The sequence below is a fragment of the Haloprofundus marisrubri genome (genome assembly GCF_001469955.1).
Classification (GTDB): domain Archaea; phylum Halobacteriota; class Halobacteria; order Halobacteriales; family Haloferacaceae; genus Haloprofundus; species Haloprofundus marisrubri.
In genome coordinates, this window is sequence record NZ_LOPU01000018.1 from 828,650 (window position 1) to 885,573 (window position 56,924).

51 protein-coding genes and 1 pseudogene (2 of these 52 running past the window's edge) are annotated in these 56,924 nt (G+C 64.6%); 21 read left to right on the forward strand and 31 right to left on the reverse strand.

The window, feature by feature from the left end; all coding sequences use genetic code 11:
- The 4 genes from AUR64_RS10010 to mce form a co-directional block, all read right to left on the reverse strand.
- Positions 1-4: the beginning of an acyl-CoA dehydrogenase family protein gene (locus tag AUR64_RS10010; RefSeq protein WP_058581758.1), read on the reverse strand. Its footprint begins 1,145 nt before the window's first position; only the first 4 of its 1,149 coding nucleotides appear in the window; its start codon is at positions 2-4; its stop codon lies beyond the left edge, outside the window.
- 190 nt (positions 5-194) lie between these two features.
- On the reverse strand, positions 195-2,306 hold the full coding sequence (gene menE, locus AUR64_RS10015; RefSeq protein WP_071391245.1) for an o-succinylbenzoate--CoA ligase: 2,112 nt from the start codon (positions 2,304-2,306) through the stop codon (positions 195-197).
- Between the two features lie 159 nt (positions 2,307-2,465).
- Positions 2,466-4,685 carry a Gldg family protein gene (locus AUR64_RS10020; protein WP_071391246.1) on the reverse strand — a complete coding sequence of 740 codons (2,220 nt, stop codon included), beginning with the start codon at positions 4,683-4,685 and terminating at the stop codon, positions 2,466-2,468.
- 135 nt (positions 4,686-4,820) lie between these two features.
- Complete coding sequence (mce, locus tag AUR64_RS10025) at positions 4,821-5,204, reverse strand: methylmalonyl-CoA epimerase (RefSeq protein ID WP_058581759.1); 384 nt, start codon at positions 5,202-5,204, stop codon at positions 4,821-4,823.
- Between the two features lie 53 nt (positions 5,205-5,257).
- Between mce and AUR64_RS10030 the strand changes: the two genes are divergently transcribed.
- On the forward strand, positions 5,258-5,572 hold the full coding sequence (locus AUR64_RS10030; protein ID WP_058581760.1) for a YbjQ family protein: 315 nt from the start codon (positions 5,258-5,260) through the stop codon (positions 5,570-5,572).
- A 43-nt stretch (positions 5,573-5,615) separates the two neighbouring features.
- Here the strand turns inward: AUR64_RS10030 and AUR64_RS10035 are convergent, their stop codons facing one another.
- Positions 5,616-6,446: an SDR family oxidoreductase gene (locus tag AUR64_RS10035; protein ID WP_058581761.1), complete on the reverse strand. Its 831-nt coding sequence runs from the start codon at positions 6,444-6,446 to the stop codon at positions 5,616-5,618.
- Positions 6,447-6,637: 191 nt separating this feature from the next.
- Here AUR64_RS10035 and AUR64_RS10040 point away from each other — a divergent pair, with 191 nt between their 5' ends.
- Positions 6,638-7,144: an MOSC domain-containing protein gene (locus AUR64_RS10040; protein WP_058581762.1), complete on the forward strand. Its 507-nt coding sequence runs from the start codon at positions 6,638-6,640 to the stop codon at positions 7,142-7,144.
- A 10-nt stretch (positions 7,145-7,154) separates the two neighbouring features.
- On the opposite strand, the gene AUR64_RS10045 is transcribed toward AUR64_RS10040, so the two are convergent.
- Entirely contained in the window at positions 7,155-9,332 is a 2,178-nt protein-coding gene (locus AUR64_RS10045; RefSeq protein WP_058581763.1) for a molybdopterin oxidoreductase family protein, read from the reverse strand.
- 115 nt (positions 9,333-9,447) lie between these two features.
- Between AUR64_RS10045 and AUR64_RS10050 the strand changes: the two genes are divergently transcribed.
- Positions 9,448-10,512: a M48 family metalloprotease gene (locus tag AUR64_RS10050; protein WP_058581764.1), complete on the forward strand. Its 1,065-nt coding sequence runs from the start codon at positions 9,448-9,450 to the stop codon at positions 10,510-10,512.
- 38 nt (positions 10,513-10,550) lie between these two features.
- Here AUR64_RS10050 and AUR64_RS10055 read toward each other — a convergent pair whose 3' ends face one another.
- A complete protein-coding gene (locus AUR64_RS10055; RefSeq protein WP_058581765.1) occupies positions 10,551-11,516 on the reverse strand; it encodes an acetamidase/formamidase family protein in 966 nt (321 codons plus the stop codon).
- Between the two features lie 126 nt (positions 11,517-11,642).
- Here AUR64_RS10055 and galK point away from each other — a divergent pair, with 126 nt between their 5' ends.
- The gene (galK, locus tag AUR64_RS10060; RefSeq protein WP_058581766.1) at positions 11,643-12,818 is read left to right on the forward strand and encodes a galactokinase; all 1,176 of its coding nucleotides are present in this window, start codon (positions 11,643-11,645) and stop codon (positions 12,816-12,818) included.
- A 343-nt stretch (positions 12,819-13,161) separates the two neighbouring features.
- Here galK and AUR64_RS10065 read toward each other — a convergent pair whose 3' ends face one another.
- Positions 13,162-14,400 (reverse strand): mandelate racemase/muconate lactonizing enzyme family protein, encoded by a 1,239-nt coding sequence (locus tag AUR64_RS10065; RefSeq protein WP_058581767.1) that lies wholly within the window; start codon positions 14,398-14,400, stop codon positions 13,162-13,164.
- 539 nt (positions 14,401-14,939) lie between these two features.
- On the opposite strand from AUR64_RS10065, the gene AUR64_RS10070 reads away from it, so the two are divergent.
- The 3 genes from AUR64_RS10070 (at position 14,940) to AUR64_RS10080 (ending at position 19,185) form a co-directional block, all read left to right on the forward strand.
- Positions 14,940-16,553, forward strand: a complete 1,614-nt coding sequence (locus tag AUR64_RS10070) for a hypothetical protein (protein ID WP_058581768.1) — start codon at positions 14,940-14,942, stop codon at positions 16,551-16,553.
- Positions 16,554-16,627: 74 nt separating this feature from the next.
- Positions 16,628-18,238 carry a WD40/YVTN/BNR-like repeat-containing protein gene (locus AUR64_RS10075; protein ID WP_058581769.1) on the forward strand — a complete coding sequence of 537 codons (1,611 nt, stop codon included), beginning with the start codon at positions 16,628-16,630 and terminating at the stop codon, positions 18,236-18,238.
- A 95-nt stretch (positions 18,239-18,333) separates the two neighbouring features.
- The gene (locus tag AUR64_RS10080; protein ID WP_058581770.1) at positions 18,334-19,185 is read left to right on the forward strand and encodes a hypothetical protein; all 852 of its coding nucleotides are present in this window, start codon (positions 18,334-18,336) and stop codon (positions 19,183-19,185) included.
- A gap of 130 nt (positions 19,186-19,315) precedes the next feature.
- On the opposite strand, the gene AUR64_RS10085 is transcribed toward AUR64_RS10080, so the two are convergent.
- Positions 19,316-19,894, reverse strand: a complete 579-nt coding sequence (locus tag AUR64_RS10085) for a DUF7344 domain-containing protein (protein ID WP_058581771.1) — start codon at positions 19,892-19,894, stop codon at positions 19,316-19,318.
- 263 nt (positions 19,895-20,157) lie between these two features.
- Between AUR64_RS10085 and AUR64_RS10090 the strand changes: the two genes are divergently transcribed.
- Entirely contained in the window at positions 20,158-21,345 is a 1,188-nt protein-coding gene (locus AUR64_RS10090) for a hypothetical protein (RefSeq protein ID WP_058581772.1), read from the forward strand.
- A gap of 50 nt (positions 21,346-21,395) precedes the next feature.
- Positions 21,396-21,869: a hypothetical protein gene (locus tag AUR64_RS10095; RefSeq protein ID WP_058581773.1), complete on the forward strand. Its 474-nt coding sequence runs from the start codon at positions 21,396-21,398 to the stop codon at positions 21,867-21,869.
- A gap of 158 nt (positions 21,870-22,027) precedes the next feature.
- On the opposite strand, the gene AUR64_RS10100 is transcribed toward AUR64_RS10095, so the two are convergent.
- Both AUR64_RS10100 and AUR64_RS10105 read right to left on the reverse strand, forming a co-directional pair.
- On the reverse strand, positions 22,028-22,411 hold the full coding sequence (locus tag AUR64_RS10100) for a hypothetical protein (protein ID WP_058581774.1): 384 nt from the start codon (positions 22,409-22,411) through the stop codon (positions 22,028-22,030).
- A 69-nt stretch (positions 22,412-22,480) separates the two neighbouring features.
- Positions 22,481-23,743, reverse strand: coding sequence for an HAD family hydrolase (locus tag AUR64_RS10105; RefSeq protein WP_058581775.1), 1,263 nt, complete (start codon positions 23,741-23,743; stop codon positions 22,481-22,483).
- Between the two features lie 218 nt (positions 23,744-23,961).
- Here AUR64_RS10105 and AUR64_RS10110 point away from each other — a divergent pair, with 218 nt between their 5' ends.
- Entirely contained in the window at positions 23,962-27,312 is a 3,351-nt protein-coding gene (locus tag AUR64_RS10110; RefSeq protein WP_058581776.1) for a hypothetical protein, read from the forward strand.
- A 79-nt stretch (positions 27,313-27,391) separates the two neighbouring features.
- Positions 27,392-27,844: a DUF5799 family protein gene (locus AUR64_RS10115; RefSeq protein WP_058581777.1), complete on the forward strand. Its 453-nt coding sequence runs from the start codon at positions 27,392-27,394 to the stop codon at positions 27,842-27,844.
- A gap of 61 nt (positions 27,845-27,905) precedes the next feature.
- Here the strand turns inward: AUR64_RS10115 and AUR64_RS20930 are convergent, their stop codons facing one another.
- The 11 genes from AUR64_RS20930 to AUR64_RS10165 all read right to left on the reverse strand — a co-directional run bounded on the left by AUR64_RS20930 (position 27,906) and on the right by AUR64_RS10165 (position 39,050).
- Positions 27,906-28,055, reverse strand: coding sequence for a DUF7557 family protein (locus tag AUR64_RS20930; RefSeq protein ID WP_169794665.1), 150 nt, complete (start codon positions 28,053-28,055; stop codon positions 27,906-27,908).
- Between the two features lie 104 nt (positions 28,056-28,159).
- Positions 28,160-29,866, reverse strand: a complete 1,707-nt coding sequence (ptsP, locus tag AUR64_RS10120) for a phosphoenolpyruvate--protein phosphotransferase (RefSeq protein WP_058581778.1) — start codon at positions 29,864-29,866, stop codon at positions 28,160-28,162.
- A 7-nt stretch (positions 29,867-29,873) separates the two neighbouring features.
- On the reverse strand, positions 29,874-30,194 hold the full coding sequence (ptsH1, locus tag AUR64_RS10125; RefSeq protein ID WP_058581779.1) for a phosphocarrier protein HPr: 321 nt from the start codon (positions 30,192-30,194) through the stop codon (positions 29,874-29,876).
- A gap of 202 nt (positions 30,195-30,396) precedes the next feature.
- Positions 30,397-31,380: a 3-isopropylmalate dehydrogenase gene (gene leuB / locus AUR64_RS10130; RefSeq protein WP_058581780.1), complete on the reverse strand. Its 984-nt coding sequence runs from the start codon at positions 31,378-31,380 to the stop codon at positions 30,397-30,399.
- A complete protein-coding gene (gene leuD, locus AUR64_RS10135) occupies positions 31,373-32,005 on the reverse strand; it encodes a 3-isopropylmalate dehydratase small subunit (RefSeq protein ID WP_058581781.1) in 633 nt (210 codons plus the stop codon). The genes leuB and leuD overlap by 8 nt, the downstream gene beginning before the upstream one ends.
- Positions 32,002-33,423 (reverse strand): 3-isopropylmalate dehydratase large subunit, encoded by a 1,422-nt coding sequence (gene leuC / locus AUR64_RS10140; protein WP_058581782.1) that lies wholly within the window; start codon positions 33,421-33,423, stop codon positions 32,002-32,004. The genes leuD and leuC overlap by 4 nt, the downstream gene beginning before the upstream one ends.
- The gene (locus AUR64_RS10145) at positions 33,416-33,775 is read right to left on the reverse strand and encodes a hypothetical protein (RefSeq protein ID WP_071391247.1); all 360 of its coding nucleotides are present in this window, start codon (positions 33,773-33,775) and stop codon (positions 33,416-33,418) included. The genes leuC and AUR64_RS10145 overlap by 8 nt, the downstream gene beginning before the upstream one ends.
- Positions 33,768-34,826 carry a ketol-acid reductoisomerase gene (gene ilvC, locus AUR64_RS10150; protein WP_058581783.1) on the reverse strand — a complete coding sequence of 353 codons (1,059 nt, stop codon included), beginning with the start codon at positions 34,824-34,826 and terminating at the stop codon, positions 33,768-33,770. Before ilvC ends, AUR64_RS10145 begins: the two co-directional genes overlap by 8 nt.
- 6 nt (positions 34,827-34,832) lie before the next feature.
- Positions 34,833-35,540 carry an acetolactate synthase small subunit gene (ilvN, locus tag AUR64_RS10155; RefSeq protein WP_058581784.1) on the reverse strand — a complete coding sequence of 236 codons (708 nt, stop codon included), beginning with the start codon at positions 35,538-35,540 and terminating at the stop codon, positions 34,833-34,835.
- On the reverse strand, positions 35,537-37,306 hold the full coding sequence (gene ilvB / locus AUR64_RS10160) for a biosynthetic-type acetolactate synthase large subunit (protein WP_058581785.1): 1,770 nt from the start codon (positions 37,304-37,306) through the stop codon (positions 35,537-35,539). Before ilvB ends, ilvN begins: the two co-directional genes overlap by 4 nt.
- 490 nt (positions 37,307-37,796) lie before the next feature.
- Positions 37,797-39,050, reverse strand: a complete 1,254-nt coding sequence (locus AUR64_RS10165) for a LeuA family protein (protein WP_058581786.1) — start codon at positions 39,048-39,050, stop codon at positions 37,797-37,799.
- 420 nt (positions 39,051-39,470) lie between these two features.
- Between AUR64_RS10165 and AUR64_RS10170 the strand changes: the two genes are divergently transcribed.
- Positions 39,471-39,761, forward strand: coding sequence for a DUF5779 family protein (locus AUR64_RS10170; RefSeq protein WP_058581787.1), 291 nt, complete (start codon positions 39,471-39,473; stop codon positions 39,759-39,761).
- A gap of 32 nt (positions 39,762-39,793) precedes the next feature.
- On the opposite strand, the gene AUR64_RS10175 is transcribed toward AUR64_RS10170, so the two are convergent.
- From AUR64_RS10175 to AUR64_RS10190, 4 genes are all read right to left on the reverse strand, one after another.
- Positions 39,794-40,276: a cupin domain-containing protein gene (locus tag AUR64_RS10175; RefSeq protein WP_058581788.1), complete on the reverse strand. Its 483-nt coding sequence runs from the start codon at positions 40,274-40,276 to the stop codon at positions 39,794-39,796.
- A 54-nt stretch (positions 40,277-40,330) separates the two neighbouring features.
- Positions 40,331-41,116 (reverse strand): VOC family protein, encoded by a 786-nt coding sequence (locus AUR64_RS10180; RefSeq protein ID WP_058581789.1) that lies wholly within the window; start codon positions 41,114-41,116, stop codon positions 40,331-40,333.
- A 132-nt stretch (positions 41,117-41,248) separates the two neighbouring features.
- A complete protein-coding gene (locus tag AUR64_RS10185; protein WP_058581790.1) occupies positions 41,249-41,863 on the reverse strand; it encodes a TetR/AcrR family transcriptional regulator in 615 nt (204 codons plus the stop codon).
- 120 nt (positions 41,864-41,983) lie between these two features.
- Positions 41,984-42,439: a zinc ribbon domain-containing protein gene (locus AUR64_RS10190; RefSeq protein WP_058581791.1), complete on the reverse strand. Its 456-nt coding sequence runs from the start codon at positions 42,437-42,439 to the stop codon at positions 41,984-41,986.
- A 154-nt stretch (positions 42,440-42,593) separates the two neighbouring features.
- Between AUR64_RS10190 and AUR64_RS10195 the strand changes: the two genes are divergently transcribed.
- Together AUR64_RS10195 and AUR64_RS10200 are read left to right on the forward strand one after the other, a co-directional pair.
- Positions 42,594-43,277: a hypothetical protein gene (locus tag AUR64_RS10195; RefSeq protein WP_205628390.1), complete on the forward strand. Its 684-nt coding sequence runs from the start codon at positions 42,594-42,596 to the stop codon at positions 43,275-43,277.
- A gap of 69 nt (positions 43,278-43,346) precedes the next feature.
- Positions 43,347-43,763 (forward strand): annotated as a pseudogene (locus tag AUR64_RS10200) (hypothetical protein); the annotation flags it as partial.
- 48 nt (positions 43,764-43,811) lie between these two features.
- Here the strand turns inward: AUR64_RS10200 and AUR64_RS10205 are convergent.
- Complete coding sequence (locus tag AUR64_RS10205) at positions 43,812-44,021, reverse strand: ribbon-helix-helix domain-containing protein (RefSeq protein ID WP_058581891.1); 210 nt, start codon at positions 44,019-44,021, stop codon at positions 43,812-43,814.
- A 97-nt stretch (positions 44,022-44,118) separates the two neighbouring features.
- Between AUR64_RS10205 and AUR64_RS10210 the strand changes: the two genes are divergently transcribed.
- Positions 44,119-44,445, forward strand: coding sequence for a hypothetical protein (locus tag AUR64_RS10210; RefSeq protein WP_058581794.1), 327 nt, complete (start codon positions 44,119-44,121; stop codon positions 44,443-44,445).
- Between the two features lie 81 nt (positions 44,446-44,526).
- On the opposite strand, the gene aglJ is transcribed toward AUR64_RS10210, so the two are convergent.
- Positions 44,527-45,483, reverse strand: a complete 957-nt coding sequence (gene aglJ, locus AUR64_RS10215) for an S-layer glycoprotein N-glycosyltransferase AglJ (protein WP_058581795.1) — start codon at positions 45,481-45,483, stop codon at positions 44,527-44,529.
- 109 nt (positions 45,484-45,592) lie between these two features.
- On the opposite strand from aglJ, the gene AUR64_RS10220 reads away from it, so the two are divergent.
- The 4 genes from AUR64_RS10220 to AUR64_RS10235 are packed head-to-tail and all read left to right on the forward strand — an operon-like array spanning position 45,593 to position 50,123.
- Positions 45,593-46,735, forward strand: coding sequence for a glycosyltransferase (locus AUR64_RS10220; protein WP_058581796.1), 1,143 nt, complete (start codon positions 45,593-45,595; stop codon positions 46,733-46,735).
- Between the two features lie 9 nt (positions 46,736-46,744).
- Complete coding sequence (locus AUR64_RS10225; protein WP_058581797.1) at positions 46,745-47,821, forward strand: glycosyltransferase family 4 protein; 1,077 nt, start codon at positions 46,745-46,747, stop codon at positions 47,819-47,821.
- Positions 47,818-49,209, forward strand: a complete 1,392-nt coding sequence (locus AUR64_RS10230; RefSeq protein WP_058581798.1) for a sulfatase-like hydrolase/transferase — start codon at positions 47,818-47,820, stop codon at positions 49,207-49,209. The genes AUR64_RS10225 and AUR64_RS10230 overlap by 4 nt, the downstream gene beginning before the upstream one ends.
- Positions 49,206-50,123, forward strand: coding sequence for a hypothetical protein (locus AUR64_RS10235; RefSeq protein WP_058581799.1), 918 nt, complete (start codon positions 49,206-49,208; stop codon positions 50,121-50,123). The genes AUR64_RS10230 and AUR64_RS10235 overlap by 4 nt, the downstream gene beginning before the upstream one ends.
- A 27-nt stretch (positions 50,124-50,150) precedes the next feature.
- On the opposite strand, the gene AUR64_RS10240 is transcribed toward AUR64_RS10235, so the two are convergent.
- The 3 genes from AUR64_RS10240 to AUR64_RS10250 all read right to left on the reverse strand — a co-directional run bounded on the left by AUR64_RS10240 (position 50,151) and on the right by AUR64_RS10250 (position 54,188).
- On the reverse strand, positions 50,151-51,509 hold the full coding sequence (locus tag AUR64_RS10240; RefSeq protein WP_058581800.1) for a sulfatase-like hydrolase/transferase: 1,359 nt from the start codon (positions 51,507-51,509) through the stop codon (positions 50,151-50,153).
- Positions 51,510-51,584: 75 nt separating this feature from the next.
- Positions 51,585-53,129, reverse strand: coding sequence for an alkaline phosphatase family protein (locus AUR64_RS10245; RefSeq protein WP_058581801.1), 1,545 nt, complete (start codon positions 53,127-53,129; stop codon positions 51,585-51,587).
- Positions 53,130-53,153: 24 nt separating this feature from the next.
- Complete coding sequence (locus AUR64_RS10250; RefSeq protein ID WP_058581892.1) at positions 53,154-54,188, reverse strand: glycosyltransferase family 4 protein; 1,035 nt, start codon at positions 54,186-54,188, stop codon at positions 53,154-53,156.
- 139 nt (positions 54,189-54,327) lie between these two features.
- On the opposite strand from AUR64_RS10250, the gene AUR64_RS10255 reads away from it, so the two are divergent.
- Together AUR64_RS10255 and AUR64_RS10260 are read left to right on the forward strand one after the other, a co-directional pair.
- On the forward strand, positions 54,328-55,851 hold the full coding sequence (locus AUR64_RS10255; protein WP_058581802.1) for a sulfatase: 1,524 nt from the start codon (positions 54,328-54,330) through the stop codon (positions 55,849-55,851).
- 68 nt (positions 55,852-55,919) lie between these two features.
- Positions 55,920-56,924: the 5' portion of an alkaline phosphatase family protein gene (locus AUR64_RS10260; protein ID WP_058581803.1), read on the forward strand. The gene runs 615 nt beyond the window's last position; the window shows 1,005 of its 1,620 coding nt (coding positions 1-1,005); its start codon is at positions 55,920-55,922; its stop codon lies off the right edge, out of view.

Consider the following 56,924-nt stretch of genomic DNA (forward strand, 5'->3'; position numbering starts at 1 on the left):
CCATGTGGACACGTCAGTGGTACGTGGTAAAATAGCTCGTGGAACGGTAACTAACGTGCGTGAGGTTTACTCGGCCAGCCTCGACGGAACGGTTTATTCGCCATACCCCGCGGGTTCGAGCCGTTTTGCGCCGATAACCGGGTGACGGTGTGGAATAAACGGACAGTGGGTGGTTTCGCTGCGACAGTCCGTCGTCACCGACTGGCGTCCGACGATTCTCGGGGGTCGTCGGTGTCGGTAGACGATTCAGACTCGTCGACGGACGTATCGTCGACAACAGCGGCGTCGGGGGACGCCTCGTCGTCGGAGGGTGTGTCGTCACTATCGTCCGTGCGGTCGGGAGCGGTTCCGTTCTCGTCGGTGTCGTCGGAAGCGTCAGTCGCTCTGTCGGATTCGGAGGAGCCACTGTCACCGACTTGGTTACTGGTGTCGCTGCCGAGTCCGTTGTCGTCGTCGCCGAGTCCGTTGTCGTCGTCGCCGAGTCCGTTGTCGTCGTCGCCGAGTCCGTTGTCGCCGTCGCCGAATCCGTTGTCGTCGTCGGGTCTCTTCTCGTCGCTAGCCTCCGCGGTGGGAACCGATTCGGCGTCGTCGACGACGCTGTCCTCCGGTCGGTCCGTCTCGTCGGCTGTCTCCGATTCGGCCGATGCTGCCGACTCGTCCACCGTCGCGCGTTCTGCTGCGTCGAGTTCGCGCGCCGGTTTCGCCGACTCGGCGTCTTCGATACGGACGCCGTCGCTCAGGTGCTCACGGAGTGCTGCCCGGTCGACGGTGCCCGAGACGGTTCGGGGGAGTTCGTCGGCGAACTGGATGCTTCGGGGGAGTTTGAACCCCGCGAGACGCTCTCGGCAGAACGATTCGACCTGTTCGGCGCTGAGATTAGGGTTCTTCGGCACCAGAAGCGCCGCGACTCGCTCACCCCACTCGTCGTCGGGGATGCCGACGACGGCAGCGTCGGCGACGTCGGGGTGCGAGCGAAGCGTCTCGACGATTTCGCCGGGGTCGACGTTCTCGCCGCCGGTGATGATGCGGTCGTCGAGTCGGTTGAGCACGTAGACGCGACCCTCCTCGTCGCGGTAGCCGATGTCGCCGGTGTGCAGGCCGTTCGGCCCGAACGCGGTTTCGGTCGCTTGTTCGTCGCCGTAGTACCCCGGCGAGACGGTCGGTCCGGAGACGACCAACTCGCCGACTTCGGTCGGCGGGAGTTCGTCTCCCTTCTCGTCGACGACGGTCAGGTGCGTCCAGTAGAGCGGTCGCCCCACGGTACCGGGATTGTCGAACGCCTCCTCGGGACGGGCGGTCGAAATCTGCGAGGCCGTCTCCGTCATCCCGTACGTCGGATGCACCGGCACGGAGTAGTCGCGGCAGCGCTGGACGAGTGACCGAGGAGCGGGCGCACCGCCCAACAGAACGACTCGCAGCGAGTCCGCGAGCGTCCCCCGCGTATCGAGCATCTGTGTGAGCATCGTCGGGACCAGCGAGACGCAGGTGATGTCGTACTGCCCGATGTCGTCGGCTGTCGACCCCGGTTCGTACTCCTCGCGGAGGACGACGGTGATACCGTACAGCGGGCCGCGCAGGATGGGCCCGATACCACCCATGTGGTACAGCGACAGCGGAACGAGCCATCGGTCGTCCGGCGAGATACCGAGGTGGAACGCCGAGGCGACGGCGCTCGACAACACGTTGCCCATCTGCAGAATCACGGCTTTTGGGTCGCCGGTCGTCCCCGAAGTGAACAGAAGCACGAGCGGGTCCGAGCGCTCCCACTCGGCGGGGACGAACGCCTCGGCGCTCACGTCTTTGAACGACGCGACCGACGCTGACTGTGGTTCGTCGACCGAGACGAGGGGAACCATCTCGCTCGTGGGGTCTGCGACATCGCCGTCCTCTGCGGCGTCGTCACTTTCGGCGGCGTCGTCGCCGTTTTGGTTCACTCCGTCGCCCGCTGCGGCCCGTTCGACCGCTTCGACGGCCATCTCCTCTGTCGTCTCGCCGCAGACGAGCGTCGTCAGGTCGGCACGGTCTATCTGCGGTCCGAGTTCGGCAGCGGTGAGACGGTCGTTCAACGGAACGAGCGTCGCACCGAGTCGCATCGAGGCGTGGACGAACAGGACGTACGCCACCCGACTGTCCATGAGGACGCCGAGGTGGTCGCCCGCTTCGACGCCGAGCGCCGTGAGGCGACCCGCCGTCTCTTCGACGGCGGCGTCGAGTTCGGCGACGGACCACTCCGCGCCCGAGTCCGCGACGACGAGCGCCGTCGCCGTCGGCGTCGTCTGTGCCCGGTGCGACAACCAATCGCGCATACGTCGGCCATTGCGGGCGGGGCACAACTGTCTTTGCATCGGTGACCTCCGGCCGACACCGGCGACTGTCGGGGTGAAACCGGGAGAAAACGGGAGAACAGAAGAAGGGCAGAGCGAGAGCGCAAACAACGGAGCAGACGAGAGAGCCGACCGAAAACGCTACTGCTTACCGCCTTTTCGCTTACCCTTCGCTTTGCCGTTCGACCGCCCGCTCGCCTCGCTGCTGGACTGTCCGTCGCCGCGCCGACGGCCGTGACAACCGGGTCGGCCGGGACCACCGCGCGCGCCCTTGTAGCTCGCGTCGGCGTCGTAGCCGTCGAACAGGCGGAACCACTCGTCGAAGTTCGCGGTGACCGGAACCGAGGCGTCGCCGTCGAGGTTGCTCGCGTCGTCGACGACGGCACCGTCGCTCACGCGGAGGTCGGTGCAGAGCGCGTCGGCGACGGCGTTGAGGTTCTCGCGGGCCGCCGCGGGTACGTCGCCGCCGAGGAGGACGACTGCGCCGCCGTCGTCGACGAACGACTGGAGCGCCGCGAGTTCCTCGTCGGTGTACGCGGTGACGGGTGACGTGACGAGCAGCGCGCGGGCGCGGTCGAGAAGCCCGCTCGTCAGGTCGTTGACGCCCTCGAAGCCGATGTCGATGCCTTCGAGGTAGCGTTGGTAGTAGGCGGCGTCCTCGGCCGACAGCGCGTAGTCGACGCCGAACTGGCCGTGGCCGCCGTCGATGAGTACGTCGCCTTCGCGGTCGGACAGACGGTCGACGAGCGAGGTGAGAAACGCGAAGTTGCCGTAGTCGCTGGTGTCGATAGGGAAGCCTTCGGCGGCCTCGTAGGACTCGTCGACGAGCGGCGACCCGACGACGGCGACGCGGGCGAGGTGGTCGACGCCGACGAGCGGAATCTCGTCGTACTCGACGCTCGCACGTTCCTGCGTGGCCGTCGGTGCGGCATAGACGGGGACGCGCTTGTCGTCGACTGCGCCCTCGCTGGTTCGGACGCTGGCGGCACGCGGTGCGAAGATGGCTTCGACCGGTCCGTTCCGTATCTCCGTGGAGTTCTCGGGGTCGCTGTCGGTCCAGACGTTCAGGCCCGAATCACGGGCGGCGAGTTCCGCGCGGAGGAACGAGTCGTGGAACTCGAACCCGGAGTCGTAGACGCGGGCGAACCCTTCCTCGACGGCGCGGCGGTTGTACAGCGTGTCGCGTGCGCCCGAGTCGTCGCCGTCGTAGTAGACGTATCCCAGCAGACGGCCGAACGCGTCGCGGACGGACTCGTTGCCGTCGAACCGGAGGTCGACGGTGTCGCCCGCGCTGAGTTCGCCCTGTGCGAACGTCGTCGCGCGCTCGCCCCACTCGCCGAGGTAGTCGTACGAGTCGATGCCTTCCCATTCCTCGGCGCGTTCGGCCGAGCGGTTGCGGGGCTTTTCGGCGGTGTCGATACCGAGTACGCGGACGGCCTCCTCTTGGCCGCCCTCGAAGCGCACGTCGACGGTGTCGCCGTCGGTCACGTCGACCACCTCCACGGTGTACGTCTCGTCGGCGTCGAGTTCGAAGCCGAGGCCGTCGCGGTCGGTGAAGTAGTCGAAACGGGTGTTGAAGTTCGTCGTCTGCGGGACGAAACCGACGCCGGCGTTGTTCGTCTCGTCTATCACCTGGTCGTCGTTGAAGCGGAACGCGAGGCCGAGTTCGGCGGCGATGTCGTTCAGGTTCGCCGTTGCGTCGTAGTCGCCGAAGTCCGATTGGTCGAACAACAGAAGCGACCCGCCGTCGGCGACGAACGACCGGAGCGCGTCGAGTTCGTCGGCGGTGAACCCGGTGGCAGGGGAGGTGATGACCGCGGCGTCGGCGTCAGCGTAGTCGGTGGTCAGGTCGTCGGACCACTCGAAGTCGTAGCCGTTCTCCTCGGCGTAGGCGATGAACGCCTCGAACGTCCACGGGCCGTAGAACTGGTCGTGGCCGTAGTCGAAAAGCACCGTCGCGGGCGCATCGTCGCTTCCACCGACTTCGGCGTCGAGGACGTTGAGGACGAACTCCTCGTTGCCGGAGAGAAAGTCCGTGTCGTTCTGGGCGATGGGAGCGCCGAAGCCGACGACGCCGTCGTCCGCAGCGACGAGCGGAATGGGCGTGGTATCGTCGTAGATGACGGCGTCGTCGTCGCCGTCTTCGTCGACGTTCTCGGCGGTGTCTTCGGCCCAGACGGCGACGACCGACTCGTCGGTGAGTTCGTCTCGGTCGGCGGCGAGCAGACTCGCCGTCGAGTCGAACGTAAGCGGGGCGATGCGGTCGGGGGCGGCGAGCGCTCGTCGCGTCCCGAGCGTCGGCGCGGCACCCGCGACGAACGCGGCAGCGCCCAACGATGTGAGGAAGGAACGTCTTCGCATGCGTCCGGCGATGCCGAGTCAGTATAGATAAAATATCTGATTTCGTGTCGTAATGTTATACAGTTTCGTGTAGTCATGAATAGAGAACATGGTTCGTCAATAGTTGTCACAAAAAGGGACCGCTGGTGGCGACGCTCAGTGCTGGACGAACTCGACGAGAACGCCGCCCGTCGATTTAGGGTGGAGGAAGGCGACTTCGTGACCCCACGCGCCGGGCCGTGGTTCCTCGTCGATGAGTTCGACGCCCGCGTCTCTGGCGGTTTCGAGCGCCGCTTCGATGTTGTCGGTGGCGAGTGCGAGATGGTGGAGGCCGGGGCCGGTGCTGTCGAGATAGCGTGCGATAGCGCCATCGGCGTGCGGTTCGAGGAGTTCGAAGTAGCCGTCGTCGAGTTCGAGGAAGACGACGGTCATCCCGTCGAACTCCTCGCGGTGGACTTCGGGGGCGTCGAACAGTGTGGCGAACAGTTCCGCGAGCGAGTCGGCGTCGTTGGTGGCGACACCAGCGTGGTCGAACTGCATACCCGGGCTTCGCCGGGCGAAAAGATAAATCCTCGAACGACAGTTCGTCACACATGGAGCTCTCCAACACTGATGAAATCGCTGGTCGTGAGATAACCGAGACGCTCGGCGTCGTCCGCGGCAACACCGTCCGCGCCCGTAATATCGGGCGCGACATCACGCAAGGCCTCCGCAACGTGGTCGGCGGCGAACTGAAAGGCTACACCGACCTCATGTCCGACGCCCGCGAGGAGGCGCTCTCGCGCATGGAGGAAGAAGCCGAAGAGTTGGACGCCGACGCCGTCGTCAACGTCCGGTTCGTCACCTCGAACATCGCCCAGAGCGGCGCGGAGTTGTTGGCGTACGGAACGGCGGTAAAACTCGACTGAGCGCGACGCCGACGCGACGCCAACGCGACGACTCGCAGTCTCCTTATTTGCCGAACACGCGCGAGACGTTTCGAGCGACGCGCCACCCGGCGTCACGCGCCCACGGCGGTAGATGGCCACCGAGAACGAGCGCACGGCCCTGCATCCCGACGGGGTAGCGCTCGCGTGGTTTCGGCGCGCTGGCGGCGCGGACGATGGTCGTCGCCACTTCGTCGGCGTCGCCGCCGAGGTCGGTGAGGTCCGGCAACCAGTAGTCGAGCATCCGGTAGAGGTCGGCGTAGCGGCCGCCCTCGGCGAGTCGGTCGTCGAGGTCCGAGAAGATATCGTCGACGAAACCGGTGCCGACGACGCCGGGTTCGACGAGAATCGCGTCGACGTCGAACGGTTCGAGTTCGGCACGGAGCGCCTCTATCCAGCCTTCGACGGCGAACTTCGAGGCGGTGTAGGCGGCCATCCCCGGAAGCGGGTAGCGGCCGACGACGCTCGATAGCGCGACGACGCGACCGATTTCGGACTCGCGGAGGTGCGGAATCGCCGCGCGCGTCACGCGGTGCATCCCGACGACGTTCACCTCCAAGAGGTCGGAGACGTCCTCGGCGTCGGTCTCCTCGACGGCACCGAGGTGGCCGACCCCGGCGTTGTTGACGACGCAGTCGAGGCGACCCGCCTCCTCGGCGACGTCGTCGACGACCGACCCCGCGTTCTCGTCGGTCACGTCGAGGACGGCCGTCTCACAGCCGTCGTCTTCGAGCGGTTCGAGCGCTTCCTCGTCGAGACCCGTCGCGTAGACGGTCCAGTCGGCGTTTGCGAAGGCGCGCGCCGCCCGTCGTCCGATACCCTCGTCGCATCCGGTGATGAGTACGACCCGTGTCACGTCCCCCGATACTCGGGTTCGGGATATAAAACGGGGCGTGTGGTGGCATCGCGTGCGACTCGCGTCGCTGCGAACCGCGTGTCTATTCGGAGACCTCACCGATGCGGACTCCGTGGCAATGCGGATTCCTCGCCGACGCGGACGCCGTGTCACCGACGAACCGCTTTGTCGCTGGAGGCGCTAGAGACGCTATGGCACACGTCGAAACCGTCTTTCTCGCCCGGGAGAACAGCGCGCCGATGGAGGAAGTCGACAGCGTCGACGCCGTCGACGGGGGTCTCAGCGGCGACCGATACCAGACCGGCCGCGGCTACTACTCGCCGTACGACGTCTGCGAGGTGACGCTCATCGAAGGCGAAGCTATCGACGAGATACGCGAGGAGTTCGGCATCGACCTCACCGACGGCCGTCATCGTCGAAATATCGTCACCCGCGGCGTGGAGGTTCACGACCTCTTGCACACGACGTTCCGCGTCGGCGACGCGCTTCTCAGAGGGACTCGTCCACGCCCGCCCTGCGCACACGTCGAACAGGTCGCCGGCGAGGAGGGCGTCGCACGGGCGCTGAAGAATAGACGAGGTGGGGTCTGTGCCGACGTCGTCGAACCGGGAACGATTCGCGCCGGCGACGAACTGAAAGTCGTCGAAGAAAACCCCAGAACGATGGGTCGGAAGATAGCCGAACGGTTGGGTCTCTGAGGCGGGTTTCTCACTCGTCGTCGATACGCGAAACCCGAACGGCGGCGTGTTTGTACTCGGGAATCTTCGCCACCGGGTCGAGAGCGTCGCCCGTAAGTCGGTTCGCCAGCGGGTCGGCGTCGTGAAACGCCAGAAACACCGTTCCCTGCCGGATTGCGGGGGTGACGGCGGCGACGACGGCGACGCGCCCGCGCTCGTTTTCGACCCGTACCTCGTCGCCGTCGACGATATCGCGCGCCTCGGCGTCGGTAGGGTGTATCTGGAGCGCTGGCGTGCCTCGAAGGCGAGTCAACACCCCCGAGCGACGAGTTATCGCGCCGCTGTTGAACTGCTGGAGCACCCGTCCGGTGGTCAACACGAGTTCGTCGTCGTCGACGGCGTCCGCCGGAGGGACGTGTTCGACGACGCGCAGCGAGGCGGTCTTCGACCCGTTTTCGAATCGGTCGGTGTGGAGGACGGCGATTCCTTCGCCTTCGATGCTCCGCCCGCCACTCTCACTCCCATCCTCGCTCGCGGCGTCGAAGGGCCACCGTTGGCTCCAGGTACCGATACCGGCGTAGGACATGCCCGCGTACTGGGGGACGGTCCGGGTTATTTCCTCGAAGACGGCTTCCGGGTCGCCGTAGTCGAACTGCTCGGAACGGTCGTCGCCCGACGCGAGTTCGTCGTCTGGCCCGAACTCGTCGTCTGGCCCGAACTCGTCGTCTCCGCAGCCGCGAACACGCCCGACGAGACGTTGGCCGAGAGCACAGAGCACGTCGAAATCGCGACGGGCCTCTCCCGGCAGGTCGGCGTTGGGTCGCATCCGCATCACCTGCCGGTCGGTGTTGGTAACCGTGCCTGACTTCTCGGCCCACGCGCTCCCCGGAAGGACGACGTCGGCGTGTTCGGCCGTCTCGGTCACGAAGAGGTCGAGGACGACGAGACAGTCGAGGGCGTCCAGTTTCTCGGCGATGCGAGTCGCGTTCGGTTCCGTAATCGCGGGGTTCTCGCCGAAGACGAACGCCCCGCGGACCGAATCACCGAAGGCGTGTGTGAGTTCGACTTCGGTCAGACCGGGTGTCTCCGGTGGGGCGACACCCCACTCGTCGGCGAGGGCCTGTCGAGCCTCACCGTCGGTGACGTCGCGGTAGCCCGGTAGCGTGTCGGGGAGTGCGCCGACGTCGCCGGCACCTTGGACGTTGTTCTGGCCTCGGAGCGGGTTGACGCCCGTCCCGCGCCGACCGACGTTCCCGGTCAGGAGTGCAAGGTTGAGCAGTGCGTGGACGTTGTCGGTGCCGTAGTGGTGTTGGCTCGTTCCCATCCCGGTGACGATGGCGGCGCGGTCGGCCTCGCCGTAGGCCCGTGCCGCCGCACGGACGTCGGCGGTGTCGACGCCCGAGAGGTCGGCGTTCGCATCCACGTCGACCGCGTCGAGAAACTCGCGGAGCGTTTCGAACCCAGTCGTCCGTTCGGCGACGAACGCGTCGTCGACGAGGCCTTCATTCAAAACGACGGCCGCGAGTGCGTTCAACAGTGGGATGTCGTGACCCGGTTTGACGGGGAGGTGGTGGTCGGCGGCCGCCGTGGTCGCCGTCTCCCGCGGGTCGACGTGAATCAGCGTCGCGCCCGCCGAGAGCGCGGGCCGGAGATACGATTGGAAGATGATGGGGTGGTTCTCGGCGGGGTTCGCGCCGACGACGAGAAACACGTCGGCTTCGGTGAGGTCGTCCAGCGAGTTCGTCATCGCGCCCGCCCCGAACCGCTCGCGCATCGCCGCGACGGTCGACGAGTGACAGAGACGTGCGCAGTTGTCGACGTTGTTCGTCCCGAGCAGGCGTGCGAGTTTCTGGAGGAGGTAGTTCTCCTCGTTCGTGCAGTTCGAGGAGGCGAAGAAGGCGAGCGAGTCGGGGCCGAACTCGTCGACAATTCGGCCGAACTCCCGTTCGACCCGCGAGAGCGCCACCTCCCACGTTGTCGGTACGAGTACTCCGTTCTCGCGGACCAGCGGTCGGGTGAGTCTGTCGTCGTCGACGACGTGGTCGAACGCGGCCGCCCCCTTGACGCAGATTTCTCCGCGACGATTGACCGGGCCGCGCCACCCGAGCGACCCCCGTTTCTTCGGACTGTACTGGATGCCGCAGCCGACGCCGCAGAACGGACAGACGCTCTCGGCGGGCGCGAACGTACGGTCGGGCGTGTCGGTCATCGGGGGAGAGTGCGGACCGCGTCGAAATAGGCGTTCGCCGCGGGCGGCGGAATCGTCGTGCAAATTGACTAGTAAGAATATCAATATTTTTGACACCGCGCGAAACTGACAGCGTATGGACCACACAGACGAACCCCCAACGTACGGTGTCGGGTTCGACGTTGTGGTCGCCACTGCCGTCCATCTGGTGTTCGCCGGACTCCTGACGTACCTGCTCGGCCGCTCCGTCACGCTCCTGTTCCGCGGGGCACCGGCGGTGTTCGCCGACATGCAGACGCTCTCTCTTCCGTTTGCAGTCTCCGCGCTCGTCGTCGCCGTCTTTCTTGCCGCTGTCGGCTACCGACGCGTCGACGCACCACCCGAAACGGTGGGTGAGACTCGGACGACTGGGCGGGCGGTCGAACTCGTCGCGGAAGCGGCCTCGCGGGTGAACGTCACAGCGCCGAGGGTGCGCGTGGCGACGACGCCAGTCCCGAACGTTGTCACTGTGGGTAGCGGCCCCGAGAGAACGCTCGTCGTGACGACGAAACTGCTCGACACTGTCGACGACGGGACACTCGTGAGTCTCGTCAGCCGCGAACTTCACACGACGGATACGTTCGCCCGAGCGATTCGCTTGGTTCGGGCCTACACGGTCGTCCCGTACGCGCTTTCGGCCGGCCGACTCAGGCGAGCACGGACACACCATCGAAAACTGCGCGGCGGCGAGAAGCGAAACGAAAACTTCGCCGGATACGTCTACCTCAGTTATCTGTTCGCCGCGGTTGGCTGTCTCCTCGCCGGCCCGTTCTGGGCCGTCGAATGGTGGGTCGTCGCGTCACTCGCCCAACGGCGAACGGTGTACGCCGACCGGGTGGGCGCACTCCTCACCGACACCGAATCGGTCGTCGCCGGACTCGAAGCGAGTGCCGAGGTGGCACTCGAACAGACGGGCCGCGACGAAGGGAGTGACACCCCTGCCACGCGCCTCACCACCCTCCTCCCGTACGTCGTGGACCACGACCCACCGTCACCCGAGACAGAGGCGTCGACGACGGTCGATTGGGACCGCGTTGACGAGATAGAACGCGAGCAGGGCGACGACGACCCGAAATCGCCCGACCTGCCGCTAGAATCACGCCTCGTCTCGCCGCACCCACCCCTCGAAGAACGCGTCGGACGACTGTACGAACGCGCGTAGTCGGTGTCGAGAAAAAGGGTGGAGAGACGCTCCGACGATTACGCGTCCGGAAAGATACTCTCGGGCAGGTACGCCGTCACGGTCCAGTTGGGCGCGTCGACGACTTCGCTGATTTTGAGGTCCACTGCCGCCGAACAGAGGATGTACGCCTCCCCACGCGTCAGGTCTCGTTCGGTGTGGAGATGCTCAATCATGTGCCGAACCGCCTTCTTCGTCGCCTCCATCAGATCACTGTCGATACCGGTCGTGCCGTACATCCGCTCGTCCTGTCCGGTCGGCGTAAATGGACCGTCTGTCTCGAACTGCGGTTGCTCGATGTTCATGTCTTTGCGCACGTCGAAGCGAGCGGTGACGAACATCGGCGCTTCGACGCCGGTGACACACACTTCGCCGTCGCCCTGTGCGGCGTGGCAGTCGGCAGTCGAAAAGAGGCCGCCTTCGGCTTCGACGGGGAGGTAGACGGTGGACCCGGCGGTCATGTGTTTGACGTCCATGTTGCCGCCGGTGGCTCTCGGCGGGAGCGTGTCGTGTTCGCCCGACTCGCCGGGCGCGACGCCGATGATGCCGGGGAACATATCGAGGGGAATTTCGATGCCGTTGACGAACTCGGCTGTCTCCTCGCCGAGGTCCCAAATGTGAAGGCCCGCTTCCTCGAAATCTTCAGGAAGTAAGCCGAGACCCATCTCACCGGGCATATACCCTGTAAATCCCCAACCCTTGTGCTCGAAGTCGAGCAGGTCGACGGCGAGGACGTCGCCGGGTTCTGCTCCCTCGACGGCAACCGGACCGGTGAGGGGGTGCACCGGGTCGAAACTCGCGTTTGCGAGGTCGTCGGCCGTCGAGTCCTGTGTCACTTGACCGTCGAGGGCGTCTCGACACTCGAACCGCACTACTTCGCCGGGTTCGACGGTCACCGCTGGGTCGAGGCTGTTGTCCCAGACGTTGTGGACGTTCTCGTCGTCGTCGCTCAGTTCGTAGTCGACCGTGTACTCGCTTCGAGACATACGGTATCATGGAACTAGAGAAGTAAATAGCCCGTGTCGACAGCAGAGACAGGCAGTTTCGGGTGAGTCATCGACTCGGCGGCGGACATACACTGATAGGTTCGGCCCGCGTTCATCACACGAGCAATGTCGGAACAACTCGACCAGGCGGCAGACGCGCTCGTCTCCCAGTTCGGCGGCGGTGGCCGAGTCGTCGGCGCGACAGCACCGGGGCGAGTGAACCTCGTCGGCGGCCACACCGACTACAACGACGGCTTCGTTCTCCCGGTCGCTATCGACCGCCGAACGGCAGTCGCGGCACGACCCCGTGACGACGACATCGTCCGCGTCCACTCCGTCGAGTTCGAGGAGACGGCGACGTTCGACTGTTCGAGTCTCGACCCGCCGGAGACCGTCACGTGGGCCGACTACGTGAAAGGCGTCGTCGCGGAGTTGCGGGAACTCGACGGTGGAGACGCCGTCACCGGTGCGGACCTCGTCGTCGGTGGCGGCGTCCCGCGCGGGGCGGGACTCTCCTCGTCGGCGGCGTTGGAACTCGCCGTCGGCGGGGCGCTGGTGGCGGCGTTCGACATCGAGGTCGAACGCCGCTCGCTCGCCGACGTCGCGTGGCGGGCCGAAACCCGATTCGTCGGCCTCGACTGCGGTATCATGGACCAGTACGCCGTGGCGCTCTGCGAGGCCGACGCTGCGCTGTTTTTAGACTGCCGAGACCGTGAGACCGAACTCGTTTCGTTCGACGGTGAACGCGCCCGTCTCGTCGTCGTCGACACGAACGTCGAACACGAACTCGTCGACTCGGCGTACAACGACCGTGTCCGCGAGTGCGCGCGTGGCGTCGACCTGCTGGACGATTACCTCGACACCGAAATCGGGTCGCTCCGCGAGGTCTCTCCCGAAACGCTCGCCGAACACGCCGCTGAAATCCCCGACCCGGTTCGTCGTCGCTGTCGCCACGTCGTCGCCGAGAACGAACGCGTTCGAGAGGCCGCGTCGGCGCTTCGACGCGATGACTTCGAAACCCTCGGTGAACGGATGTTCGCCTCCCACGCGAGTCTGCGCGACGACTACGAGGTGAGTTGCGACGAACTGGACCTCGTCGTCGACATCGCCCGCGAAACCGACGGCGTCTACGGGGCGCGACTGACAGGGGCGGGCTTCGGTGGGTCGGTCGTTGCGCTCGTCACACCGGAGGCTGTCGAGGGTTTCGAGGCGGCGGTCCGACACGAGTATCCGGAACGAACCGACGTCGACCCGGACGTGTACGTCTGCGGCGTCGTCGGTGGATACGCGATAGAACGCTGAGCAGCACCTCAAATCAGGTTATACAGCGTTCATCAGACGTGGTTTCGCGCATTCCGACCGCTATATGATTCAATACCGCCGATATAACGTGTTTGAGTGGTTCGAGAAGGCTGTTCTCGGATTATCGGTAGATTCGATGACAATCTACGCCTCGTCAAACGTCGTGACACAGAGCGTCACGTGCTCGACGAGATTACGCCTCGTCGAACGAGGGCAAATCAGAGATTCGCTGGCTCGACGAGATTACGCCTCGTCGAACGAGGGCAAATCAGAGATTCGCTGGCTCGACGAGATTACGCCTCGTCGAACGAGGGCAAATCAGAGATTCGCTGGCTCGACGAGATTACGCCTCGTCGAACAACTCTTCGCCGTCGACCATCCGCTCTTCGACGACGTCCATGTCGAGCGTCACGCCGAGACCGGGCTTTTCGGGAACCTCGATGTAGCCGTTCTCGATGACGTCCTCTTCGACCAGGTCCTCCCACCAGCCGAGTTCGTAGGAGTGGTACTCGACTGCCAGCGAGTTCGGGATGGACGCACCGACGTGTGCGGCGGCCATCGTTGCGACGGGTGAGGCGACGTTGTGCATCGCCACCGGCGTGTAGTACGTGTCGGCCATGTCCGCGATTTTCCGCGTCTCGCGCATGCCGCCGACCTTCGGCAGGTCGGGGGCGATGATGTCGACGGCCTGTTCTTCGAGCAGGCGGCGGTGGCCGTGCTTGCGATAGACGTTCTCACCGGCGGCGATTGGCGTCGAGGTGAACTGCGTCACCTCACGCTGAACGTCGTGGTTCTCCGGCGGCACGGGGTCTTCGAGCCACCAGACGTCGAACTCCTCGATGGATTCGGCGAGACGCTTGGCGCTGCCCGCCGAGAACGTCCAGTGACAGTCGAAGGCGACGTCCGCGCGGTCTTTGACGCGTTCGGTCACTTTCTCGACGATTTCGGCTTTGTGGCGAATCTCGCCCGGTCGGAGATGGCGGTTCGCGCGGTCCTTTTCGAGTCCCGACGGAACGTCGAGGTCGAACTTCAGCGCGTCGTAGCCGAGGTCCTCGACGACGCGTTCGGCCTCGTCGGCGCAGGCGTCGGGGTCGGCCTCCTCTTCGGTGTGGCAGTCGCAGTACACGCGGACCTCGTCGCGGTACTTCCCGCCGAGCAACTGGTAGGCGGGGACGTCGAGAATCTTGCCGGCGACGTCGTGCAGCGCCGTCTCGATACCGGAGATGGCGGTGACGGTGACGCCGCCGATGGAGCCTTCGCCGGACATCTTCTGGACGAGGTGTTCGGTGAGTCGGTCGATGTCGAGCGGGTTCTCGCCGACGACGAAGGGCGTCATCCGCTGGACGAGTTCGGGAACGCCCGCGCCCCAGTACGCCTCACCGGTGCCGACGACGCCCGCGTCGGTGTAGACGCGAACGAGCGTCCACGGGAAGTTCCCGTCTATCATCGTCGTCTGGACGTCGGTGATTTCGACGTTGCGGGAGCCACCGCGTTCGCCGGTGACGCCCATCGTCTCTGCAGAGAGGTCTCGCATCGTGTACTCCGCGTTCGGGTCGTGGAGTTGCGCGTAGTTTCGTGTCATGGTCAGATATTTACTCGGCGTGAAGTAAAGGTTTTGAGAGCGTCCCGAAGCGTACGGCTGTCGAGAGAGGCATCGTCTGCTGATTCCGCCCCCGGGAGTATGAGCGTTCTGCCCGTTTACGTCGAGGGCGGCCCCCCGTGTGGTCGCCACCGGCGGACGGCAGTCCCCTTAGTCGATATCGGCTGCCGACCGTCAACAAAACCGTCGCGGTGGTCGATATCGACTCACATCGCCGAAGAACTGAACCGATGCTTAGGAGTCGACGAGAAGTAGTCTCGGCTACTGCCGATAGTCGTGCTATACGCTACCAATTGATAGGTCGGTCGTAGCGGCCGAATGGAGGGTGAAAAATCCGGAATGGCGTCGCTACCGACCCCCGTATTGGGTTCGTGGAAACCGCGGTAGGTGCCCATTACTCGGGTTCTGGCACCGGTTGAACGTGTTTCTGACAACCTGTGAGACTTGTCTGTCAGCTAATGAGTAAGTGGGTATCACCCGGAGTGAGAAGCAAGCCGGCAGGGACCGGCAACACGCGAACCATGTCCAAGCAGAACAAGTTCAGTCGACGTAAGGTCGTATCGGCAATCGGAGCAATCGGCGCAGTCGGAGTCGGTGCGGGATTCGCAAACACCGCGGCCGCACACGGGGTAGAACCAACGTTCACCGCACACGACCCGGACGTGCTCGTCAACGACGACGGTAGCGTTCGTAAAGTGAACGTCGGCGTCAGTCACGGTGCAATCAGCTGGAAAGGTCTCGACTCGCCCGCGAAAGAAGCGATGGTGTTCTTCTGTGCGGTGAAGGACGGTAAACAGGTCACGCTCGACTCGAAAGTGCTGAGCGCTACGGGCCTTCGCGGCACGAACAGTTTCTCGTTCGACCCCGTCGACCTCACGGAGAAACCGTTCGACGATGCTCACTTCGAGAGCGACGAAGACGGGAAACTCACCGAGACGGACGTCAAACTCAAACTCCGCGCACGTGTCGACACCCAGGCTGGTAACAAGGTCACGGGAGACACCTACGACACGATGACCGTCGGTGTGCAGAACATCGAAGGCCAGACGAAAGCGACTGGTAAGGCCAACGCGTCGGTCGGCAGCTACCACCAGAAGTACGCCGGGATGTACCAGAACAAGGAGGGAATCAGTCAGCCCATCGAGGGCGGCATGCTCAACCTCTACGTCACCTACGGCAAGCAGACGGTCACGTACGTCGCCGAGTACGACGAACCCGAGGGCTACGAGTACTCGATGGCCGACGCGGACTTCGGCACGAACAACAACCTCACGCTCGGCATCGACGGCGACGACGACGGCTGCGCGGACTTCCAACTCACCTGGTTCCCCGGAAGCGCCGACACCAACGAGGACGGCTTCGCGTACAAGGCGACCACCGACGAACCGAAGTGGGACGCGTGGGGCGCCCTGCCTGACGGATTCAGCGCCTCGAAGGAAGGCAACCTCGTCACGTTCGAGGTGCCGCGGAAGGCCCTCGGCGAGGACGACAGCTACAAGGTCGGCGCACAAGCGAGCGCCGGTGGCGAAGCACCGAGCGTCGTCGTCTCCGGTGAAGAAGGCAAGCTCTGGTCCAGCGAGAAGAACTGGACGAGCAGCCAGTACTTCATCGAGAGTAAGGTCCGCGCGGGCTACTCGAACCTCTACGTCTCGGACAACGACGAGATTTGCGTCGGTGTCGTCCACGACGACAGCGACGACGACGACCACGACGACGACACGAACACCACGACGTTCGACGTGGTTGCCCCGAACGGCTTCGACGGCGACCACGCCCCGGACGGTTACAGCAACACTCACGTCGAGCTGTTCTTCGACTTCGACAACGACGGCGACTGGGACACGCAGGTCCGCCGTGGTGTCGGCAACGGCGTCGTAGACACCGGTGCGGGCGTCTTCTACCAGAACAACGGCGGCTCTTGGATGAGCAACTTCGACGGCATCTCCGTCGAAGAGACCGACGACGGCTTCGTCGTCACCGTCGACGACGACCTGCTCGGCGACAGCTACGGAGTCGGTGCGTACGGCACCCGCGTCACCGCCGTGAGCAAGAAAAGCGAGATGCTCGGCACCGTCACGAAATCCGGTTCCGGCCGTCCGTGGAACTCGGGCAACCTCATCGAGACGTCGCAGTAAGCGACGCTCGCTGACTCTACTCTCCCTCCCACGTTGGCGTACGGCGGTTCGACTCCGCCGGTGGGTTTTCGACCATGCAATCTCGAAGAACGGTACTCGGACTCGTCGCCGGTTCGCTCGGGCTCGGAGTGCTCTCACTGAATTCGACCCGTGCGAGTGCAGTTAGCGCCTCGCTCGCCGAACCGGCGGAGGTCTCCGTCGAGGCGCAGGATGGCCAGTTGGCGACACTGACTGTGAAACCGGAAGGGACGTTCAGCTGGAACGGTCTGGAGGACCCAGCCGGGTCGGCTCGACTCCGCTACGGCGTCAAACACGACGGCCAGACCGACGACCAGTCGTCGGAAGACGGCTGGACGGAAGTCGAGTCGCCGACCGCGAAGACGCTGTACAGTGTCGTTCAGACGCAGAACGGTCCGCACGCGGTCGGTGCCGGCGGCGACGTTCTCGCCCGTAGCTCCGATGGCTGGGAACTCGTCCTCGACGCGGGCCCGACCACGCAGTCGAACCCGCTTCGCGGCGCGGCCGTGACCGACGACGGCCAAAACGTCTGGTTCGCCGGCGGCAGTGGCGTCATCGGCCAGTACGACGTGGTCGAGTCGCAGTTGACCGACTACTCCGCGCCGAACGAGAAAACCTCCACGTGGGAGGACATCGCGGTCACCGGCGACGCAGGGTCGGAGACGGTGCATCTCGTCAACGGTTCCGGTGAGGTGCTTCGCGGGACGAAAACCGACGCAGGTGGTATGGACTGGGGCACGGCGTTCAAACCCGGCGGTGGCTCCAGCATGAAAGCTATCGACTTCTTGGACACCCAGACCGGCTACATCAGCGACACGAACGGAAAGGTGTACGAGACGACCGACGGTGGCGAGAGCTACTCCGGAATCGGTGTCGACGGCGGCTCTGTCGGCCTGTACGACGTGACGGCCACCGCCACCGACGACGTCTTCGCCACCGGCGGCGACGGAAGCCTGTTCCGCTACAACGGTGCGGTGTGGACGAAACTCGACGTGAGCGAGAACAGCCTCAACGGTGTCTCGCTCTCCGGCGAGCGCGGTCTGGCCGTCGGCGGTAGCGGGGCAATCTACGCCCGCGGTGACGAGGGCTGGGAGTCCCAAGAGACGCCGACGTCGGCGACGCTCAACGACGTCGTCCTCGGAGACGGCACGACGCCAGACGTGGCCGTCGGCTCCAGCGGTACCATCCTCGAACGAGACGGCGCGAACACGCCCGGTGCGTCGGGCTACACCGTCGTCGACGAACGCGAGTACGAAATCGAAGGACTCACCGGTTCGCGGGAGTTCGCGTTCGCCGAGACCGACCTGCTGGACGGTACGTTCGACTCCGACGCGTTCGACGTGGACGAAGACGGCGCATCGCAGGAATGGACCGTCGGCCTCCGCCTGTTCATCGACATCTACGGTGTCGACGGTGCGGCGCTGGCGTCAGGCACTGCCGACGCCACCATCACCGTCGTCGTCGAGAACGTGGAGTCGGAAGCCGACGCACAGGTAACGGTGACCGCCGACGGAACGGCGGAGAACACGCCGACCACGGAGACGGAAACGCCAACCGAGACGTCGACGCCGACTGAGACGGAGACGTCGACACCGACGGAGACCACCACGACAGAGGCTCCCGAAGATGGCTCCGAGACAACGACCGACGTGCAAATTGTCAGATGATAGCTTCGACTCTCCCAGCCTCGACGCACGCCGAACCGCTCTCGAATGCGCCTACGACGGCCGAGCCGTCACTCACGAACACACAGGACTAACCAATGCCATCGAAACTCTCAGCTGTACTTGCGAGCAAGAAGTCGGCGCTCGCGCTCATCCTCCTCTCGACGGTCGTGTTGGGGGCAGGGTACGGGATGGTCAACTCGCCGCTCGGCGAAAACCCCGCGCAGGCGACGGACCCGACCGTCACCACCAACTCGACGCCGGACCCGGCCGTTACGCCGCCGCCGACGGAGACGCCCGACGGCGACGACGCCGACGGTGACAGCGACACCACCACCTCCGAACCGCAGTCGACGGGGGTCGCAACGCCCGACGACGCGGACGACGAGACGCCGACCGACCGCTCCTCGGACCGGTCGGATGAGTCGGACAGTTCGAACAATATCAACCGCGCCGATGCGTCGCTGTCGCTGTCGGTCGGCACTCCCGACGAGATACGAAGCGACGACGGAACCGTCGAGACGGTTTCGGGGACGCTGTCGGGGTCGCTGTCGCACACGTATGACCACGCCGACACCGTCGTCTTCGTCGTCCACAGCCGAACCGCAGACGGCGAGTGGGAAGAGAGCAGTCGAAAGACCGTCGCGCTCGACGGCGAGAACGACCTCGACCTCGACACGGCGTTCGACGGACAGTCGGTCACGTACCTCGACGGTGACCGAACGGCCACCTTCGCCAACGCCGACGACGGAACGACCGTCGAACGAACCGGCCACGTCGCGGTGACGGCCGTCCTCTACGACGGCGACTACCGTCTCGACAGCCTCTACAAGCACGGTTCGTACACCGTCGACGTGACGAACATCGAAGCGCAGGCAGGTGCGGACGCGGAGTCTGATGCGACCGTCAGCGCCCTCGACGGCGAGCGACTCGGCACCGTCTTCGCCTAATCGCGCTCACCGATTTTTGGCTGTAGTCGCACGTCTCGGCGTGCTTCGAAGTCGTTTCGAACTGTTCTGAAAAATCGTCCTCTCGTTTCCGAAGCCGGTCACTCGTTCTCGATTACCGTCGACTGGTGTGTTACTCGGCGTCTTGATGACGAAGTTCTGGTGGCAGTCCGTCACGGCCCAGTCGCTGTCGTCTGCTGTGCAGCGTATGGACGGCCGCCGAGACGACCAACAGCAACCCGGGAAGGAGCGCGCCGACGAGCGACGGCACTGCGCCGAACGGTGGGAGACCGGCGACGACTGCACCGGCGAACGACAGCGAGAACGCGCCTAACAGCAGATAGTAGACGCTCCACGGGATGTCGTTGCCGGGGACGATTTCGAGGTAGACGTGGAGGTTCGACGCGCCGGAAGTCGTCGAGATGATGCCGCGGTCACGGTCGTACTCGACGACGCCCACGTCGTGCATCTTCGGGAGATGAGACTGTTGTAAGGCGTTGTACACCCGACGACGTTCCTCCGAGGAGACGGCCGACGGAGACTGACCCGTCTCCCACGCCGCCACCTGCCGCGAGAGGTCGCCGAGTTCGACGTCCTCGTCCTCCTGAAGCAGTGCGTGTATCGCGTACCGTCGCCGTCGGTTACTCAGCGTCTCGAACGCCTCCTCCCGAGAGAGTGAGAACTCGGTTTCGTCTACTTCCGTGACACCCATCGCAGAGTAGTCAATTTGGATGATATTTAAATTCACCGACCAGTATCTTTCGGCGAGTGTTCTACGAATCGACGTTTTCGAGGCAACATCCACCGCCTCTGCCCGTGCATGTGGGCGTTGATGGCCCTCCGATTGGTGGCTCACGAACCACCAGAGAAGCTTCACAGCGGGGTTATGGTCCTTCTACCGGCTCATGAATAAGGAACCCCCATCCATGCGACCGAGTAAGGCGTCACGGGACACCCGGACGCGATTCGAATACCATGCAACGACGTACTCTCATCAAATCGGTAGCAGGAATCGGCGGCGCAAGCGCACTCGGCTTCGGCGGCATCGCGGCGTTCTCCGGAACCGCGGCCGCGAACGTCACGACGAACTTCAGCGCGAACGAGGTCACGCTGACGAACGACACTGGAGACCTCTCGAAACTGTTCATCACGCCCACGTTCCGCGTCGAGTGGGAAGGGTTCGACCAGCCAGTCGGGAAGGTCCGTGTACTTGTCGAGGCCCGCGCTCGTGGCGCAGACGGCGACGCCGGCGAGTGGTCGCCGGTGTTCCGCGCAACGCCGTGGATTAACACGAACACCGAAGGAACAGTTTCGGAGTCTGCACCCGCGACGACCGGGTTCTACGACACCGGCGACGACGGCTGGGGCCCCATCACGCTGTTCAACGAGTTCGGCAAGCCCGACTACAGCACCGTCCCCAACTCCGACGAGTACCTCGCGGGCACGAGTCTCGGTCAGGTCGACGAGGACGGAGACCGTGAAATCATCGACGACCTCCCGGGCGCAGTCAACGGCTACTACGGCGCAAGCGGGACGTCGGACGTGTTCGACAACGACGACGACGACAGCACGAAGCGGACACGTGTCGACGTCCGGTACACCGTCTCGCTGCACCTGCCGAGCGCGAGCAGTTCCTTCGATGGATTCGGCCTCGACGACGAGGACCGCGAAGGGAAGAGCCCGCTCGTCATGTACGACGAGAGCGACTTCGACAGTCCGGCGAACGCGATTCCGTACGCGGAACTGCAGGCGAACGGGAGTCACCCCGCCGTCGCAGTCGAAAAGACGTCGTTCATCGTCGAAACCACGAACGAGGAAGCCAAAGCTGGCGTCGAAGGCGAGACGAACGCGGGCGCGACCGGTGGCGGCAGCCCCGAGAACCTCAGTCTTACTTGGTCGATGGGCAAGCAGCAGTGGCGCATCGACAACTACAACGTCGACGGCTCCATCCAGTTTACGCTCTCTGAAGCGGGCAACCGCTCGAACGCGGTCACCGGGATTGTCGAGGGCGGTCACTACAGCTACCCGCATTCGGAAGTCGAAGACGGCAAGAACGACGGCCGCGGTCCGAACGGTGCCGGCGAGTACGTCGAACTCGATGCCGATACGGCCATCCTCTCGGTCGACGGCCAGCAAGTCGACACCAAGGCCCGCGGTAACTGAACGGGCGGTTATAGCATGAGCACGCAACGGAGTCACACCGGGGGTCGCCGATGAGGTGGCGCACGCACCTGACGAAACGTAACGTCATCGGCGCACTCGTCCTCAGCGTGGTGCTTCTCGGTTCCGGATTCGGGTACGTCGCACCCGCAATCTCCGACCTCGGGGATGCACTCACGGGAGCGAACACACCCGCAGATGCAGTCGACGATTCCGATGTGGTAGAGGAAACCGGCTCGACCGACCCGGGCGAGGCATCGAACGAGGACGCAGACGACGCCAGTGACTCGGTCGGGGAGGCGTCCGGCGAGTCTGACCGGGGAGACGACTCGACGTCGTCCGACGAGACGGCCAATACGGAGTCAGAGTCCGGCGACGCTAACGACGTCGGTTCCGACGCCACCGACGAGTCGAACCGGTCTGACCGCGGTCGCAACACCGACCGTGACAGAGATAGGGACGGCCGTGACGAGAGCGACGACCCAGGCCTCGTCGTCACCGGTGAGACGAACGCCGACGCGGCCTAAAGTGACGGTACTCCGGGCGACCTACTGATTGCCTCACGCTCGGAGTACTGCTGTTACTCCATCCAGAGTCGTCGACGATTTTGTTATTTCTCGTGCTGCTCGAAAGCCACAGCGTACGAGCAGAGAGTCAGAAAGCCTCGGCGTCGAACTGTGACGCGCTATCCGAGCATCAGACGGACGTTGTAGACGGTAGTGAACGCCCCGGCGAGCGTCAGCACGATTGGCGGCGCGTAGTACCAGAGTTTGTCGCCGTCCTGTGCGGCGTCGATGCTGAGCGCGAGACATGCGAAGAACGCGACGAGTTTCAGCCCGACGAGGCCGCTCTGCCCGAACTGGGCGACGGCCCATCTGAGAACCGGATTCCCCTCGATGACGGTCGGACTGTAGCTCATGAGTGCGATGGTCGTGACGGTGTCGCCGACGCCGTAGCCCAGTGTGGCGAGAAACCAAAGGTTCGTGAACTCCCTTTCGTCGAACGGCGTCTCCGTCAGCGAGAGACGGTCAGCGAGTGCGGACGCCGACGCGGGTGGGAGCAGTCGCATCGTCCCGTGTGAACACGTGTTGGGAGTATAGTACTTTCGGAATTTGTGAATGTACTCTCCAGCGGAGGGTCATCGGAGTTTCGCCAGCAGATTGAGCACGAATATCGTCTGCAGCATCTCCGCCGACCGGCCGCGGTCGAACACGAGTTCGTCGGTATCCATCACGTGTGCGAGGACGTCACGGGAGGAGTGCTCGGGCGCGGCCGCCAGTCCGGCGTCGTTGTCGGCGGCCCACTGCATCACCCGGAGGTCGGATTTGCTGTCGCCCATCACGACGACGAACGGGTCGTCGACGCCGAGGACGTCGAGTGCGGACTCGACGCCCGCGGCTTTGTTGAGTTCGAGCGACCCGACTTCGGCGGCGTCGGCGTGGTAGTACGCGACGTCGATACGGTCGAATCGAGCGGAAACGGCGTCGGGGACGGCGTCGACCGATAGTTCGGGGGCCGCGTGCTCGGATTCGAGTACCTCGCGGATTTCGTTGTCCGCGTCGGCGTAGTACGCCCGCGCCCACGACGGGCCGCGGTCGGGCTCTTCGAACTCGTTCGACGCCGACGAGAACGAGTTGATGACCGCTTCGCCGACCAAATCGAGAAGGTAGACCAGCGACTCGTCGATGACCGCTGCGGCTTGCTTGCCTCCGGTCTCGAAGTTCGGCTTGAGCGTGACGTTGAACTCGTTGCCTTGGAGGTGGACCGACCGCCGGAGGTCGTCGGCGGCGTCGGGCAGCACCCGTGAACGAATCTCGGCGAACACCGACTGGATGTCGGCGTCGAGGTTCTCGTACAGCAGTCGTTTCGTCTCGGAGCCGTGACCGGGCGTGAACACGCCGGTCCCGGCCTCGTAGACGATGCTCACGTCACCGGAGTGGACGAGTTCGTTGCCGAGGCCCTGAATCGTGAACCCCTTGACGTTCTCCAAGGTCTGGCCGGTGCAGATGACGATGGGCACGCCGGACTCGTGGAACTCGGTGAGCATATGCAGCGTGTCCCGCGGAATCTCGTTGTCGGTGCGCCCGGCCGACCGGAGCGTCTCGTCGACGTCCAAAACGAGCGCGTTGGCCGCGCGGTCGTACTTCGAGTGGAGGTCGAGCGCGGTGAACGCCTGCTCGCGGGTTGCCCGGGCGGCGACTTCGGCATAGGTCGCGCCCATCGCGAACGCCGAGCGAATCTCGTCTTTTCTCGCCTCCAGTTCGTCGTTGGCCTCCTGCCAGTGGTCGAGGGCGACCCGGGAGTCGACCGGCGGGAACACGTCGACGAAATCCTGATACTCCCGCAGCGTCTTCGTGTCGAACTCGTCGTACAGTCGGTACAGCAGGTCGTACCGTTCCATACACAGAAAGGGTGAGCCGGCGTCATAAGCACGGCGGGCAACGGACAAAATCGGCAAGTAGGGGCCGCATTACGCTTCTCACGGCCTCCCAGAGTCTCAGAACAGTTGTCATTACAAAACCATCTATCCGTGTTGGTCGGGTCGACCATGCAACAGACGACAGGGGAGGGTGCACGCCGCGGCGATGCGAGTGGACCGACTCGCTCGCGGAGGTATCGATGAAGTCGAAATCACGTTCGAGGTTCAGTGCGACGTTCACCGTGTTCGTCACGGTACTCGTCGTTCTAGGTGCGTTCGCGCCGACAGTCGTCAGCGCAGGTGGAACGGACGCAGCGTCCGAGAAACCGACGATTTCGGGACGCCTCGTCTCGGCGGACGGCGAGGCGCTGTCGAGTGACCTCGTCTCAGTAGGCTTCTGGGGCGAAGACGGTGGGGTCAGTTCGGCGAACGTGACGACCGGAAACGACGGTCGGTTCTCTATCGAGTCGAACGCGACGGCCTCACACCAACTCGCGTACTTCCAGAAAGCCGAAGACGGGTCGTTCGGTCCGCGCGACGGACTCGCGGACGTGTTCACTATCGGTAGTACGGAGCCGAATGAAAACGTTGACTTCGGTGATGTCGAAATTCCGGAAGGACACCTTCTGGATGTCGAAGTTGTCGACGAAGACGGTAATCCAGTTGAGGACGCGCACGTTCGTGTGTACCACGACGTCCCGAACGTTGACGAAGGCTGGTCGTACGCTGGAAACACGAACGCAAATGGGTTGTTCGACGCCGAAGACAGTCCGGTCGGCGTCGAAGTTGCCGACGATGTGCTTGTGCGTGTTGAAGCACCGAGTGGTTCCTCTGCGTACGCCGACAAAGTGTACGAACGGTCGCTCACGATGACTGAGGACCGGAAACTGACCGTTACGCTCGACTCGTCGACAGCGATTACTGGACGGCTCGTGACGAGTGATGGAGACCCGATTCGGACGAACTGTTTAGGATACTTCCGTTGGAGCGATTCCGATACGACATTCTCGTGGGAACCGTCAGACACTGACGGTCGATTCTCTATCGACGCTGAATCAGGTCATGAGCAGAGTCTCACATTCGTCCAGAACGTGGAGGAGCACGACGGTGTCGCCGACATCTACAGTATCGGCCAAGTCGAGACATCGGAGAATGTCGGTAAAATCGAGATTCCCGATGGACACGTGCTGGATGTCCGTGTCGTCGACGAGTCCGGTTCTGCGATAGACCAATCGAAGGTGTCAGTGTACCACGAGACTGCACAAAAGTCGTCTTCGCTCGTTTGGTCGCCCGAGGCAGACAGAGCGGACGAACACGGCACCATCGGTGAGGTAGAAGTCGTCGGCGACATCTTGATTCGCGTAGACCCAACCGAAGACGCGGACGGTATCGCCCAGAAGACCGTCTGGAAAAACGTCACAGTCACCGAAGACCGAACAGTCACCATCACGCTCGACTCGGCGCCGACTATCAGCGGCCGTCTCGTCACCGAAGAGGGAGAGCCAATAGCGAATAGAATCGTACACCACGGTCACTGGAACGAATCGGACAGACAGTACTCGTGGGGGCGAACCGACGAGGACGGTCGGTTTACTATCGTCGGTGCGACCGACGCCCGAAACCATCTAACGTTCTTCGAAGACGAGGACAACGAGAGTCTCACTGGAGATTACGATACAAGCACTATCTACACTTTCGACAAACGCGACCTAACTGAGAGTTCCGAAGATGTCGAACTCGGTGATGTCGTGGTCCCCGACGGCCACGAATTGAACGTTCGAGTCGTCGATGAGAACGGCAACCCAGTCGAGGACGCTATCGTCGACCGGTACCACAACGTCGACTGCATCGATTGTTCACCGTGGCTCCAGCAGTTGACCGGCAACGACGGATGGACCAGCAGTGAACTCTCTGGCGAAATTAAAATTGGAGTTTTCGCAAAAGAGGATGTCACCGGGTTCGATTCCGAAACAGTCTGGAAGAACGTCACGGTCACCGAGGACCGAAACGTCACCATCACGCTCGACTCCAAAGACGAGAAACCGACCATCAGCGGTCGTCTCGTCACCGAGAACGGCGAACCTATCGCCAACGACATGGTGTCGCTGTGGTACTGGAACGAAACAGCGGGAGACCACTCGCGCTCGGTGCACACAGACGAAAACGGACGGTTCGAGATGGTCGGAACGCCCGACACCAAAAATCAGCTCACGTTCTTCCAAGTGGACGAGGAAGGGAAGATTCAGGCGGAGAACGACGGCCTCGTCGACATGTACAACCTGGGCAAATTCGAGCTCTCCGAGCATCCCGAAGACGTCGAACTCGGTGAAGTCGTCGTTCCGGAGGGACATTTGCTCAAAGTCCACGTAGCCGACGACGACGGCAATCCGACCGACGGCGTGTACGTGAACAAATATCACGACGTCGAGAGCACTGGACACACTTGGTGGATGGGAGGGATAACTGAAGGCGGCAACTCCGAACAATCGCCGGAGACTGCTGGCGTCGAACTCACTGGTGACATCAAAATCGCCGCCTTCCCATCCGAGGAGGCGACCGAGTACGTCCAGCAGGTGTACTGGGAGAACATCACGCTCACCGAAGACCGAACCGTGAGATTCACCGTAGAGACCGTCGCTGACGAGGACGACTCGACTGACGAAGAAGAAACCGGCGACGACGAACAAACGGACGGTACTCAGACCGGTGACGACCAGACCGACGAATCCGACACCGGTGACGAGTCGGATACTGGAACAGACGACAGCGAAACCGACGACGGAACGACCGACGACGAACAAGGAACCAACGGCGACTCCGAAGAGTCGGACACGACTTCCGACGGGGACGAGACGGACGATACCACCGACGACGGTCAAACGGACGACTCGACCGAGAGTGACACCGAAGACGACGAGTCGGAAACCGACGACACCACAGACGACACGGAGTCGGACGACTCCCAGCAGCCGTCGACCGACGGGTCCGACGAGTCCGACCAATCGACGGACGAGTCGAGCGACGGACAGGAGACGGAGAATCCCGGCGACGACACCGAACAGGAGTCGAAGAACCCATCCAGTGATACGGACCAAACGTCCGACGACAGCGACGATGCACCGACGGGTGGCAGCAGCAATCCGCCGCAGTCGAACGACGCCGAAGGCACCGAAGACGACGGGAACAGCGCGGATCAGGGTGCGGTGACCGGCGACGGCGACGGTGCGACGGAGACGACCACCACGCCGCCGCCCACGACGACGCCCGCAGAAGAACAGAACACGACCACAACGACGACCGAGACAACGGAGACGTCGACAGCGCAGACGGAGACGACGAAGACCGACACGGAGACAACCGAACCGTCGACGGCCGACGAGTCGTCGGCAGAGACGACTGCCGCTGCGACACCCGACGAGGCGCTGGCGCAGACGACCGAAGCGGCGACGGCCGCCGGCAACGAGTCGGAGACTACATTCCCCGGATTCGGCCCGCTGTCGGCGCTTTTCGCGGCGTTGACCGCGGGGTTGCTGCTCGCACGGCGACGCTAACCGCGCAGACTCGAATCAGTTTTTTCTGAGTTCCGACGGGGACACAACGCTGATACTCGCGGTGTCCCAATCGTCGGCTATGCAGAACTGGACCGACAGCATCGTCGGCGAACGAATGACCGTCGACAGGGAGTTCAACCAGCGGATTCGGGACTCGGCGTTTACGAGCCAAGAGTGGGGGCTCATCATGACCGCCACCGAGTTCGAAATCGAGAACGCCGACGACGCCGAGAACGCGCGCATCGTCGCTAACACCGAGAAAGTGCCGCAGATACTGCCCGAACTGGAGAACGTGCGCTCGCAGATGCAGTCGATGGGCGGCGCGCCCGAACGGGGCAACCGCGGCGGTGGCGGCGGCATCGTCGACTCGATAAAGGGCGCACTGGGCATCGGCGGCGGGGACAGCGGCGGCGTCAATCAGGACGAACTCGAACGCGCCGAGCGACTCACGCAGGAGTACGCCGACGAACTCCAGTCACATCTCGAACAGAAAGGAAAGTGGCAGCAAGTCCGCGTCGCCTATCAGGAGTGAACGGCAGGGCGGACCAGCGCGGCGAGCGGACGAGGCAGGGACGGTCGACCGTCGCAGCGTCTCAGATTTCGTCGCCGCCGTGGAACAGCGTCAGTTCACCCGCTTCGTAGATGTTGATGAGTTCGTTGACAATCTCGTCGTACTCCTCGTCTTCCTCGCGGAGGCTGTCGAGTCGGCTGACGGTGTCGTCGTCGAGGTGTATTTCGGGCATAGTTGCCACTTCACGGGCCACGGGCATAAGCATCGACCCGCGGGCGCGGCGAGCGGAACACTGTGGCTTGCTTCCGAGACGGTAGTTCCGGCGAGAGGCCGAACTCAGTTCTCAGCGTCGCCGTCTAGCAGTCGCTCGACGTCGCGTTTGGTACTCGCCTGAAGCGTCCGCTTGGCGAGTTTCTCGGCCGACTCCCGGTCGGTTTCGGAGACGTTCGCTTTCACGTCCGGAATCGTGACCGCGCTCATACTCAGTTCGTCGAGACTCAAGCCGACGAGCAGTTCCGTGAGTTCGGGGTCGCCCGCCATCTCCCCGCACATGCCGACCCACGCGTCGGTTCCTTCGGCACCGTCGACAGTCCGCGCGATGGCGCGCAACACCGCCGGATGCTGCGGGTCGTGCAGTTCGGAGACGCGTTCGTTGCCACGCGAGGCGGCCATCACGTACTGGGTGAGGTCGTTCGTCCCGATAGAGAGGAACTCCGCGCGCGCGGCGAACTCGTCGGCCATGAACGCCGCCGACGGCGTCTCTATCATCAGCCCGAACTCGGGAATCTCGTAGTCGACAGCCTCGCTATCGAGGTCGGCAGCCACCGAGTCGAGCGTCTCCCGTGCAGACTCGAACTCCTCGACGGTTGCGACCATCGGAATCATGACCGCGAGGTCACCCGCGCCGTCGGCGGCCGCCCGAAGAAGCGCCCGCAGTTGCGTCTCGAACAGGTCGGCGTCGACGCCGAGCGACCGGCGAATCCCGCGGTCACCCAAGAACGGGTTCTCCTCCTCTGGGAGTTCGAGATACGGAATCGGTTTGTCGCCGCCGACGTCGAGCGTCCGGACGACGACGCGACCCTCCGGGAAGGCGTCGAGCGCTTCGACGTACGTCTCGTACTGCTCCTCCTCGTCGGGCGGTGACTCGCGTTCGAGAAAGAGGAACTCGGTTCGGTAGAGGCCGATGCCGTCGGCACCCTGTTCGGTTGCACCTTCCAGTTCGGCCGGTTGGCCGACGTTCGCCGCTACCTCGATGGGTTTGCCGTCGCTCGTCGCAACCGGGTCGGAGCGGACTTCGGCGCGGTCGGAGTCGGCGGCGGCCGCGCGCGTCTCCTCGGTCGGGTTCAGAGTCACGTCGCCCGTATCGCCGTCGACGACGACGTCGGTTCCCTCCTCGACGGCGAACAGGTCGTCGCCGACACCGACGACTGCGGGGAGTGCGAGCGACCGCGCGAAGATAGCCGCGTGCGACGTTCTCCCACCGGTTGCGGTGACGAATCCCGAGACGATTTCGGGGTCGAGTTGCGCCGTGTCGCTTGGGGTGAGTCGCTCGGCGAAGACGACGCTGCCCTCGGGCAGCGCCGAGAGGTCGGTTCGCTCGCCGCCGACCAAGAGACGGACGAGTCGGTCGCGGATGTCGCGCAAGTCGTCGGCGCGTTCGGCCATCCGTCCCTCCATCGCCTCGAACTGCTCGATTGGGCCGGCGAACCCCTCGCTGACGGCGTGTTCGGCGGAGAGACCCTCCTCTAGTTCGGCGTCGACAGCGCTCTCGATTTCGGGGTCGTCGAGGAACTGGAGATGCGCGTCGAAGACGGCCGCTTCTTCGTCGCCGACGCGTTCTCGGGCCCGTTCGCGTTCGGCCTCCAACTCCTCGCGGGCGGCGTCTCTCGCGTCCTCGAAGCGTTCGCGTTCCGCCTCGGCGTCTACCTCGCTCTGCCTCGGCGGGTCGTCGAGTTCGAGCGCTTCGTCGGGACGATACCAGACGACGGTTCCCACACCCGACAGCGGCGTCACGCCGATGCCGGAAAGCGTTCGTTCGCTCACGGTGGGGTCACTCCTCGTCTCCGTCCGCCTCACTCGTTCCGTCGCCACTCTCGCCGTCTTCGCTAGCTTCTGGTGTCGACAGTATCTCTTCGAGTGCATCGAGCGCCGCTTCGGCGTCGTCGCCCTCCGCGACCAGTCGGACCTCGTCGCCGTGGGCGGCGTTGAGACTCGTCACCGAGAGCATGCTGGCGGCGTTCTTCGGACTGCCGTCGCCACCGATTTTCTCGATAGTTACGTCGGCGTCGTACTCGCCGGCGGTCTGGACGAACTTCGAGGCCGGGCGCGCGTGCAACCCCGCTTCGGGGACGATGGTAACGGTTCGTTCCATCACGCGGTCACCTCCTCGGCTCCCGGTTCTCTCTCGGAGATGGCGGCTGAATCGTCGTACGTATGCGCGCTGGTCTGTGCGGAGCAGGCTGTACCGTCTCGGTCCATACGAGGGTGTACGACCCGCAGTGAAAGTTATCTTTCGTCGGATGCGGTGCCGGATAGCGAGAAACGAGACCTGAGATAATACGCGGTTTCGACGCTCAGAGTCGGCTGATGACGGCGCTCGTCACGTCCTCGGTGGACGCGTCGCCGCCGAGGTCAGGCGTTCGCGGGCCGTCTTCGAGCACAGCTTCGACCGCCGACCGAACGTTTTCGCCGGCTTCGTTCTCGCCGAGATGTTCGAGCAGCATCGCCGCCGAAAACAGCGTCGCCGCCGGGTTGGCGACACCCTCGCCTGCGATGTCGGGGGCGGTGCCGTGGACCGGTTCGAAGAGCGCGCGCTCGGGGCCGACGTTCGCCGACGGCAACAGACCGAGGCCGCCGACGAGTCCCGCCGCGAGGTCCGAGAGCACGTCGCCTGCCAGATTAGGACAGACGACCACGTCGAACCGCGTCGGGTCGAGACAGACGTGCGTGGCGAACGCGTCCATCAACACCTCGTCGGTGTCGACGCCGCGTTCGTTCGCCACGTCGACGACGGCGTCGCGGAACCGGCCGTCCGTCTCGCGCATCACGTTCGCTTTGTGTGCGACGGTGAACTCCTCGCTCCCGTTTTCGTTCGCTTCGACGAACTCGCAGGCGTACTCGGCGAGTCGCCGCGAGGCCGAGTCGGTGACGACTCGGGTGAGCGTCGAGAGGTCGTCGCTGAGGCGGTTCTCGTGACCCGAGTAGACGCCCTCGGTGTTCTCTCTGAGGAATACGAGGTTCGTCTCGGGACGAAGCGCGTCGACGCCCGGGTACGCTTTCGCCGGGCGGACGTTGACGAACGAATCGACCGCCTTTCGCAGCGGTAAGATGACGTCCGCGGCCGTCTCGCCCGCCGCACCGAACAGCGTGGCATCTGCGCTCGCGACGAGGTCGTACGTCTCCTGAGGGAGCGCTTCGCCGGTCTCCGCTTTCACTTGGTCGCCCGCTTCGGCTTCGACGAACTCGAACTCGCCGACTTCGTCGAGAACGCGAACCGCTGCGGGGACGACTTCTTGGCCGATGCCGTCGCCGGGGATGACGACTATCTGCTCAGTCATCTGTCTCCACGTACGGCAGCGACTCGGCCGTCTCCCGGACGGCGTTCTTGTTCGATTTCATGAGTGCAGTCGTGTCCCAGACGCCCTCGACGAGCGCCTTCCGCTGGGCGTCGTCGACCTCGACCTCGACGGTCGTTTCGCCGTAGGTGACCGTCTCGGCTTCGACATCGACGTCGATGTCGCCGTCGGGGTTCTCGTCGACCCACGCCTGCAGCGCTTCGATAGTTTCGGAGTCGGCCGTGACCGTCGGAATCCCGAGTGCGAGACAGTTGCCCGCGAAGATTTCGGCGAACGACTCGCCGACGAGTGCGTCGATTCCCCAGCGCATCAGCGCCTGTGGGGCGTGCTCGCGCGACGACCCACAGCCGAAGTTGGCGTTAACCACGAGGACAGAGGAGTCGCGGAAGCGGTCCTCGTTGAACGAGTGGGCTTTCTCCTCGTCGTCGTCGCCGAATCGCTGGTCGAAAAAGGAAAACTGGCCGAGGCCGTCGAACGTGACAACCTTCATGAAGCGCGCCGGAATTATCTGGTCGGTGTCGATGTCGTTGCCGCGGACGGGCACCCCCGTCCCGGAGATGTGACGGACGGTGTCTGCGGGACCGTCGCTCTCTGCATCTGCGCTCATACGGTCGTCACCTCCGAGAGATTCCGCACGTCGGTGACTTTCCCTTCGATAGCCGCCGCCGCGACCATCTGTGGGTTCATCAGCACGGTTCGGCCGTCTTTGCTCCCTTGTCGGCCGATGAAGTTCCGGTTCGAAGAGGACGCGCAGGCTTCGTCGCCCTCCAGTTGGTCTTCGTTCATGCCGAGACACATCGAACAGCCGGCGTTGCGCCAGTCGAAGCCGGCCTCACGAAAGACGTCGGCGAGTCCCTCCTTCTCGGCTTGCTCTTGCACGCGCTGACTACCGGGGACGACCATCGCGCGAACGTCCGGGTGGACTTCGCGGCCTTCGACGATTTTTGCCGCGCGGCGCAGGTCGGGCAGTCGGGCGTTCGTACACGAACCGAGGAACGCCACGTCGATGTCGTAGCCCTCCATCGTGTCGCCGGGGTCGACGCCCATATGCTTCTGCGACATTCTGGCGGTGTCCTGTTTCTCCTCCGGAAGCTCTTCGGGCGCGGGAATCGGCTGGGTGACGCCGACGCCTTGGCCCGGCGTGGTGCCCCACGTGACGGTTGGTTCGAGTTCGTCGCCGTCGACGACGACCACGTCGTCGTACTCGGCGTCGTCCTCGGAGCGAATCGACTCCCAGTACGGTTTGAGCCTCTCGAACTTCTCGGGGTCGTCCGCGAACTCGTCGGTCTCGGCCAACCACTCGTAGGTGGTCTCGTCGGGGTTGACGTAGCCCGCGCGTGCGCCGCCCTCGATGGACATGTTGCAGATGCTCATCCGACCTTCTATGTCGAGGCTCTCGATGGCCTCGCCGGCGTACTCGTACACGTATCCGACGCCGCCGTCGGTACCCAGACGACGGATGACTTCGAGGATGATGTCCTTGGCTTCGACGCCTTCGGAGAGTTCGCCGGTGACCTCTATCTTCCTGACTTTCTGTTTCTCCATCGCCACACAGCCGGTTGCGAGCACGTCTCGAATCTGGCTGGTGCCGATGCCGAACGCGAGCGAACCGAACGCGCCGTGCGTCGAGGTGTGGCTGTCGCCGCAGACGATGGTCTTGCCGGGTTGGGTGATACCCTGCTCCGGGCCGATGACGTGGACGATGCCCTGATTTCCGGTCGTCGGGTCCGAAAACTCGATACCCGCCTCGCGGACGTTCTCTTCCAGTTCGGCCATCATCTCTTCTGCGGCGTCGTCGCCGTACGGCCGCGACTGGTCCGCCGTGGGGACGATGTGGTCCACCGTCGCGTGCGTCAGTTCGGGGTACGCGACTTCCATGTCGCGTTCGCGCAGCATCCCGAACGCCTGCGGACTCGTCACCTCGTGGATGAGGTGGAGGCCGACGAACAGTTGGGTCTGGCCGGTCGGCAACTCGGCGACGGCGTGGCGGTCCCACACCTTGTCGTACAGCGTGCCCTCACTCATCTACCGGTTCACCCTCGCTGCGTCGCGCGTCGCGTACGATCTGTCGTTCGTTGCCGCCGCGCGCCCACACCTCCGCGACGTCCTCGCCGTGTGGTGGGGTGTGGTCGACGTCGTGCATCGTTTCGCCACGTTCGCGCTCGCGTTGCTCGCGCTCACCACCGGTGGACCTTCGGTCCACCGAGGCTCGCTTCGCTCCGCTCAGCTCACCCCCGTCGGCCATCGCCGGCCCTCGCTGGAACACTTCGCCGAACGTCTCGTGTGTGCTCGGGTTCGTGTGGCTCACGTCGGCCATCGTCTGTTTCTCGTCGGTTCCGTCGGCATTTCGTCGATTTCGCTGGTTTCGGTCAGTCATCTGCAGTCACCCGGGATTTCTCGTCCTCGCCTTCGCTCTCGCTCGATTCCTCCTCCGCCCACGCGAACAGGCCGCGTAGCTCCTCGCCGACTACCTCGATGTCGTGGCTCTTCTCCGCCTCACGGAGTTGCTGATAGCTCGGGCGACCGGCTTGGTTCTCGACGATCCACTCGCGGGCGAACGTGCCGTTTTGGACCTGTTCGAGTACCTCCTCCATCTGCTCGCGGGCGTGGTCGTCGACGATGACGTCGCCGCGGGTCAGTCCGCCAAACTCGGCGGTGTCGGAGACCGAATCCCACATGCCGCCGAGTCCGCCTTCGTACATCAGGTCGACGATGAGTTTCAGTTCGTTCAGACACTCGAAGTACGCCATCTCGGGACTGTACCCCGCGTCGACGAGCGTCTCGTAGCCCGTCTTCACGAGCGAGGTGACGCCGCCGCACAGCACCGCTTGCTCGCCGAAGAGGTCCGTCTCGGTCTCCTCGCGGAACGTCGTCTCGACGACGCCGGCGCGAGTGCAACCGATGGCTTTCGCGTACGCCAGCGCCTCCTCCTTTGCTTCGTCGGTCGTGTTCTGGTACACCGCGACGAGGCCGGGCGTCCCTTGGTCGGCCTGATAGTTGCGGCGGACGAGGTGGCCCGGCGACTTGGGCGCGACCATCGTCACGTCGACGTCTTCTGCGGGCTGAATCTGGTTGTAGTGGATGTTGAAGCCGTGGGCGAACTGCAGCGTGTCGCCGGGTTCGAGTTCGTCTTCGATGGCCTCGTACACCGACGGCTGGACCGTGTCGGGGACGAGTACGGAGACGATGTCGGCGGCGGCGGCCGCTTCGACAGGCGTCGCTACCTCCAACCCGTCGTCTTCGGCGGCGGCGCGCGAGGCCGAGTCCTCGCGCAGGCCGACGACCACGTCGACTCCGCTGTCGGCGAGGTTCTGCGCGTGGGCGTGGCCTTGGCTGCCGTAGCCGAGTACGGCGACTGTCTTTCCGTCGAGATACGTTGCGTCTGCGTCGTCGTCGTAGTAAATCGTCGCGTCGAGTTCGTCTGTCATGGTGTATCAGTTGGGTTCGTCGTCTGCGTCGGTTGCGTCACTGTACGTCGAATCCTTCGGTTCGGTGGAGTGCCCCGGTTCCTCACCGGGCGTCGTCGGCGTGTCGCCGCGGGCGAGCGCCGTCTGTCCCGTCCGAGCTATCTCGATGATGCCGAACTGTCGGAACGCGTCGACGGCGTCGTCTATCTTCTGCTGGTCGCCCGTAATCTGGACCGTGATGGTGCGCGGCCCCGCATCCAACGTCTCGCCCTCGTACATCTGGGTGATGGCGTGGACCTTGTCCGGTTCGTCGCCCCGAACCTTCAGGAGGACCAGTTCGGCGCGCACGGCGTCGTCGTCGAGTTCGCCGACTTGGATGACCGGTTTCAGCTTCCCGAGTTGCTTTTTCACTTGGTCGATGCCGGCGTCGGTCTCTTCGACGACGAGCGTGATTCGCGCGTGGCCGTCGACGGTCGTCTTGCCGACAGTCAGGCTCTCGATGTTGAACTGCCGCCGGGAGAACAGCCCCGAGACGCGGGACAGCACGCCCGGTTCGTGTTCGACCAGCGCCGAGACGACCGCCGTCCGCTGACGCGGTTTGGCTTCCGCCTCCGGGTCGATGCGGACACCGTGGGTGTTTCGACGACCCTCCGGGTGGGGGCGCTCCTCGGGCGCGGGTCCGGGCATACCGGGTCCCTCGAACTCCGGAGCGTCAGTCGATTCTTCGCCGCTCATAATTGGTCCTCCGAGAGCGCGAACTTTCCGTTGGCACCGCCGCTCGAAACCATCGGGTAGACGTTCTCGGCGGGGTCGATGTGGAAGTCGATGACCGAGGGACCGTCGTAGTCGAGTGCATCTTCGATGGCGTCGGCGGCCTCGTCGTAGCTCTCGGCGCTGAAGCCGCGCGCGCCGAACGCCTCGGCGAGTTTGGCGAAGTCCGGACACCAGTCGTAGTCGGCGGCCATCCGCCGACCCTCGAAGAAGGCGTCCTGCCACTGCCGAACCATCCCGATGTACTCGTTGTTCAGAACCGCGACGGTGATGTCGAGGTCCTCGCGAACGGCGACCGAAAGTTCCTGAATCGTCATCAGGAACGAGCCGTCGCCGTCGACACAGACCACGTCCTTGTCGGGGGCCGCGAGTTTCGCGCCTATGGCCGCGGGCAGACCGTAGCCCATCGTGCCGAGGCCGTGCGAGGAGACCCACGTGCGCGGGTTGGTGAACGTCCAGAACTGTGCGGCCCACATCTGGTGTTGGCCGACGCCGGTGGTGACGATGGCGTCGTCGGGCGTCGCTTCGTCCAGCGCCTCGACGACGAACTGCGGTTTCAGCGGTTCGTTCTCGGGCGTCGCGTAGGCCAGCGGATACTCCTCTTTCCACGTCGTACACTGCTGTCGCCACTCGCGGGCGTCGGGCGCGTCGTCGACTGCCTCCGTCAACTGGTCGAGGGCCGCTTTCGCGTCGCCGACGACGGGGTAGTCCGCGTGGACGTTCTTCGAGATTTCGGCCTCGTCGACGTCGACGTGGACGACTTCGGCCTCTGGTGCAAAGGTGTCGACGCCGCCGGTGAGTCGGTCGTCGAACCGACAGCCGACGGCGACGAGCAGGTCGCAGTGCGTGACCGCCATGTTCGCGTAGCCGGTGCCGTGCATCCCTGCCCACGACAGACAGAGTTCGTGGTCTTCGGGCATCGACCCGATGGCGGGCATCGTCGTCACGACAGGAATCCCGTTGTCGATGGCGAACGTGCGGGCTTCCTCCGTTGCATTCGCCTTGACGACGCCGCCGCCGAACAGCAGCAACGGTTTCTCCGCGCGTTCGATAGCCCGGGCGGCCGCGTCGACGGACTCCTCGTCGGCTTCCGTCGGTGGCGTCGTCGTCTCCGGCGGTCTCGCGGGGCCGGGTTCGCGGTCGGTTTCGGCCATCGTGGTGTCTTTCGGCAGGTCGACGAGCGTCGGCCCCGGCCGACCTTCGGCGGCCAACGCGAACGCCTCACCGACGGTGTCGCCGACGGTGTCTGCGTCGCTCGCGAAGTAGTTGTGTTTCGTGATTGGCGCGGTGACGCCGGTGGTGTCGGTCTCCTGAAACGCGTCTGAGCCGACCATCGTCGACGGGACTTGCCCGGTCAACGCGAGCATCGCGTCCGAATCCATGTCGGCGTCGGCGATGCCGGTAACGAGGTTCGTCGCCCCCGGACCCGAGGTGGCGAGACAGACGCCGGGTTCGCCGCGGACGACGCCGTACGCGTCGGCGGCGTGCGCCGCGCCCTGCTCGTGCGCCATCGTCACGTGGTGGATATCCGAGTCGTACAGCGCGTCGTAGATGGGCATGATTGCCCCGCCCTGCACGCCGAAGGCGGCTTCGACGCCGGCGTTTTCGAGTGCGCGGACGACCGACGCCGCGCCGGTCGTGACCGGTGTCTGCGTCGGTTCGCTCGCGTCGGTCGTCGTCTCGGCGTCTGCCGCCTCGTCGGCTGTCGGCGCTGGCTGTTGTTCGCTCATGCTGTGCCTCCTCTCTGTGTTCGGTGGTGTGTGGGTGGTCGATACGGTCGCATCGGTTGTCTGCGTGTGGCTTGGTGTCGACGAGTGTGCGAACTGGTTGCACGGCTCGTGCTCGAAAACGGTGCGAAACGGGGTCGGAAGAGGGGGTGGTGAGGGGCTAGGCGGCCCCTACAATAATGAGCGACTCGACGACAGCCTCGCCGCGGAGCGACGGCTCGGGGGCCGTCGCGGACGTGCGGCGTGTGGTCGGCTGTCGCATCTCGTTCGCCTCCTATCACTGGTGGGTAAAAACCCTTTCGTGCCGTGCAAACGTTGCCCGAGCGAGTCGGACTCACACGGGGTGGTGTGGAGGCAACAGACTGGGGGGATGCTCGTGCCCCGGTCTGTCGCCCGTGAAGCGGTGCTCCGGCCTTCTGGCCCCTTCGAACGCGGCTTCTCGCCGGGTGGTACACCCGTGGCTCCGTGGAGCCTGCGACGCCGCGGCGGGCCATCAGGCGCTGACCTCCTCCGGTTCCTCGATACCCGCGTCGCGGGCGAACTGTTCTAAGACGCTCATCGTGACGCGGCCGCCGTCCGCGCCGTAGTCTTTGACGCGGCGGGTGACCCGCTTCACTTCGGCGTCCGTCGGCGAGTAGCCCGCGTCCTCCAGTCGTTTCCGGACCGAGTGCGCGCCGGTGTGTTTGCCCAACACGAACTCGCGTTTCGCGCCGACCATCTCCGGCGTCATCACGCCGGGTTCGAAGGTGTCGGCGTTCTCGATAACGCCCGCTGCGTGGATGCCACTCTCGTGCGAGAAGGCGTTCCGGCCGACGACCGATTTGTTCGCGGGAGTCGGGATATCCGACTTCTCCTCGACCATGCGGGAGAGTTCGGTGATTTTCGTCGTGTCGACGCCGGTGTCGACGCCGTAGACGCTCTCGGCTGCCATCACGACTTCCTCGAAGGCGGCGTTGCCGGCGCGTTCGCCGATGCCGTTGACCGACACCTGCGCCTGCGCCGCGCCCGCCTCGAACCCCGCCAGCGCGTTGGCGGCGGCGAGGCCGAAGTCGTCGTGGGTGTGGACGTCGATGCGCGCGTCGGTGTGCTCTCGAATCGACCTGATGAGGTCGCCAAAGCGCGTCGGCGTCGCCACCCCGCACGTATCGGGGACGTTTATCCAGTCGACGTCCGCCTCGGTGACGGCCTCGATTATCTCGTAGAGGAACGCCTCGTCGGTCCGGGTGGCGTCCATCGGCGAGAACATCACGTCGACGCCCGCGTCTTTCACTCGTTCGACCGATGCGACCGCTCGTTCGACCGCCTCCTCGCGGGAAGCGTGCATCGAGTCCTGTAGCTGTACGTCACTGGTGCTGACGAACACGTGAACCATGTCGACACCGGCGTCCAGTGCGGCTTCCACGTCGCCGTCGACGACGCGGGCCAGACCACACGTGGTGGTCTCGGTCGCCGCGGCGATGTCGCGGACCGCCTCGAACTCCGCGTCGGAGTTGACGGGGAAACCAGCCTCGACGACGTGGGTGCCCATCGCGTCCAGAATCGACGCGATTTCTCGTTTGTCGTCGTAGCTGAACGACGTGCGCGGCGATTGCTCGCCGTCACGCAGTGTGGTGTCGAATACGCGTACCGTCTCGATTTCAGATTCGCAGTTCAGTGTGCCGTCGAAGAACTCGACCCGCCGGGGTAGCCGACGTGTCCTCCGTGTCGTTGTGAGACATCGTGTGCCGTGCTCGGGGGCACCACACATATAAATCTATCTCTCAGACAGATTCACGGTGAAACGAGGACGACATCAACGTTCGTGAAAGACTCGCGAATCGCACGAGGGCAACGACCTTTCACTCGTCACAATCCCTTATATTGCATAATATCACTGGAGGTCGGTGGCCGGGTGCGACTGGGGAAAACGGCGGCGAAACGGGGGTGGTTCACCGTGTCACCGAGTCGCGCGCGAACTGTCACGAAGAGTGACGGGAAACTAAACGTTCGTTCGGACAGGTGGCTTCAGCGCCAATCGATGTGACCGAACGGTCACGACGCGGCGGCGTCGGCGGCTTGGGCGAACAGCGTACGAGGTGCGACAGGCGAGTGAACGAAAGCGAAAACAGAGGCTTCGAAACGCGGCCAGAAGGCGAGGATTTTTGATACCCTCGCGCAAGTGCCGCGTATGAGCGAGTTCGACCTCGACCTCCGAACTGCGGAATCCCACATCGAAAAGGGCGAGATTCGCGGCGACGTCGTCCTCGGCGTCCTCGACGGGTCGACGGAACCCGACGAGTGGGTCCGAAACATCACCGAAGGAAACGTACTGGTACTGTCGGTACACGGCGACTTGAACAAACTCGCCGCCGGGTTCGCCCGCGAGGTCAAGGATATGGGCGGGCAGTTGATGCACTTCCGGAAGTTCCTCGTCGTCACGCCGCCGGGCGTCGACATCGACACCGACCGACTCCGATAGCTGACGGGAGACGGAGCGACACTCGCCGACGTTCACTCGAAGCGCCGCGTCTCGACACCGCAGTCCGCACACGAGAGTACGTACACGGTCCGTCCGTGGTCTTCGACAGTCTCGTACGTTCGGTCGGTGTCCTCGCCGCAGGCTGGACACTCCTCTTCGATGACCGCGCTGTCGGCGTCTTTCGGCGCGCCGACGGCGACGAATCGACAGGGTTCGTCCCCCGCGGCGACGGCGCGGTTCGGCGCGTCGCGCGGGACGAAAAAGGCCTCGTCGACTTCCACCAGAAACTCGCCGTCGGGCGTCTCGACGCGCAGTTGCCCCGAGAGGACGTAGAACAGTTCCTCGTGGTCGGGATGGCGGTGGTAGCCCCACGGCACCTGCTCGCCGGGGTCGGCGGTGAACACGTTGAACCCGAACTCGCTCGCGCCGACGGCCTCGTCTATCTCCTTCTTCTCGCGCGTGGGGTTCGGCGTGTTCGCCACCGACTCCACGGTCACCTTGCGGTACTCGGGCATGGACTGCTGTTTTGCGTCTCTCCGCTTTAGGTTTCGGGACCGCGGCAGAACGAGTTACTCGCCGCCCGCGTCGACGAACGTCAGTACGTGTCCGTCGGGGTCGCGCACTCGGCGCTCGTCACCGTCCGCCGGAAGAGACTCACAAGAGAACTCCGAGAACGTCTCGGCAGCGTCGTCGGAGTCGTCGACAGCGAGTCCGAGTTCGACGTGGACGCCGCCGCGGGCGTCTGCTAAACCCAATTGGGGCTCCCAGAGTTCGAGGTCGAACGGGCGATGACGTGCATCTTCGTGGGCTTCAGCGGGGCCGCGGAGCCGAACCCGCCGTCGCTCGTCGCCGCGATCGACCACCTCGAAGCCGAGTGCCGTGTACCGTTTCTCCGCCGCATCGAGGTCGGTCACTTCGAGGACCACCTCGAAGATGCCCGTGAGCGCAGGTGCGGTGTCTTGGTGGTGTTCTTGGTCGTCCTGCTCGTCGGAGTCGTCTCGTTCCGACGCTTCGTGTTCGGTGCCGCCGACTTCGACGCAGTGGTCGTCGGGGTCGTCGACGTACAACGACCGATAGGAGCCGAACTGCACTTCCTCGGGATTCAACTCGTCGAGATGCGCCAACCACTCGTCGTACTCGTCGTTCGGTGCCGAGAAGGCGAAGTGGGTGTGCAGGCCCCCACGAGGGACGCCGGTCGGCCGCCGAATCCGGAGTTCGACGGGGCCGACGGGATAGACGACCAGCGTGTCGTCGCCGCCGTCGTCGGGACGGAGACCGAGACGGTCGCCGTAGAACGTCCGCGCTCGGTCGAGATACTTCACTTCGAGGCCGAGATGTGCGAGGCCGACCAGCATACGAACTCGTACGCCCGTCGGTGTCAAGAGCGCGTCGGCGCTGGAGAGGCGAGAGAAAGTGAAGCAGGAGAAGAAGAGAAGAGAGAAAACCGAAGAAGGTGGTGACCGGTGACGACTGTCGGAACTGACGGCTCAGGCGTCGTCTTCGGGTTCGAGTTCGTCGACGAGGTAGGTGAACAACGCGTCTCGGAGTTCGTCGGGCGCGTCGTCTTCGTCGAGGGTCACCCAGCGGACCCGCGCGCCCTGTAGTGCCGAGAACACGAGCGTCGCCACGGCGTCGGGGTCGACCTCGCGGAACGTCCCCTGTTCGACGCCGTCGGCGACGATGTCGACGAACAGGTCGTGGATGGCCGCGTCGTTCGTCGTCAACTGCTCGCGGAACGCCTCATTGTAGGGTGCCTGCGCGCGGAGTTCGAGCAGCGTCGTCTGAAACGCCTTGTGTGCCTCGCGGTCCGGCCCGAACAGCAGCATATCGACGAGCGTCGTCAAGCGCTCCAACGGGTCCGACTCCTCGTCGAGCGCCAGTCGCTCGTCGAGTTGTCCCAGCATGTAATCTAAGAGCGCGACGAGCAGTTCGTCCTTTGTGTCGTAGTGGTAATGTAGAAGCGACTTGCTCTTGTCGAACTCGTCGGCGATTTTCTGCATCGTCAACCCGGCGTAGCCGTGTTTCGTCAACGCGGTGAACGTCGCCTCCATGATGGCGTCGCGGGTCGGTTGGTCCGTCGTCGTCTCCTCTGTGTCACCCATCGGTCGATTGGAGTCGTCGAACGCGTCGCTTATAGCTTCTGTCTCTGCGGCCCGGTCAGGTCGGGGAGAATCCGGTCGGGTCGGAGAGAATCCCGTCGAATCGGGTCGAATACCGTCGAGTCAGCCGCGGGCCTCGGGGTCGACCGGTTCCGCACACCACGGGCAGAACTCCATGTCGGTCTCGACGTCTTTTCTGCAGTTCGGGCACGTCCACGTCTCCTCCTCGGCGGGTTCGCCTTCGTTCGCAGCGGCCGCGTCTTCGGCACGGAGCGTCCGAATCCCGACGAGAACGGCGTCGACCGCGCTGGCGACGATGACGAACGAGACCAGCAGCAGTTCTTCGAGAACGACGGGCGAACTCGGTGGTTGTTCGGCGACGAACGGGAACCCGCCCGCGGCCGTCGCTTCGAGAAACGCCAGCGTCTCCGGAGAGAAGAACAGTTCGCCGACAACGATGACGAGCGCCATCCACGCGATGGCACGCCGCCACCGTCCCAGAAACAGGTGGCCGAGACCGGCGATGAAGACGCCGAGGATGCCGGCGACGAACGGTTTCAGTCGTCGGAGACTGACCATAGTTGGGAGGAATCAACAGGCGAACTTGAACGTTCTGTTCGGCGGAACGGACAGTTCGACTCGGACGCACCGAGATGGAACCGCACGACACCAACTAAGACGCCGTCACGGACTCGGAGCGTCATTTATCCGTCTTCCGCCCTAACGTGAGCGCATGCCGATGAAAGGTGGCGACGAGGAACTCCGCGAGATTGACCGGTGGGACCACGGCGTCGGCTGGCTGGCCCACCCCGACGAGGAGATGCAGCGAGCGAGTCACGCGCTGGAACTCGACGGCGACGTTTGGGTCGTCGACCCTGTCGACGCCGACGGCGTCGACGACCTACTCGCCGAGTTTGGCGACGTCGTCGGCGTCGTCGTCGGCCTCGACCGTCACAAACGCGACGCCGCAGCGCTCGCGCGACGACACGATGCCACGGTGTACGTCCCCGACTGGATGACCGGCGTCGCAAAGAAACTCAACGCCGACGTGGAGCGGTTCGGGCGCGAACTCGGGGATACTGGGGTCCGAGCGCTCACCATCCGGGACTCGACAGTGCCGCCGTGGCAGGAAGTCGGCCTCTACGACGAGAACCGCGGCACACTGGTCGTTCCCGAGGCAGTCGGGACGGCCGCGTACTTCCTCGCCGACGATGAACGACTCGGCGTCCACCCGATGATTCGTCTGTTCCCGCCGACACGCGCGCTGTCGGGTCTCGAACCCGAACGGATTCTCGTCGGCCACGGGGAGGGTGTCCACGAGAACGCCAGCGAAGCGCTCGCAGACGCGCTGGAGCACTCACGGAAGCGGACGCCGTCGCTGTACGGCAAGACGCTGAAGATGATGGTCTCGGGGTAGTTCGGCGCAAGTCGACCCCCCGATTCACGCCGAGTCAACGAGGTTATATCACCGCACCCGGAACGCCCGCGCGTGGTCTACGTAACCCGCGGATTGGTCGACGTGCTCTTGGACCTCGCCGAGGACGCCGAACCCGAACGGACGAACGTCGTGCTGTCGACGACGCCCGCCGGGGAGTTCGACGCGGACCTCGACATCGGGGCCGAGACGCCGGTGTTGACACATTTCTACCTCCCTGACGCCGGACGCGCGGTCAACGCCATCTTCGGCGTCGACTTAGCGACGCCCGCCGGCCGGGGCCGAGCACGCTTCGTCAGCCATCCGCAGGGAAAACTCGAAGTGACGAAACGCGACGACCTCGCGGGCGTCGTCCTCGTCGCCATCCCGCCGTGGGAAGACCGTTCGCTCGCGGCGTTCGACCGGGCGGGAACACGGCTCGAACTGACGATTCTCGACGCCGAACCGCCTCAAGAGTCGTTCACGTGAGACCGGGACAGTGGCCGGGTGTCGGTTGTCCCGTCGCCTCGTCGTCTCTTACTTCAGGTAACCGAGGTCGGTCAACTGGTCGGCTATCTCTTCGAACTCCGCTTCGGTGAGTTGGCCTTGTCGCTGGTGTTGGATGACGATGCTCCGAAGCAGGAAGCGAACGAGGTCACTCGTGCTGGAGAAACTCGTCCCTTCGATGGTGTCGTCGACGCGTTCGGCGAGTTCCTTCGGGATGGAGACGGTCGTGTACTCCGTCATACCACTCACGAGGAACGGCGCTCGGATAAAGACGCTGACTGGCGGGAGCTGTCTCGTCGCCGTGGGGGTTTTGTCCTTCGAGTCCCAACACCGGTTCATGGCAGCGCGGCCCCCACAGCGCGATAACTCCGAACCCGACCAAATCGAGTTCGGCATCGCCGCTCTCGACGCGCGACTGTCGGACGCCGGGGTACAGTTCCCGGCGACGAGCGACGAACTCGTCGCCGAGATACACGCCACCGAGATTCCGTGTGACGCCTCGGGGAGCACCTTGGACCTCTCGGAGGCGCTGGACCGCATTCACCAAGAGCGGTTCGAGAACAAAACGGAGTTGCTCGACAAACTTCACCCTGTCTTCGAGGAGGAACGAGCGGCCGTCAGCAAGAGCGTGTTCGGCCGCCTCCGCGCACTGATACCGTTCTAATCGGGCAGTCTCGTCTCTTCTCTCGCTCGCTGACGGAGAGCGAGACGACCGTACGGTCCGCAGTGGACGAACGGCGGCCGACTACTGCTTCTGTCTCGGTTTCCGTTTCGGTGCCGACCCCTCGGTTCGTTCGTCGAGGTCCTCGATTCGCCGCAGTTGCTCGCGGTGGAACGTGAGAATCATATCCGCCAACACGCCGAAGATGAGCAGTTGGACGCCGAAGAGGATGCCCGCGGCCGCGCCGAGGGCGATGACTTCGTGGGAGACCCGCGGCGGGACGAACCACTCGTAGGCGACGTAGAACGCCATGAGAACACCGGTGAGCGTCGAGAGCGTGCCGACGCTGCCGAAGTAAAAGAGGGGATTGTTCGTCTTTGCACGGCGATACAGTTCGAGGAAGATGATGCTGCCGTCGCGGAACGGACGGAGGTTCGTGTCCGACCCGTCCGGGCGAGGGTGGTAGGTGACGGGGACGACGGTCGTCGGAATCTTTCGCTTCGCGCACTCGACGGACATCTCCGTCTCGATGCCGAACCCGTCGGAGGTGAGGTCGAGTCGCTCGAACGACTCGCGGGTGAACGCGCGGTGGCCGCTGAGGATGTCCGCGAAGTTCTCGCCGTGGATGTACGCGAACGCGTTGTTGACGATTCGGTTTCCGACCTTGTTCAGCCCCGTCATCGCGCCCGAGCGCATGTCGGCAAAGCGGTTGCCGACGACGTGTTCGTAGCCGTGGTCCAGCGGTTCGAGCATCGTGCCCGCGTCGCTCGGCGGGTTGGTGCCGTCGCCGTCGGCCATCAACACGTACGGCGCGTCGATGTACTCCATCGCCTCGCGGATGGCTTGTCCCTTGCCGGTCTCCGACTGCGTTTCGACGCGTGCGCCGTGCTGCCGGGCGATATCGCGCGTTCCGTCGGTCGAGTGACCGTCGATGACCAGAATGTCGGAAAAGCCCTGCGCGCGATAGCCGTCGACGACCTCGCCGATAGTCTCGGCCTCGTCGTACGTGGGGAGGAGCACACAGACGTCGGCGCGGTCCATTTCGAGATGAGTTGTCGAGGGGTGCATAAAAACGCTTCCTCCTGCTTCGAAGAGGAAACGAAAGCTCACATCGCGGGGGTTTTTGTCGTCGCGTCGGATACCGGCAGCTATGAAGCGTCTCGCCCGGCTTGCCGGCCTACTGTTCTTCCTCGCCGGTCTGCCGTACGCGCTGTTCTTGTCGCTTTTGGGCCTCCTCCGACCCGAGGGGTCGCCCGCCGACAAACGCCCCGCCGAACCGACCGTCAGCATCGTCCTCCCTACCTACAACGAAGAGCGCATCGTCGAGAACAAACTCGACGATATCCTCGCGCTCGACTACCCGATGGAGAAACTCGAAGTCGTCGTCGTCGACTCCAGCGACGACGCCACGCCTGAACTCGTCGAGTCCTTTTTCGACGAGCGAGACGCGCCGACGCTGACGCTCCTGCGCGAAGACGAGCGCCGCGGACTCGCTATCGCGCTCAACGAGGCGTACGCCGCGGCGAAACACGACGTGGTTGTCAAAACCGACTGCGACTCGAAAATCGCCCCCGACGCGCTCCGCGAAGCGGTGGCGAACCTCGCCGACCCCGAGATACAGGGTGTCACCGGCCGCAACGTCGACGTGCTCGGCGGCAGCGAGACCGAGGAAGGATATCGGGACATCCAAGCGCGGATTCAAACGCTGGAGTCGCATCTCGACTCGACGCTCATCTTCCACGGGCCGTTTTCGGCGTTCGAGCGGGACGCCATCGTCCCCATCGACGAGGACTCCATCGCCGACGACACCGAACTGGCGATGAAGATTCGAAAGAACGGCGGCCGCGTCGTCTTCGACCCAGAAATACAGTACATGGAGGCGTCGCACTCGGCGTTCCGCAAGCGCCGAAAACAGAAGGACCGCCGCGCGATGGGCTTAATTCGCCTGCTCTCGCGCAACCGCGACGCGCTGTTCCGCCACGGACTGTACGGCTGGGCCGTTCTCCCCTTCAACTGGTGTTTCATGGTGCTGTCGCCGTGGGCTATCGCAAGCGGCATCGTCCTCTCGACGCTCGCGCTGGCGCTGTTCGGCGGCCCGCTGGCGTTGGCGGTGCCGATTCTGCTTCTGACAGTCGTCGCCCTCGGGTCGACGGACCGACTCGGCCCCGCGCAGTCGGCGTACGCGCTGTTCGACACCCAGATTTCGCTGTGGTGGGCGAGCGTCCGCCTGCTGCAGGGCGAAGGCGGCCCCATCTGGGAAGTCGATGCGGAACTGCGCGAGCAGTACGAGTAATCGTCGACGATGAAGATTCTCCAAGTCACCCACCGCTACCCGCCCAGAGCGGGCGGTGTCGAGACCCACGTCCGACGGGTGAGCGAGGAACTCGTCTCGCGCGGCCACGAGGTCACCGTCGTCACCGCCGACGCCGGGGCCGACGTGTCGCGCCGCGAGCGTCGAAACGGCGTTCGGATTCGACGATGCCGCGGCGTCGCTCCCGGCGGCGCGTTCCACTTCGCGCCGGGCGTCGCGCGGGTCGTCCGCAACGCAGTCGCCGAAATCGACGTGGTTCACGCGCACAACTACCACTCGTTTCCGCTCGCGCTGGCGGCACTCGGAGGCGGGTCGCGGCCGTTTGTCGCCACGCCGCACTACCACGGTTCCAGCGCCGACGACGTCCGCGACAAATTGCTCGAACTCTACCGACCGATTGGCGGTACGGCGCTCCGTCGCGCCGACGAAGTCATCGCGGTGAGCGAGTGGGAGAAAGCGCAGTTGAAATCCGACTTCGGCGTCGATGCGACGGTGATTCCGAACGGCCTCGACGTCGCACGCTTCGAGAACGCGACGCCCTGCGAACGCTCGCGGCCGTATCTGCTCACGGTCGGCCGACTCGTCGAGTACAAAGGCGTCCAGCACGCGATTCGCGCACTGAGCGACCTCCCGGAGTACGACCTGCTCGTCGCCGGGAGCGGGTCGTATCGTGAGGGGTTGGAAAGACTCGCCCGCGAAATCGGCGTCGTCGAACGCGTCGAGTTTCTCGGCTACGTCGACGACGACGAATTACCGAATCTCTACGCGGGCGCGGCGGCGTATCTCACGCTGTCGACGCACGAGGCGTACGGAATGACCGTTGCCGAGTCGCTGGCGGCGGGAACGCCCGCACTCGTCAGGGAAGCGGGAGCACTCGTCGACTGGGCCGACAGAGCCGACTGCCTCGGCGTTTCGGCTGTCGACTCGGGGACGGTAGCTGAGGCTGTCCGGCGCGTCGTCGAACTCGACGCGCCCGCGACGCCGCTGCCGACGTGGACCGAGGTGGTCGACGCGCTCGAATCGAAGTACCGTGCGCTTTTGTCCTCCGACGCGGAGAGTCGGCCATGAACGTCCTCCTCGTCACCGTCGACTCGCTGCGCGCCGACCGGGTGGACGACCGGGTGATGCCCTTCGCCCGGTCGTTCGCCGACGGCGCACTGGAGTTCACCGACTGCGTCGCCAACGGTCCGTCGACGCCCGCGTCGTTCCCGGCGATTCACGCCAGTCGTCACTTCGCCAGCATCGAAGGGCTGGGAATCCCCGACGCCGACAGCGAGAGCGGAAGCGGCGTGGTGACGCTCGCCGAGCAGTTCCGCGAAAACGGCTACGCCACCGCGGGCTTCACGGACAACCACTTCGCCAGCGGGAGTTACCACTACGACCGCGGCTTCGACCTGATGCACGACGCCAGCGGGTCCGCCGAAGCGGGAAAACTGAAACAGTTCGTCCAGTCGAATCTCGACAAGAGCGGCCCCCTCTTTCGTACTATCGAGCGCGTCTACAACCGCGTCGACGCGGCGGTGGCGACGGCCTCTGCTGGTGATGCCAGCGAGTACGAGCGCGCCGAGTCGCTCAATCAGCGGTTCCTCGACTGGGTCGACACCGTCCCGGAGAAACAGCCGTGGTTCGCGTGGCTCCATTACATGGACGTCCACCACCCCTACGAAGCGCCCGAGGCGTACCAGAGACAGTTCCTCGACACTCCCTTGAGCGTCGCCGACTGTCGCCGCCTCTCGCGGAAAGGGACTCACCATCCCGACGAGATGACCGACGAGGAGTGGGAGACGATTCGCCGCCTCTACGACGCCGAGTGTGCCTACACCGACGACCAGTTCGAGGCGCTCGTCGGGGCGTTGGAGAATCGGGAGATGCGTGACGAGACGGCCGTCTGTCTCACCGCCGACCACGGCGAACTCGTCGGCGAACACAATCACGCCGGTCACCCGCCGGAGTTCTGGGAGGGCGTCGTCCACGTGCCGTTCGTCCTCGACGGAGTCGGTGACGAGGAAACGGACGGGAAAACCGTCGATGGCCAAATACGCCTGCTCGACACCGCGCCGACGCTCGCCGACGCGGTGGGCGTCGACTCGCCATCTGCGTGGCAGGGCGAGTCGGCGCTCGAACTCGCTCGCGGCGAAATCGACGCCCGTGAGTACGCCTTCGGCGACGTTGGCCGACAGGTCGATTACGGACGCTGTTACGCCCGCCGCGCCGACGGCTGGAAACTGCTGCGCCACGCCGACGACGGCGAGTTCTGCTTCCAGATTCGGGAGACGCCCGAGGAGCGTCCCGAGGACGACCGCAGAGAGTCGAACCCCGACGAGTACGAATCACTGAGCGCGGCGCTCGACGAGCATCGAGACGAGATGCGTCGACTCCGCAGCGGCGACGTCGCCGTCGACGAAGACGACGAGATGGTCGAACAACACCTGCGGGATTTGGGGTATATGGAATGACGCTGGGCGACTGGGTCTCCGACACGAGGAATCGAATCAGAGACGACGGCGTCGTCGGCCTCCGCGAGAGCGGGTACGAACTGTATCTCGGCGGCCTGCGCCGAATCAACGAGTTCTACCCCGAAGGAACGAACGTGTACGACCGCGAGTGGGACGCACTGATTCTGCTCGACGCCTGTCGCGTCGATTTGATGCGGGAAGTCGCCGACGAGTATCCGTTCTTGAATCGGCCCGACGAACTCGTGTCGGTCGGTAGTTCCTCTATCGACTGGATGGAAGGGACGTTCACCGACGACCATCGAGACGAGATGCGCCGGACGGCGTACGTCACCGGCAACCCGTTCAGTCATCGCGTGCTCTCGGAGAGGGACCTGCTGCGCCTCGACGACGTGTGGCGCTACGCGTGGGACGACGACGCCGGGACGATTCCGGCGCGACCCGTCACCGACCGCGCCATCGCGGCGGGCAGAGAGACCGACGCCGACCGACTCGTCGTCCACTACATGCAACCGCACTTTCCGTCGGTACCGGACCCCCTCGGCGGCGGGATGAACAGCGAGACGCTCGGTGAAGGCGCGGGCTGGGACTCGCCGTGGGACCGACTGCGACGCGGCGAACTCACCGAAAAACGGGTGTGGGAGAGCTACCGGGAGAATCTCCGCTACGTGCTGGACGACGTGTCACTGCTCCTCGAAAACCTCGACGCCGAACGCGTCGTCATCAGCGCCGACCACGGTAACGCGAAGGGCGAGTGGGGTGTCTACGGCCACCCGAAAGTTCCCATTCCGTCGGTTCGGCGGGTGCCGTGGTACGAGACGACCGCCGAGGACGACGGGACACACGAACCCGAGACGGAGCGGAACGTCGAGCGCGGCGATATCGAGGAGAAGTTGGGCGCGTTGGGCTATCTGTGAGCGCGGCGCACCGCCGTTTTGCGACCGTCAGTCGATGTAGCCGAGATTCGTGAGCCGTTCCTGTACGTCGCTCATGTCGTCGTCGCCCTTCTGTCCCGTGACGGTGACGCCTTCCCTGTCGGCGAGATGCGCGCGCAGTACGGCTTCGAGTTCCTCGGGGTGGTCGCCCCAGCGGTCCTCGCGTTCCAGCGGGTCCTCGGGGCGGAAGTAGGCGTGCCACCCGGTATCGGGATGATGCAGAACTTTCCACTCCTCGCCGACGGCCGCCGCGCGAGCGTCGCCCTCGCCCGCGAGATTCTCGACGACCACGGACTCCCTCGGTTCTCGTTCGTCGCCGAGCAGCGACGGGCGGTCCGCGAGGCGTTCGTCGCTGCCGGCGATGTCCAAAATCGTGCTGCCGAGGTCCAACAGCGTGTGCGGGCCTTCGACTCTCCCCGTCTCGCCGACGTTGCGCATCATCAGGGGAACGCGGGTGAGCGTGTCAAACATCCGCTGTGAGGAGTGGCCGTACTCGCCGTGTTCGCCGAGTTCGTCGCCGTGGTCGCTGTGGACGACCAGCGCCGCGTCGTCGTTGTCCGTCTCTTCTAAGAGACCGTCCAACTTCCGGAGGAACGCGTCGGCGTGACGAATCTCGTTGTCGTAGGCGTTGACGATGGCGGGGCGTCGGTCCCCGGTTCGCTCGGGGTAGCGGCGCATGAGGTAGTTCCAAGCGTGCGCGCCGCGGAAGCCGGGTTGTTCCCACTCGCGGTACTGGGGTGGTGCGCACCACGGGTGGTGCGTATCGACGAGCAGTACCCACAGGAACCACGGTTCGGGTGCCTCCTCGACGAACTGCTGTACGTCGTCCCACATCCGCTCCCACTCGACGTACGACGGCGTCTTCAGCGCGATGTTGCGGCCGTGGATGACCGCGCCCGCGACGCCCATGCGACGCAGCGTCGGCAGGAGGCGCTCTTTTTTCACCCGGTTCCACCATCTCGCCGACTCGGAGTCGCCGTCGGATTCGGTGACGACGTTGTCTTTGTACACGTCCCACCCACGGTCCCAGCCGTAGAAGCGACTCATGAGCGCGTTCGAGTGGACCGCACCGGTGTGGTAGCCGGCGTCGGAGAGCGCTTCAGAGAGCAGGCGTCGGTCGGCGTTGGCCGCCTTCCAGTCGGCGGGTTCGATGGACTGCTGGGTCGCGTCGGCGTGCGCGCCGGTGAACGCGCCCGTGAAACTCGTGATGGTGCCGACGCCCGATACTTGTGCGTCTTCGAAAATCAACCCATTTTCGGCGACGCTCGACAGAAACGGGGCGGTCTCACGTTCGTAGCCGTGCGTCGATAGGTGGTCGGCGCGGACGCTGTCCCACGAGACGAGGAGGGTGTTCGGGCGGTCGGGCATACCCGAAGGTCGTCGGCAGTTCGTTTGAATTTTGTGAGTTTTCGCAGAATCGCAGTCGAACGAGCGCTCTCGAACTTAGTCCATATAGCCCAAATCCCGAAGCGTCTCTTCGACTTCCTCACCTGCTGTTTCGCCGCCGCCGGCCGTCGCCGTCTCCGGGCCTTCTTGGACGCTCCGTTGTTGGGGTTCGCCGATGAGGATAGCCCGCTGAACTTTCCCGTCGATGTCGGTTGGAACCGGTGCGCCGAACCAATGGAGGATGGTTGGCGCGAGGTCGTACAGCGTGCAGTCGAATCGGCCGGAACCGAATCCGTCGCCCCACGCACCGAAGATGCCCTGTCGTCGGTGGGTCGCAAGCCACTCGGTTCGCTCGCCGAAGACGCTGCCGCCGATAGCTTCCGGCGCGTCGACGCCCGTGGCGTACTCGACGACGAGGTCCGGTGTGCGGTACAGGTCGCCCGAATAGATGTCGTCCGGGCGGTGGACCGCCGCCGCGACGGGGTCGCCGTCGGGCGTCTCCAGCGAGGAGAGCGCCTCGGCGAGCGAGTTCCGGTAGGCCGCGCGCGCCGCGTCGCTCTCGAACGCCGCGTCGTTGAGATAGATGGGGCCGCGGCCGAGCGAGATGGCTTTCGTCTCCGTCCAGTCGATGGGGGCGTCTTGGATGGCGAGGCGGCCGCTCTCGCTGGGGAAGAAGCGCTGTAGCGACTCGGGTATCAGCGCCTGCGCGAGGTTGACGAGGCCGAGTCGGTCGACGCCGCGTTTGAGTCGCTCGCGGGTGATTCCGACGGAGGCGAGCGCGTTGCGTCCGCCCGCGTCGCCGACGGCGAGGTCGCCGCGCTTTTTCAGCCACTGGTTGACGAGGAACGTCTCGTCGATTTCCGTAAACCCGTGGTCGCTCATCAAAAAGACGGTCTCGGTGTCTTCGCGCTCCAACAGCGCCGTGAGTCGGGCGTCGATGCGACCGTACAGTTCCTGAATCTTCTCGGGGTGGTCCCAGAGGCGGTGCTGGACGGTGTCGGTGACGAAGACGGTGAGATGGACGAGGTCACAGTTCTTCTCGTCGGCGAACCACTCGGCGGCGTCGAAGCGCTGGTCGGCGAGCGTCGTCGCTTCCGAAGTCAGTTCCTCGGGCGTCGCCTCGTCGAGGACCAAATCGGGCTTCGTTCGGTAGTTCGGGACGGCGTCGAGGAGTTCAGACTTGAGCGACGTGGGTTTCGTAAACTCGCCACGCTCGGAGGCGGGACTGCCGGCGACGGTCAACACGCCGTCGTCGGTGTTCGGCGGATGCGTCGTCGGCATGTTGACGACGGCGGGGGTGACGCCGTGGTCGGCCAGTACGTCCCAGTATTCGCGCGAACGGAAGTTCGAGGAGTCGTTGGTGGTTATCGACTGCTCCTCGCGGTCGTAGCCGAACCACTCGTAGACGCCGAGTTTACCGGGGTTCTTGCCGGTCGAGTAGCATTTCCACGCGGGGAACGTGATGGGCGGCAGCGTGCTTTCGAGGTTACCGGTGACGCCCTCGTCGGCGACGCGCGCGAATCCCGGGAACTCGCCCGCGTCCATGCCGTCGCGGAGCAGCGACCAGTCGGCCCCGTCGAGTCCGACGACGTAGACGGTCATGTCCGGCCTATCGGTACACCCCCGTTAAAGTGCTTCGAGTACGGCATCGAACGCCTCGGCGAACGCTTCCTTTCGAGTTTCGGCGTCGAAGGTCGTCCCGCGCTCGCGGGCACGAGCGGACAGTTCCCGTCGGTCGTCGCCGTCGCGCTCGAAGTAGTCGACGACGCCCGCGGCGAGTGATTCGGGCGCGGGGTCGACGACGAGGTTCGGCGAGAGCGCGCCGGCCTCCGAACGGGTTCCGGTCGTCTCGGTGACGAGCGGCGGCAATCCGGCGCGCATCGCTTCGAGCGTGCTCACGGGGAACGTGTCCATCCGCGACGGTTGGACGTACAGCGACGCGGGCGCGAAGGCGTCGGCCAGATTCTCGACGTAGCCGCGGACCGAAACGCCGGGCGTCTCGGCGTACGACTCGGGATGGCCGCCGCCGACGACGTGCAACTCGGCGTCCGGAATCGACTCGCGGACCGTCGGCCACGCGTCGACGAGCATGTCGACACCCTTGTAGCGCCACGGTCGGCCGACGGTGACGGCGACGTTCGCGTCCATATCGGGAGTGACACCTCCGAGTGCGTCGTACACGTCGGGTTGGATGAAGGGATGTGCGACTTCGATGGGGGTGTGCGGGCCGACGATGGGTCGCGTGAACTCCGCCGCGAAATCGGAGACGGCGACGACGCCGTCGACGAATCGGGAACCGATTGCGCCGATGGCCGGCGTTCCGAAGCGGCCGACGAGCGATTTGAATCCCGAACTGCCCTCGAAGTCGGACTGGCCGAGGCTGTAGAGCCCATGGTCCGCACAGAGGTAGACGAGTTTCGAGCGCCGGGTCGCGCGGTGTGCGAGCGCGGCGTACAAGGGACGAGAGCCTTCGACGAGGTACACGTCGTAGGCGGGGTAACGGAGTCCGTTGTACACGTCGCCGACGACGCTGTCGGAGAAAGAACCGAGCGAGTGGCGTTGGAAGTCGACCAGGTCGGCGTCGATGGCCTCGGCGAACCCGCGGTGGGCCGGATGAGGGTCCTGATACAGCATCGCCACGCGTGCGCTCCGTCGATTCACGGAAAAAGCGGCGCGCGAGAGGCGTATAAATCCGCTGGAGTCGGCGGCGCGGCGGGCCACGGAGAAGTCGCAACGGTCGTCGATAATTTCGACGAACCGACACGCAAGCGATATGACGCTTGCTTCGGAAACCGCGGGCATGGACTCCCCGACGGACGCCACTTCGACGACTCCCGCCTCGGCGGACGCCCCCTCGTCGAACGTGCTCCTCGTCATCTGCGACACCCTCCGGGTCGACGCCCTCTCCTGCTACGCCGACGACGCGCCGCCGACGCCGAACCTCGACCGTCTCGCCGCCGAGGGGACGACGTTCGAGAACGCCTTCGCCGTCGGGTCGTGGACGCCGCCGTCGCACGGCGCGGTGTTCACCGGCCGCTACCCTTCCGAGACGGGATTCGGGGGCGCGTGGCCCTCGCTGTCGCCCGGCGAGACGACGATGGCCGAGCGATTCGGCGAGGCTGGCTACGACACCATCGGGATTCCCGGACCGTCGAAGATGGGGTCGCCCGTCGGACTGGACCGCGGATTCGACGAGTACTACGAGGTGTACGAGGAGATGGAAAAGCGGCCCTCTGTACCGTATCTCCGCCAAGTGCTGACCGACGAGTTCGTCCGCCGCGACCTGTGGCGTCTCGCCACCCGCGGCAACGACTACTACACCCGAATCAAAGTCGAGAAACTCCAGCGATACATCTCGGAGGCCGACGCGCCGTGGTTCGCCATGGCGAATCTGACGACGGTTCACGCGCCGTACTGGGTGCCCAACCCGTACATGCGCGAGGAGACATCCGAGTTACAGAGACCGTTCTTCCCGCTTCTCGAAGAGTTCCTCCCCTCGACGGTGCGATTCGACCGCGACGACGTGCGACCCGAGCGACTGTTCGCGGCGGCCGACGGCGCGTCGGCGACGAGCATCGCAATGCGGCAGTACGAGACGGGCGACTACCTGAACGAGGCGGAACTCTCGGTACTCAGAGCGTGGTACCGCGCCTGCGTCCGGTATCTCGACTCCCAACTCGGCGAGTTGTTCGACTGGCTCGACGAGACGGGCCGCCGCGAGGAGACCCACGTCGTGCTCACCTCCGACCACGGCGAGTGTTTCGGCGAACACGGCGCGATGTACCACGGCTACTTCTTGCACGACGAACTGCTTCACGTTCCACTCGTCGTGAGCGGCCCGGATGTTCCATCGGACGCGCGCCGCTCGGACCTCGTCTCGCTCGTGGACCTGTTCGACACGCTCTGTGACCTCTCGGGTATCGAAGCGCCCGAGAAGACGAGCGGTCGGGCGTTGTTCGGTGCGGGCGGAGATGAGACGGACGCGCACGGCGAACGCGACGCCGTGTTCGCCGAAACCGCAATCATGGACGAAAGCGACCGAGAAGCCGCCGCCGAAGTGTCCGAGGAGACGCGTTCGGCGTTCGAGACGGGCAAAAAGTCGATTCGGACGCAGAGTCATCGATTCGAGCGCCGGTCGGACGGTCGCGAGTACCTGTACGACGTGCAGACGGGAGACGAAGTCGACGACGCGGAACTGGAGGAATCGTTGCGCGAGCAGTTGACCGAGACGCTCGGCGAGGAGTTCGTCGTCGACGGTCAGAGAGAACGCGAGTACAGCGCAGGCGTCGAGCGGAACCTGCGGGAACTCGGCTACCTCGAATAGGAGTTCGGAGGCAACGCTCCAAACACGAGATAGGGAACGTTTTACCGGCCAAGCCTGTGCGGGAAACCATGCGAACCCTGTTGGTCGGACTCGACGCCGCCTGTCTGCCCGTCCTTCGACCGCTGTTCGACGACGGGGACCTCCCGACGCTCCGCTCGCTGTTCGACGACGGTGCGACTGCGCCGCTCGAATCACAGATTCCGCCGTGGACCGCGAGCGCGTGGCCCTCCTTGTACACGGGCAAGAACCCCGGCAAGCACGGTGTCTTCGACTTTCTCTCCTTCGACGGCTACGAGTGGGACATCGTCAACTCGACGGACGTGAAGGCGCGGACGATGTGGGAGTACGCCGACGAAGCGGGTCTGACGAGCGTCGTCGTCAACGCCCCCGTCACCGACCCACCACGGGAGTTCGACGGTGCGCTCGTCCCCGGTTATCTGGCCGCCGAGAAGCCACGCTGTCACCCCGACGGACTGCTCGACGATATCGAAGACGAGGTTGGGCCGTACCGCGTCTACGCCGAACGCGAGACCGACGAACGCCGCAGCGACGAGGCGAAGTTCCGCGACTACGTCGAACTGAGCCACCTCCGTGGGAAGACATTTCGCTATCTCGCCGACCGCTTCGACCCCGAGTTCGGCTTCGTCCAGTTCCAGAAAACCGACGCCGTCTTCCACGACTTCCCCGGCGACCAAGCGAAAGTCCGCGACATCTACCGCGCCGTCGACGAGGAACTCGCCGAGATTCTCGACGCCTGCGACCCCGACGCCGTCGTCGTCGCCAGCGACCACGGGATGGGTGAGTACGACGGCTACGAGTTCCGCGTCAACCAGTTCCTCAAGGAGCAAGCGAGAGTCGTCACCGCCCGCGGCGGACAAGACGTGCCCTCGTGGTTCCAAATCAAGGATAGCGAGTTGACCGACGAGTCGGATTCAGGGGAGGAAGACGACGACGGTGGTACACAGCTACTCTCGGCTATCGCCGCCGCGGCGGCGCGTGCGGGACTGACGTACCAGCGCGGCAAGGCAATTTTAGACCGAGTTGGTCTCGCGGAGTTCGTCGGCCGCCACGTT

Coding starts and splice junctions, on each gene's coding strand:
- mce (WP_058581759.1), bottom strand. CDS start 5,204: ATGCAGTTCGACCACGCTGGTGTCGCCACCAACGACGCCGACTCGCTC.
- AUR64_RS10230 (WP_058581798.1), top strand. CDS start 47,818: ATGAACGTCCTCCTCGTCACCGTCGACTCGCTGCGCGCCGACCGGGTG.
- AUR64_RS10220 (WP_058581796.1), top strand. CDS start 45,593: ATGAAGCGTCTCGCCCGGCTTGCCGGCCTACTGTTCTTCCTCGCCGGT.
- leuC (WP_058581782.1), bottom strand. CDS start 33,423: ATGAGTGAGGGCACGCTGTACGACAAGGTGTGGGACCGCCACGCCGTC.
- AUR64_RS10070 (WP_058581768.1), top strand. CDS start 14,940: ATGTCCAAGCAGAACAAGTTCAGTCGACGTAAGGTCGTATCGGCAATC.
- AUR64_RS10145 (WP_071391247.1), bottom strand. CDS start 33,775: ATGACTGACCGAAACCAGCGAAATCGACGAAATGCCGACGGAACCGAC.
- AUR64_RS10225 (WP_058581797.1), top strand. CDS start 46,745: ATGAAGATTCTCCAAGTCACCCACCGCTACCCGCCCAGAGCGGGCGGT.
- AUR64_RS10105 (WP_058581775.1), bottom strand. CDS start 23,743: ATGGAACGGTACGACCTGCTGTACCGACTGTACGACGAGTTCGACACG.
- AUR64_RS10100 (WP_058581774.1), bottom strand. CDS start 22,411: ATGCGACTGCTCCCACCCGCGTCGGCGTCCGCACTCGCTGACCGTCTC.
- ilvN (WP_058581784.1), bottom strand. CDS start 35,540: ATGAGCGGCGAAGAATCGACTGACGCTCCGGAGTTCGAGGGACCCGGT.
- galK (WP_058581766.1), top strand. CDS start 11,643: ATGTCGGAACAACTCGACCAGGCGGCAGACGCGCTCGTCTCCCAGTTC.
- AUR64_RS10055 (WP_058581765.1), bottom strand. CDS start 11,516: ATGTCTCGAAGCGAGTACACGGTCGACTACGAACTGAGCGACGACGAC.
- AUR64_RS10090 (WP_058581772.1), top strand. CDS start 20,158: ATGCAACGACGTACTCTCATCAAATCGGTAGCAGGAATCGGCGGCGCA.
- AUR64_RS10210 (WP_058581794.1), top strand. CDS start 44,119: ATGGCAGCGCGGCCCCCACAGCGCGATAACTCCGAACCCGACCAAATC.
- leuD (WP_058581781.1), bottom strand. CDS start 32,005: ATGAGCGCAGATGCAGAGAGCGACGGTCCCGCAGACACCGTCCGTCAC.
- AUR64_RS10040 (WP_058581762.1), top strand. CDS start 6,638: ATGGCACACGTCGAAACCGTCTTTCTCGCCCGGGAGAACAGCGCGCCG.
- AUR64_RS10175 (WP_058581788.1), bottom strand. CDS start 40,276: ATGCCCGAGTACCGCAAGGTGACCGTGGAGTCGGTGGCGAACACGCCG.
- AUR64_RS10245 (WP_058581801.1), bottom strand. CDS start 53,129: ATGACCGTCTACGTCGTCGGACTCGACGGGGCCGACTGGTCGCTGCTC.
- AUR64_RS10235 (WP_058581799.1), top strand. CDS start 49,206: ATGACGCTGGGCGACTGGGTCTCCGACACGAGGAATCGAATCAGAGAC.
- AUR64_RS10020 (WP_071391246.1), bottom strand. CDS start 4,685: ATGCGAAGACGTTCCTTCCTCACATCGTTGGGCGCTGCCGCGTTCGTC.
- AUR64_RS10065 (WP_058581767.1), bottom strand. CDS start 14,400: ATGACACGAAACTACGCGCAACTCCACGACCCGAACGCGGAGTACACG.
- AUR64_RS20930 (WP_169794665.1), bottom strand. CDS start 28,055: ATGCCCGAAATACACCTCGACGACGACACCGTCAGCCGACTCGACAGC.
- AUR64_RS10165 (WP_058581786.1), bottom strand. CDS start 39,050: ATGTGTGGTGCCCCCGAGCACGGCACACGATGTCTCACAACGACACGG.
- AUR64_RS10255 (WP_058581802.1), top strand. CDS start 54,328: ATGGACTCCCCGACGGACGCCACTTCGACGACTCCCGCCTCGGCGGAC.
- ilvB (WP_058581785.1), bottom strand. CDS start 37,306: ATGAGCGAACAACAGCCAGCGCCGACAGCCGACGAGGCGGCAGACGCC.
- AUR64_RS10170 (WP_058581787.1), top strand. CDS start 39,471: ATGAGCGAGTTCGACCTCGACCTCCGAACTGCGGAATCCCACATCGAA.
- AUR64_RS10185 (WP_058581790.1), bottom strand. CDS start 41,863: ATGGGTGACACAGAGGAGACGACGACGGACCAACCGACCCGCGACGCC.
- AUR64_RS10085 (WP_058581771.1), bottom strand. CDS start 19,894: ATGGGTGTCACGGAAGTAGACGAAACCGAGTTCTCACTCTCTCGGGAG.
- ptsH1 (WP_058581779.1), bottom strand. CDS start 30,194: ATGGAACGAACCGTTACCATCGTCCCCGAAGCGGGGTTGCACGCGCGC.
- AUR64_RS10180 (WP_058581789.1), bottom strand. CDS start 41,116: ATGCTGGTCGGCCTCGCACATCTCGGCCTCGAAGTGAAGTATCTCGAC.
- AUR64_RS10075 (WP_058581769.1), top strand. CDS start 16,628: ATGCAATCTCGAAGAACGGTACTCGGACTCGTCGCCGGTTCGCTCGGG.
- AUR64_RS10030 (WP_058581760.1), top strand. CDS start 5,258: ATGGAGCTCTCCAACACTGATGAAATCGCTGGTCGTGAGATAACCGAG.
- AUR64_RS10205 (WP_058581891.1), bottom strand. CDS start 44,021: ATGACGGAGTACACGACCGTCTCCATCCCGAAGGAACTCGCCGAACGC.
- AUR64_RS10110 (WP_058581776.1), top strand. CDS start 23,962: ATGAAGTCGAAATCACGTTCGAGGTTCAGTGCGACGTTCACCGTGTTC.
- AUR64_RS10080 (WP_058581770.1), top strand. CDS start 18,334: ATGCCATCGAAACTCTCAGCTGTACTTGCGAGCAAGAAGTCGGCGCTC.
- leuB (WP_058581780.1), bottom strand. CDS start 31,380: ATGACTGAGCAGATAGTCGTCATCCCCGGCGACGGCATCGGCCAAGAA.
- menE (WP_071391245.1), bottom strand. CDS start 2,306: ATGCGCGATTGGTTGTCGCACCGGGCACAGACGACGCCGACGGCGACG.
- AUR64_RS10050 (WP_058581764.1), top strand. CDS start 9,448: ATGGACCACACAGACGAACCCCCAACGTACGGTGTCGGGTTCGACGTT.
- AUR64_RS10045 (WP_058581763.1), bottom strand. CDS start 9,332: ATGACCGACACGCCCGACCGTACGTTCGCGCCCGCCGAGAGCGTCTGT.
- aglJ (WP_058581795.1), bottom strand. CDS start 45,483: ATGGACCGCGCCGACGTCTGTGTGCTCCTCCCCACGTACGACGAGGCC.
- AUR64_RS10095 (WP_058581773.1), top strand. CDS start 21,396: ATGAGGTGGCGCACGCACCTGACGAAACGTAACGTCATCGGCGCACTC.
- AUR64_RS10115 (WP_058581777.1), top strand. CDS start 27,392: ATGCAGAACTGGACCGACAGCATCGTCGGCGAACGAATGACCGTCGAC.
- ilvC (WP_058581783.1), bottom strand. CDS start 34,826: ATGACAGACGAACTCGACGCGACGATTTACTACGACGACGACGCAGAC.
- AUR64_RS10190 (WP_058581791.1), bottom strand. CDS start 42,439: ATGGTCAGTCTCCGACGACTGAAACCGTTCGTCGCCGGCATCCTCGGC.
- AUR64_RS10240 (WP_058581800.1), bottom strand. CDS start 51,509: ATGCCCGACCGCCCGAACACCCTCCTCGTCTCGTGGGACAGCGTCCGC.
- AUR64_RS10195 (WP_205628390.1), top strand. CDS start 42,594: ATGCCGATGAAAGGTGGCGACGAGGAACTCCGCGAGATTGACCGGTGG.